Here is a 57,671-nt window from a genome sequence, read left to right as displayed (position 1 = left end):
TGAAGGGGGGCAGCTTGACATAGGCGACCAGCAGGCCGTTGGCCGTGCCGAAGAACAGCCCCGTCGCCAGACCGCACAGAACGGCCAGCTCAGGCGGCATGCCAAGATCGAATGTGAATTTGCCCATGATGACCGAAGACATCACGGCAATGGCACCAACCGACAGGTCGATGCCTGCGGTCAGGATGACTAGAGACTGGGCCACGGCCACGATACCGACAATCGCCACCTGCTGCAGGATCAGTGTCAGCGCAAAGGGCGAGAAGAAGCGGTGGCCGTTCAGGATGCCAAAGACGATGATCGCCGTGATCAGCACGAACAGCGGGATGGCCGACGGGGTCGCCTGAAGAAACCCCAGCAAGCGATGAAAGGTCGATTTGTGGGAACTGTCGAATTCCGCCACGGTCTCTTGCTCTGGCAAGCGCGTGTCGACAGAGCCTGGTGCATCAGTCATGAGATCGCATTCCTAATGGAAACAGGGGAGCGGAACGCCGCCACGGGCGTTCCGCGTTGGACACTTCGGGAAGCTATCAACCCCAGCAGAGGTTCTTGCCTTCTTCAACCGTCAGCTGCTTGAGACCCTTGACCGGTTTGTCGGTTACAAGGCCAACGCCTGTGTCGAAGAAGCTCTTGCCTTCGGTCGCCTTCGGCATTTCGCCGGTCTTGACGGCTTTCACGATGGCTTCGACGCCCTTTGCCGCCATATCAAGCGGATATTGCTGAGCCGTTGCGCCGATGATCCCGGCTTCCACATTGGCAACACCCGGGCAACCGCCATCGACCGAAACAATGATAGCGTCATTCTGTTTGCCCAGAGCCTTCAGAGCTTCATAGGCACCGGCTGCGGTCGGTTCGTTGATGGTATAGACGACGTTGATATCCGGGTTGATCGCCAGCAGGTTTTCCATGCCCTTGCGGCCACCTTCAGCGTTGCCGTTGCCAATTTCCTGACCGACGATACGGCTGTCGGTTTCGTCACCCCATTTGGACTTGTCGCCGATGTCGATGCCGAATCCGGTAAGGAAACCCTGATTGCGCAGAACGCCCACAGATGGCTGGGTCACGTTGATATTGATGAGACCGATCAGAGCCTTGGCCGGATCGTCAATGGTTTTGGCTGCCCATTCACCGATCAACTGACCGGCCAGGAAGTTGTCCGTAGCAAAGGTCATGTCGGCAGCATCCATCGGGTCAAGCGGTGTATCAAGGGCGATCACCACCAGACCGGCGTCGCGTGCCTTTTTCACCTGACCGGTAATGGCCTTGGAATCGGTAGCAACCAGCAGGATACCGCCAGCGCCAGCGGCGATGCATGTTTCAATAGCCGAAACCTGGGTCTCGTGGTCACCGTCATATTTGCCGGCAAAGCTGCGCAGTTCAACGCCCAGTTCCTTGGCCTTGGCTTCAGCGCCTTCCTTCATTTTGACGAAAAACGGATTGGTTGCGTCCTTGGTGATCAGGCAGACCGAGGTGTCTGCAGCAGACGCGGCAACAGACAGGCCAGCAGACATCAGTGCGGCCGTTGCCAGTGTAGTGAGATATTTCATAGTGAACTCCGGGTTCTATTTGCCTCAATCTTCCGCTGTCCGGAGCAAGGTCCCCCAACCCCGACAACAGAAGTCTCCTCCATGGGCAAAAAGCCTCGAATGGCACAATCAGTCCATATCTTGAAATCTCGCTTCGAAGCTTCCTCCCTGCGGCCCCTCTTGCGAGCCGCCCAACTATGGGTACCTCTTTGGGCAAACTTCTGTCAATAAATACTTCCTAATGAATTAATAAGACAATGGGAGCATTGACCGCTATTGCGCCTTGCGAAGTGACGGTCGGGTTTCTAAAATGCGGCAAACAGGCCCTCCCCCGCCCCGCCGAAGGGCCGACCGAACTGCGAACCATCCGCGAGCCCATGACAAAGACATTCCAAGACGCACCCCGGCAAACCTTGCAGAAGGGTTCCAACCAGATTGCCATCCGCAGCTATAACGAGCGGCTGGTTCTGCAGCTGATCAGGGATCAGGGCGCCGTAACGAAAGCCGAGGCGACGCGCGCAACCGGCCTGTCTCCCAACGCCATTTCGACCATCTTCCGTACGCTCGAGGAGGAAGGCTTCATCCTGCGCGACGAACCGATCCGCGGACGGATCGGCCAGCCGTCAACGCCGATGCATCTCAACCCCGAGGTCCGGCACTATGTCGCGCTCGCCGTCGGACGCAGGAGCATGGAACTGGCGGTCATCGATTTTGTCGGGCAGATCAAGGCTTCCCGCCGGGTGATCATTGCCTATCCGACGCCGCAATCGGTGCTGGCCTTTTTCAAGGACAACCTCTCAGTGGTGCTGCGCTCGGCCAAACAGAAGCGCGGTGATATCGCAGGCATGGGGATTGCCATGCCGTTTGAGATCTGGAGCTGGACCAGCGAGTTCGACGCCCCGCGCGAAGAGATGAATGCCTGGCGGACATTCGACCTTGTCGCCGAGCTGGAAGCGCTGGTGCCCTGGGAGGTGGTGCTGGAAAATGACGCCACCGCAGCCTGTCGGGCCGAACTGGTGTTCGGTTCCCGCAGCACCATGCAGGACTGGATCTATTTCTTCATCGGCACCTTCGTTGGCGGCGGTATCGTGCTCAATGGCAGTGTCTTTTCCGGCCGCAAGGGCAACGCCGGTGGCTTCGGGCCGATGCGTGTGCCAGACAAGGACGGCAAGAACAGGCTGGTGGACCATGCGTCACTGGTTGTGCTGGAGCATCAATTACTGGCCCAGCAGCGCGAGCCGCTGGCTATCTATGAGGAAACAGCCGACTGGAGCCAGATGGAGCCGTTTCTGTCCGAATGGATCGAACAGGCGGCACACAATCTGGCGCATGCCACGGTTTCGGCGCTGGCGGTCATCGACTTTGAAGGGGTCGTCATCGAAGGCGCCTTCCCCGAGGCGATCAAGCTGAGGCTGGTCGAGGCGTTCCGTCATCAGATGGAAATCAGCGATCTGCAAGGTGTGACCATGCCCCAGATCGACGTCGGGCATGTGGGGCGCAAGGCGCGCATCCTCGGCGGGGCGGCCTGCCTCATCACGCAAAAGCACATGATCGACCAGAACACCCTGTTGCGGTCGCAATAGCCCGCTTCGGCCTTGCGGCAAAGCGAGCATTCCTCTTGCCTGTAGCTATTTGCCAGACTTCATGTAGGCGTTGAAGGCGTCAGCATGATCGGGGTGCCAGCGTGACAGGGCCGGACGGTTTTCGATGATGTCCCCCATGCCCCATGTCATGCGCTTGATATCGGTTGCCCGGTCAACCTCGTTATCCGGGCAGAGAATGTAGAAATCCCCGGCCCCAAGACCAGCCATCATGAAGTCGGCAACCTGATCAGCCGTCCAGGCCCCTTCCGGTTTTTCCCAAACGCCCTTGGCCTGGGTGAAGCCGGTGTAGGTGAAACCGGGAATGAGCAGATGGGCAGTCACCCGATCCCCGACATCGGAGACTAGCCGGTTGGAAACCGACTCGGCAAAAGCGCGCAGGGCGGCCTTGGAAACATTGTAGGCCGTATCGCCCGGCGGCAGGGTGATGCCCTGCTTTGACCCGGTGTAGATGATGGCGCCCGCCTCTTCAGATGCCATCATGTCGGGCAGAAACTGCTGTGTGATGTGAATGGCGCCCCACAAGTTGGTTTCCAGCGTCTGGCGCCAGACCTGCTCACCGGCAAACAGATCGCCGCCCCCTTCCCTGCCAGCGTTGGACATGACAACCGAGACGGTCCCCATTTCATCAGCCAGCTCCTTGGCATGCTGAACCTGATCGAGTTTGGTGACATCCATGGCGACAGCCAGCGCCTTGATCCCCACAGCCTTGAGGATTTCCTCTGCCTCGTACAGCTTCTCGCCGGGCAGATCGGCGATCACCACTTTCATTCCGGCGGCACCAAAATGATGGGCGGCAGCGAGACCGATGCCACTCGCCCCGCCAGTAACAACTGCGACATTTCCTTTAACAACAGCAGGATGCGACATGATTGGTTTTCCTTTGCAAGGGAATGGATGGTTTGAAACGGGTCGGCATGAGGGATGCCCTGTTATGCGGCCCATTATGGCCCCATCTGTCTGTCACACAAGTTGGGATTTTGGATGACATGGAACGCAACGAACAACGTAGCCACACTGTCAGACCTTGCGGATTGAACCGAAAAGGGCCGGCCTGCTGCATTTTTTCAATGGATCGCACGCTTTTTTGCCCCATTGACATGAAAATTGACATGAAACACGACTTACCAGATAGATTTAAGCAGATTGAAGCGCTACCTTTCCGAACGCGGGCGTGATAGGCCTGTCCGGAGAGTTGAGCCCGCAGGAGCATCGTGATCATGATATCGCAAAAAGCCCAATATGCCTTCAGAGCCCTGATCGCTCTTGCCCGGTCCGAAGACGAGGAGATTTCCCTGATCTCGGACATCGCAAGTGGACAGAATATCCCGAAGAAATTCCTTGAACAGATCCTGCTCGACCTCAAGCGCCATGGCATCGTGCAAAGCCGACGGGGGAAGATGGGCGGATATCTGCTGCTGAAATCCGCCGACGAAATCACCTTTGGCGAAGTGCTGCGCATTGTCGACGGCCCGATTGCGCCGCTGCCCTGCCTGAGCAAGATGGCCTATCGCAAATGCGACGGCTGCGACGACGAGAACTCCTGCGAAATCCGTCAGGTCTTTGCCAGGGTTGCCGATGCGACCCGTGAAATCCTTGACAAGACAACCATTGCCGACGCTATCGCCTCTCCCGACTATGAAGGTATCCCCTTGACTGCATGACGGTTTTTCTACCCTCGGACAATTATCTTGACAATCTCTACCAAATAGATAGAGATTAAGGTATTAAACATCCTAAGGGGAGGACCGAGCATGAAACGACTTCGAAGTATCACCGCGGCCGCCGCAATGGCCATGACCATAGGCTTCGCCGCCCCGGTAGCCGCCAAGGATATCATGCTGCTCAACGTCAGTTATGATCCGACCCGAGAGCTGTACAAGGAATTCAACCAGTATTTCTCTGAAAGCTGGAAGGCCAACACCGGCGACCGCGTCACCATTCGCATGTCGCATGGCGGCTCCGGCAAGCAGGCACGGTCCGTGATTGACGGGCTGGAAGCGGATGTCGTGACCCTCGCGCTGGAAGCCGACATCAACGCAATCGCTGAAAAGACGGGCAAGATCGCCACCAACTGGCGCGAACAGCTGCCCAACAACAGCGCTCCCTATACATCCACCATCGTCTTTCTGGTTCGCAAAGGCAACCCAAAGGGTATTTTCGACTGGGCTGACCTCGTGCGCGATGGCGTCGAGGTGATCACGCCCAATCCGAAGACCTCCGGTGGTGCCCGCTGGAATTTCCTGGCTGCCTGGGCATGGGCGGAGCATACCTATAACGGCGACGACGCAAAGGTCCGCACCTATGTTTCGGACCTGTTTGCCCATGTGCCGGTTCTGGACACCGGTGCCCGCGGTGCCACAACCACCTTTGTCCGTCGCGGCATCGGCGATGTACTGCTGGCATGGGAGAATGAAGCCTTTCTGGCGCTGGAGGAACTGGGGCCGGATTCCTTCGAGATCGTGGCTCCCTCCATTTCCATCAAGGCCGAGCCACCTGTCGCGATGGTTGAGGGCAACGCGGAGGCCAAGGGTACAAGCGCTCTGGCCCGCGCCTATCTCGATGCGCTCTACAGCGCCGAAGGCCAGCGCCTTGCTGCCAAACACTATTATCGCCCCTACAAGCCCGACCTTGCCGACAAGGAGGACATGAAACGCTTCTCCGACCTGACGCTGGTCACCGTTGATGATTTCGGCGGCTGGAAAAAGGCGCAACCGGACTTCTTCGGGGACGGTGGCATTTTCGATCAGATCTATACACCGGGGCACTGACATGACTGCCGCTGTTAGCAGTAGCAGATGGCGCTTCCGCGAGCCGGGCGTAATCCCGGGCTTTGGGCTGACATTCGGCTTTGCGGTCTGCTATCTCTCGCTGGTCATCCTGATCCCGCTTTCGGGACTGGTCTGGCGCTCATCAACCCTCGGCTGGCAGGATTTCTGGTCACTGGCCAGCGACCCGCGCACCCTGTCGGCCCTCAAGGTCAGCTTTGGCAGTGCCCTGCTGGCGGCCCTCATCAATTCGGTCTTCGGGCTGGTGGTGGCCTGGGTGCTGGTGCGCTATCGCTTCCCGGGTCGCCGGATTGTCGATGCAGTGGTCGATCTGCCCTTTGCCCTGCCAACCGCTGTGGCTGGCATTGCGCTGGCCACGCTCTATGCCCCGAACGGCATCATCGGGGCGCAGCTTGCCGGGTTGGGTTTCAAGGTTGCCTTCACCCCCGCAGGGATCGTGGTCGCTCTCGTCTTCGTCGGCCTGCCATTCATCGTGCGCACGGTTCAGCCAGTGCTGGCTGATGTGGACCGGGAAGTGGAAGAAGCGGCTGCGACCCTCGGCGCCTCCCGGCTGAAGATCGTGGTGCGGGTGCTGCTGCCCGGCTTGCTCCCGGCCATTCTCACCGGCTTTGCCATGGCGCTGGCCCGGGGCATCGGCGAATATGGCTCGGTGATCTTCATCGCCGGCAACATTCCCTATTTCTCGGAGATTGCGCCGCTGCTGATCGTCATCCGGCTTGAGGAATTCAACTATGCCGCCGCCACCGCCGTGGGTGTGGTCATGTTGTCGATCTCGTTCCTGATGCTGCTGCTGATCAACCTCATCCAGAGCTGGAGCCGAAGGAGATACGGATCATGACCGATCATGCCATCATGCTGCGCTCGGCCCTCACCGAGACGCCAACTGTCCAGCGCTGGCTCATAGCGGTTGCGCTGCTGTTTCTGGCCTTCTTCCTGTTCCTGCCGCTGTTTGCGGTCTTCTCCGAAGCCTTCCGCAATGGCGTCGGGGCCTGGTGGGAAGCAATCATCGAGCCGGATGCTCTGGCGGCCATCCGCCTGACGCTGCTTGTCGCGGCCATTTCAGTGCCGCTCAACATGGTGTTCGGCATTGCCGCCGCATGGGCGATTGCCAAGTTCGAGTTTCGCGGCAAGGCCTTCCTCATCACGCTCATCGACCTGCCGTTCTCTGTTTCGCCGGTCATTTCCGGGCTGGTCTATGTGCTGCTGTTCGGGTCGGGGTCACTGCTGGGGCCATGGCTGAAGAGCTATGGCATTGAGATCCTGTTTGCGGTGCCGGGAATCGTGTTGGCCACCATCTTCGTGACCTTCCCCTTCGTTGCGCGCGAGCTCATTCCGGTGATGCAGGATCAGGGCACAAGTGATGAAGAGGCTGCGCTCAGTCTCGGGGCGAGCGGCTGGCAGACCTTCCGCCATGTCACGCTGCCCAACATCCGCTGGGGCCTGCTCTATGGTGTTCTGCTCTGCAACGCCCGCGCCATGGGGGAATTCGGGGCGGTTTCCGTTGTCTCCGGCCATATTCGCGGCCTCACCGACACCATGCCGCTGCATATCGAAATTCTCTACAACGAATACAACTTTGCGGCCGCCTTTGCCGTAGCCTCGCTGCTGGTGGGGCTCGCTCTTGTCACCCTTGTTCTGAAAACAGCAATCGAGCTTCGGTTTGCCGATTGATCACCAACTGCCTCAAGGCATTGCGAGAGGAGGTCTGTCATGGATCTTGGAATTCAAAATGTGAGCAAGGCGTTTGGCGCCACGGCTGCTCTGAGAGACGTGTCCCTTTCCATCGAGACCGGGGAACTGGTTGCCCTGCTCGGCCCGTCCGGCTCGGGCAAGACCACACTGTTGCGGCTGATCGCCGGGCTGGAAACTCCTTCAGCCGGTGCGGTGTTCTTTGGCGACGAGGAGGCCTCGCGCAGAAGCGTTCAGGAACGGCAGGTCGGTTTTGTCTTCCAGCATTATGCCCTGTTCCGACACATGACCGTTTTGGAAAATGTGGCCTTTGGCCTGACCATCAGGCCCCGCCACAGCCGCCCTTCGAAACAGGAGATCGAGAGGCGAGCATTGGATCTGATCTCCCTTGTCCAGCTTTCCGGCCTTGAAGGCCGCTACCCGCAGCAATTATCCGGCGGTCAGCGCCAACGCGTCGCCCTTGCCCGTGCCATGGCCATCGAGCCCAAGGTGCTGCTGCTTGACGAGCCCTTCGGGGCGCTGGACGCACAAGTGCGCAAAGACCTGCGCCACTGGCTGCTCGAAATCCACGAGCGGACCCATTACACCACCCTGTTTGTCACCCATGATCAGGAAGAGGCGCTGGAACTGGCCAACCGGGTGGTGGTGATGAATGAGGGCCAGATCGTACAGATCGGCACCCCGGACGAGGTCTATGATCACCCCGCAGTGCCATTTGTGCACCGCTTTATTGGGGAATCGTCCGAACTGCCGGTGCGGGTGGAGAATGGCCAGATCTGGTTTGACGATTGTCCGACCGGCCTTGCCAGTGACAGAGCAGGGTCAGGGCTGTTGTTCTTCCGTCCACATCAGGTCGAGATCGCCCCGGAGGGCAGCCGGTGCCTTGCGGCCCGGGTGATCGGCAGCCGACGGTTGGCCGGGACCCGCCGTCTGGAGCTGTCGGTCGGGCAGTCCAACCGCCATGTGGAGATCGACGTGCCGCTTGAGCACCCCGTTGCCCAGAAACAGGTTGTCTTCTTCCGGCCAAAGGTCTGGACCCTGTTCCCGACGGGCGACAAGGAGCAGGCCCGCCCGGAAACTGTCGGGGCCAAGCTCGTCTTTCCGCGGTCGGCGGCGGGGGGTACTCTGCGACACTATGAACCTTCGGTTTCATAGGGCTCGAACTTTCGCTGCCAATCCATTAAACTCGACATGCCCGAACGCTCTTCTCTCCCGGGCATGTCGATAGGAAAGTTGCAACGAAGGTGTCTGTCGATCAGCTTCTCATTCTCGGACTGCTCATTTGTCTGCTCGTGCTGTTTGCGATGGATCGGTTTCGCATCGAGCTTATGGCCTGCGCGGGGCTTGCTGCGGGTGTTCTGCTCGGGCTGGTGCCGTTTGACCGGGCCTTTTCCGGGCTCGCCAATCCGGCAGTCATCACGGTGCTTGAAATCCTGCTCATCGTCCAGGTGCTTCAGACAAGCCGCCTGTTTGACGGGGTGGGTCGCTTTCTGAGCCGTCATTTCCGCACCAGAGGCGGCATCATTCTGGCTGTCTGCGCGACAGGCGCTGCCCTGTCGATGGTGATGAACAACATCGGTGCCTTCTCGCTGATGCTGCCGGTCGTCTTCTCGCTCAGCCGCCGAATGCATCTGGACCAGCGCCTGCTGGTGATGCCGCTTGCCTTTGCGACCCTCATCGGCGGCATGGGCACCGTGGTGGGTACGCCTCCCAATCTGGTGGTCAGTCAGGCACTGGAGAGTGCTACCGGCACCGGCTTTGCCTTTCTCGACTTCCTGCCCACGGGGCTGGCCATTGCCGCCGCCGGTCTTCTGGTGGTTGGCTGGTGGGCACCCCGCAAGCTCGGCGGCTACAGCGAAATTGACGGAGAGGAGGACAATTTCGTCGGCCAGATGGTGGCAACTGAAGTCTTCGCCCCCCTTGCCAGCAAGGGGGGAGCCACGCCGGAGACAATCGAGACCATGACCGGCGGCGTCATTTCGAGTGTCGAGCGGCAGGGGCGGCGGCTGTTTCCCCTGCGTCCAGATACTCCGCTCTTAGCCGATGACCGCATTCTGCTCGTCGCCGATGGCACATTGCTCGGCGAGGCCTTTGCCGAGGGGCAACTGATACCAGCCCGCTCCCTCCATATGAGACATGCCAGTGCGCCTGGGTCAGACGTCATCAAGGCGCAGGCGGTAGTCTTGCCCTACAGCGTCTTGCAGGGAACGGTCCTTGGCAACATTTCCGAATTTCCCGAGCAGGCTGTGCGGGTGATCGGGGTGTCCACCCAATCGCCGCGGCTGGAAGGCGGGCTGGACGAATTCCGCCTGTCGGTCGGCGATATCCTGCATCTTGAGGGCGAGGGGCAGGCCGTGCACGATGCGATCACCAACACGGGGCTTGTCGAGGTGGCAACCAGCGGAACCAGCTTTGCCACCTTCCAGCGCAGCATCCCTGCTCTTGTCTTCTTCATTGGCGGCTTGCTGGCCGCAGCCTTTGGCGGCATCCCGCCTGAAATCGCCTACGGGCTGGTGCTGGTCTGCTATCTGCTGACCGGAGCGCTGGATCTGAGAGAAGCGCTGTCGCGGCTGAACTGGCCCATCATCCTGTTGCTGGTTGCGATGCTGCCCCTTGGCGGCGCGGTCGAGAGCACCGGCGCGGCGACGGCTTTGGCCCATGGGCTGCTCGGATTGCTGCCGGGCTCGTCTGCCGCCTTGCTGGCCTTCTTCATGCTGGGGCTTGCGGTGCTCATCACACCCTTCGTCAACAATGCGACGACCGCCGTGCTGCTGGCGCCGCTTGCCATCGAGCTGTCCCGGACGGCAGACGTGCCGCCGTCGCTGTTACTGATGGCCGTGGCCATAGGCGCGTCATGTGATTTCCTCACGCCGTTCGGTCATCACAACAATACGCTGGCCTATGCGCTCGGCCCCTATCGCTTCAGGGAGTTCTTTCTGGTCGGCTGGCCGGTCACCCTCACCACCATCCTCGTGGGAGGCATCGTCAGCCTCGCAGTCTGGGGCTAGGTCTGGGGCCAGAGGTCTGGAACTAAGCCCGAGAGCCCTGCCCCTGATGCCTGAGGCTCCTAGAGGAAGAGATCGACCTTTTCGAACTTGGTCACATCGATGATGCCCATGTCGGAAATGCGGATTTCCGGGATGACCACCAGCCCGAGCAGCGAGTGCTGCATATAGGCATTGTTGAGGGTGCAGCCGCAGGCCACCATTGCCTCGACCATCTTCATCGCCTTAGCGGCAACGATCTCGGCCCGTTCAACGGACATCAGACCGGCAATGGCCAGTTCGACGGTCGCCAGTTCCTTGCCTTCGGAAAAGACCGTGACACCGCCACCAACGACCCCGAGATGGTTGGCGGCTGCCGCCATGTCTTCCTTGTTGGTGCCAACAACGATCATGTGATGGCTGTCGTGGGCCACGGTGGACGCCACTGCACAAGGCTTGTTGTAGCCAAAACCGGAAACGAAGCCGTTGACCACACCGCCGGTCGCCCGATGGCGTTCGACGAGCGCAATCTGACAGACATCGGCCTTGCCATCCATCTGCACCAGACCATCTTCCACCGGCAGCGATGCTTCCAGTGCCTTGGTCGGGGCCTGATTCTCGATGACGCCGATCACCCGGGCGCGGACCTCGTTGGCACCAGATGGTGCCGGGATATCAAAATCGGCTGCAGTGAGGGTCTTGCCCAGTTTGACGGTGTTGATGCAGAAGTCGGGATAGTTGACCGGCGGGATGTCGATCAACAGCTCACCATTCTCGGCGACCACCACGCCTTGGGCAATGACCGTCTCGATCGGCAGGCTTGGCAGATCCGAGGTCAGGATGATATCGGCCCGACGGCCCGGCGTGATGGAACCGATGTCGCGGTCCATGCCGAAGTGCTGGGCAGTGTTGAGGGTTGCCATCTGGATGGCGGTGATGGGTTTCAGCCCTTGGGCAATGGCGTGGCGAACCACCCGGTTCATGTGGCCATCATTGACCAGCGTGCCGGAGTGGCAGTCATCGGTGCAGAGGATGAAACTGCGCGGATCAATCCCGTCCTCGGTGATGGCCTTGACCTGTTCGGCCACGTCGTGCCAGGCCGAACCAAGGCGCAGCATCGGGCGCATGCCCTGACGAGCGCGGGCGATCGCGTCTTCCTTGCGGGTGCCTTCATGATCATCCGCCGGGCCACCAGCCACATAGCCGTGGAACATGTGGCCCAGATCGAGCGCTGGGAAATGGCCGCCGACGGTCTTGCCTGCGTCCTGTGTTGCGGCGATCTCGCCAAGCATCTTGGCGTCCCCCATGGCAACGCCAGGGAAGTTCATCATCTCGCCAAGACCGCAGATCTGCGGCCAGGTGAGCGCTTCCCTGACATCCTCAACGGTAATTTCAGCCCCGGCATTTTCCAGCCCCGGAGCGGACGGCACACAGGAAGGCACCTGAACCTGCACGTTGATGGGCAGGCTCGCCGCATCGTCATGCATGACACGCACACCCCTGAGCCCCAGAACATTGGCGATTTCATGCGGATCGATGAACATCGAGGTGGTACCGTGGGGGATGACCGCACGGGCGAATTCGCTGACGGTGATCATGCCGCTCTCCACATGCATGTGCGCATCGCAGAGGCCGGGAACCATATAGCGGCCATTGGCTTCGATGACAGAGGTCTCTTCACCGATGGTGTGGCTGGCGTCGGCACCGACATAGGCGATGCGACCGCCCGAAATGGCCACGTCAATGCCCGCGATGATTTCGCCCGTATGGACGTTGACCCATTGGCCATTGCGGACCACGCTGTCAGCACTTCGTCGTCCCATGGCCACGTCAACCAGTTGCGGTGCAAGTTCACTCCAGGATGGGATAGACATCGAGTTCTCCGAATTCAGTGTTGCGAGATGGCGCGGTCAGATCGAGCCGCCTTTTGGCAAGCGGAGCGCCATGAAAAAGAAAAGCATTTAAGGTGTATCTGGGTCGACAGGTTTAGCAGGTATACCGGGTCTGTCAAGGCGTGCCCGGGCGGGAAGCCCTGCCTGAAAGCCACCTCGTGACCATCATCATCCAGCCCCATAAACATAAGAGAACGCCAGAGGCTTATCTCTGGCGTTCTCCTTGATTCATCCTGTTTCATCCATGACACGTGTCAGGGCCGCAAACCGGTCAGATGTCAGCGCACGGCCATCGATAGTGCTACTGATAGTCGGCCCATTCGACACCATCAGGGAAGGCAAACCGTTCCTGAGACTCGGCCTTCAGGGTTGCACCATAGCCGGGCATGGTGCCCGGATAGTAGCGACCGCGCTTGACTGTCAGTGGCTCCTCGAAATTCTCGTGCAGGTGGTCGACATATTCGAGCACCCGGTTTTCGAGGCTACCGGCAACCGCGATATAGTCGAACAGCACGATGTTGAGCGAATACTGGCAGAGCCCTACCCCACCGCCATGCGGGCAGACGGGAATGTCGTATTTCGCAGCCATCAGCAGCACGGCCAACACTTCGTTGACACCGCCGAGACGGGCCGGGTCGAGCTGGCAGAAGTCGAAGGCTTCGGCCTGGAAGAACTGCTTGAACATGACCCGGTTATGGGCATGCTCGCCGGTTGCCACACCGATCGTGCCGATCTGTTCGCGGATTGCCCGATGGCCCAGAATGTCGTCCGGGTTGGTGGGTTCCTCGATCCAGAGCGGATCGAACTCGGCCAGACGGCGCATGTTGGCGACGGCTTCCTCGACACCCCAGATCTGGTTGGCATCCATCATCAGATGACGATCCCAGCCCAGTTCCTCGCGCAGAATACGGGCGCGCTGAACGTCCTGTTCGATATCGGCTCCAACCTTCTGCTTGAGGTGGGTCCAGCCGCCTTCAACCGCTTCGCGCGCCAGACGACGCATTTTCTCTTCCGAATAGCCGAGCCAGCCAGCTGCGGTGGAATAGGCCGGAAAGCCCTTTTCAAACATTTCGGCTTCGCGAGCGGCCTTACCGGCTTCCTTGCGCTTGAGCAGAGCCAGAGCCTCGTAAGGGGTGATGGCATCTTCGATGTAGGTGAAGTCGATGCAGCGCACCAATTCTTCCGGCGTCATGTCGGCAAGCAACTTCCAGACAGGCTTGCCAACCGACTTGGCCCAGAGGTCCCAGAGGGCATTGACCAGCGCGGCGGTTGCCAGATGAACAAGGCCTTTCTCGGGGCCAAGCCAGCGCAGCTGGGAGTCGCCTGCCACCAGCTTGTGCCAGAAGCGACCGAAGTCGGCCGTAATGTCATCGAGGGACTGCCCAATGACGAAGGTCTCGGCCAGCGTCCGGGCTGCGGCGACAACCAGATCATTGCCGCGACCATTGGTGAAGGTCAGACCGTGGCCAGTCAGCGTTTCGCCCTGATCCGTCTTGAGGATGACATAGGTGGTCGAATAGTCCGGCGCTTCGTTCATTGCGTCCGAACCATCCAGATTGCGGGAGGTGGGGAAGCGAATGTCTTTTACAACAACATCAGTAATCATGACCATGAGCAATACTCCTTTTCGGTCTGACCGTCCGTTTCGGGCTGAATTTGATTAAGCGTCAGGCTCATGCCTTGGCCTTGCGCGTCTCGAGCGCCTTGATGAATGCGGCAGCATTGACGGCCACTTCGTCCGCAGACATGCCCGCCTTGTAAAGTGCGCTGCCCAGCCCGAAGCCTGCTGCCCCTGCTGCCAGATAGCCATCCATGGTTTCGGGGGAAATTCCGCCGACGGGTAGGATACGGGTGGATTTCGGCAGAACAGCCAGCATGGCCTTGACGACAGCAGGGGAAGCAATCTCTGCGGGGAACAGCTTGAGGGCATCGGCGCCAGCCTTCAGCGCAGCAAAAGCCTCGGTTGGCGTCACAACGCCGGGCACACAGGAAAGCCCCAGGGACTTGGCATGCGCGATCACCTCGGTGTCGCTGTGCGGCATGACAATCAGCTTGCCACCGGCGGCGGCAACGCCTTCAACTGCCTCGGTGCTGAGAACTGTGCCGGCACCGATCAGGGCGCGCCGCCCCAGGCTTTCCTGCAAGATGGAAATGCTTTCAAACGGACGGGGTGAATTGAGCGGCACTTCAATGATGCTGAACCCGGAATCAACCAGAACCTGACCGATTCCAAGTACTTCTTCAGGGGTCACACCGCGCAGAATGGCGACAAGGGGACACTGCCCGACAAACTTTTCAAAGTCCATGGCTCACACTTTCACAATGCAGGAGAGAAAGAGAAAAAAGAGGGGGAGAGCCCACTCCGCAGGATGGAGTGGGCTCCGGGTTTCATCGACCAAGCAAGCTGAAGATGCCGATCGATACAGGGGGGATATAGGTTATGATCATGAGGAGAACGATCATAATGGCAACGAATGGCACAATACCGCGGACCACGGTGCCCAGTTGCGCGTTCCCGACCCTGGCCGCCACGAACAGGTTGATGCCCAATGGCGGGGTGATGAAGCCGATCGCCAGGTTGACAACCATGATGATGCCGAAGTGGATCGGGTCGACACCCATGGAGGTTGCTACCGGGAAGAGGATCGGAGACAGCACCAGAATTGCCGGAGTGGTGTCCATGACACAGCCGACAAACAGCAACAGAACGTTGATGATCAGCAGGATGATGACCGGATTGTCGGAAATGGTGGTCATCATATCGGCGACCTGAACCGGGATCTGCTCGATGGTCAGGATCTTGGCAAAGGCCGTGGCACAGCCCAGAATGACCATCGTCGTACCGGTGGTCGAACAGGAACGGGCCACGGTCTTCATCAGGAGCTTCAAACTGATCTCACGATAGAAGAACACGCCGCAGACCAGAGCATAGACTGCAGCAACGGCAGCAGCTTCCGTCGGCGTAAAGATACCGGCATAGATGCCGCCCAGAATGATGATCGGGTTGAGCAGTGCCCATTTGGCTTCCCACATCAACTTGGCAGCGACGCGGCAATCAAACGAGCCTTCGATCCCGGCAATGCCCGACCGTTTGGCATAGAAGTAGCTCCAGCCCATCAAGGCAAAGCCGATCAGGAAGCCCGGCACGATACCTGCCATGAACATGTTGGAAATGGAGGTACCGGTCGCGACCCCGAAAATCACCATCGGGATGGACGGAGGAATGATCACACCGATCGAGCCTGCCGTTGCAACGAGTGCCAGAGTGAAGGACTTGGAATAGCCTTTCTCAAGCATCGTCGGGATCACCATGGAGCCGACGGCGGCAACGGTTGCCGGACCAGAACCGGAAACGGCAGCAAAGAACATGCAAACAGCAACGGTCACGATGGCCAGACCACCGGTCACGCGGCCAAAGAAGACGTTTGCGACATCCAGAATGCGGCGGGAAACGCCACCTGCGCCCATCAGGTCGCCAGCGAGAATGAACAGCGGGATCGCCATGATCGGAAAGCTGTCGGTACCGGCAATCAACTGCTGGGTGATGTAGTTGGGTGACAGGGCTTCAGCAACGAGCGCAGCGGCCGCAGAGGCCAGACCAATGGCGATACCGACAGGAACGTTGAGGATGAGAAACAGGACAAGGCTGGAAAAGAGAACTGTAGCGACCATGTCTCAGAACTCCTCGATGTTGGATTTGTCGGGGTTGCGAAGGCGCCAGACAATGGTCTGGACCTGCCGAATTGCGGTGAGCGCGAAGCCGACGCCGGGCGCGGCATAAATCATCCACAACGGGATGGCCAGAGCCGTCGAACGCTGGTCGAGCATCATCTGCTTGAGAACGATCGCGTAGGTGGTCTGTACGATAAAGAGTGCGAATCCGAGAAACAGCAGATCGCCCAGAATGACGACCCAGCGCTGCCAGGATTTCGGGAACAACCCGAGAGCGGCATCAATCTTGATGTGCTTCATTTCCCGTGCGCTGTAGCTGATCATCAGATAGATCAACCAGATGAAGACGTAACGCGCCAGTTCTTCGGACCAGGACAGAGATGCCCCCATCACATAGCGCATGAACACCTGAATCGCGATTAGTGAGGTCATGAACAGCAGAAGAAAGACGCTGATTGAAATTTCGAAGTACTTGTCCAAAAAGCGTAGAATGGTCATCTACTTGGTCCCTTTCGAGTACCGAGGTCAGTAGCCGTAGGCATGAGCGTTGCACGGATGATCTTTCCCATGTAGGGACCGGCGCAGACCGCAACGCAGGAGCAAGGACTGGCCAGGGCCAGTCCTCACAAATCACGGCAAGTTGTGATTATTTTTTCAGGAATGCATCCATGTATTCAGGATGATCCATTTTGGACTTTACGAGGTCGTAGATTTTTGCGTCTACAACAGTCTTCTGCCACAGGGCTTTCTGCTCAGCGGTCAGTTCGGTAACGGTCACACCCTGGTCCTTGATGCGGGCAAGGATTTCGGTTTCCAGTTCCTGGGAACGCTTACGCTGGAAAGCGGTGGTTTCCTTGGCAGCAGTCACGATAGCGTCTTTTTCGACGTCGCTCAGAGAGTTGAACTTGTCGAGGTTCATGAAGACGATATACGGGGTGTAGACGTGCTGGGTCAGAGACACGTTGCTCTGAACTTCCTGGAAGCGGTTGCCGTCGATGATGCCCAGTGGGTTTTCCTGACCGTCAACCGTGCCCTGCTGCAGAGCGGTGAACAGCTCAGAGAATGCCATCGGGGTCGGGTTGGCGCCAAGTGCACGCCATGCAGCCAGATGCACGTCGTTTTCCATGGTGCGGATCTTCATCCCGGACAGGTCAGCCGGAACTGCAACAGCCTTTTTGCTGTTGGTGAAGTTACGGAAGCCGTTTTCCCAGAAAGCAAGACCTTTCAGGCCTTTTTTCTCAAGGGTCTTGAGGATGGCCTGGCCGGTTTCACCGTCAAGCTTGGCATAAGCATCTTCCGAGCTCAGGAACAGGAACGGAGCGTCGAAAGCATAAAGATCCGGGAACAGGGTTGCCAGAGGAGAGGTGGAGCTTACGCCGATGTCGATATCGCCGAAGATGGTGCTTTCGGTGATAACGCGGTCGTTACCGAGCTGGTTGTCCGGGAAGTGTTTGACTTCCAGAGAACCACCGGTCTTTTCTTCAACAATGCGCTTGAACTCGACGCCAGCGTCTTTGCCCGATACGGACGTGACGTTGGAGAAACGCAGAGTTTCGGCAACAGCTGGTGAAACGATTGTACCAACAGCGAGAACAGCTGCAAGTGTAAGAGTTTTAAAGGACATTTCTTCCTCCTGTGTTAAATGTCTCTAAGTTTAGCACGAAGATATACAAATCAGCATTCGGTTCAAAGTTGGACCAAACCCCAATTAATACTTTCCCCTTTTGCGAAACGGACAGCTTCTTCTGCAACCTTACGTTTCAGTTCCAGAGCAGCATCTTCCGAATACCAAGCCATATGCGGCGTCACCTGACAGTTGTCGAGCGCCCGCAACGGGCTGTCTGACGGCAATGGTTCGATCTCAGTGGTGTCGAGCGCAGCTGCGGCAACCTTGCCGGATTTCAGCGCTTCGGCCAGAGCGTCTTCGTCGATCAGACCACCGCGTGCGGTGTTGACAACATAAACGCCATCTTTCATGTGGCTGATGGCAGCCTTGTCGATCATGTGGAAGTTTTCGCTGGTTACCGGGCAGAACATGGCAAAGATGTCTGCGCTAGCGAGAACTTCATCGAGCGTGCCAGCCTTGATGTAATCAGTGCCATCGGCAGCGCTTGGTTTGTAGAATTTGTCGAAGCCAACGATGTTGAAACCGAGGGCATGCATCTTCTGGGCATAGAGGCGACCGATGCGGCCAAGGCCGACAACACCAACAGTGGTCTGGCTGAAGCGACGGATCGGCATGGCCACGGTAAAGTCCCAGACGCCATTGTGAACGGCCTTGTTCATCTTCGGTACCTTGCGAATGATCGAAAGGCTGAGGGCAATCGCGTGGTCGGACACTTCATGCATGCCATAGTCAGGCACGTTGCAAACCTGCACCCCGGCTTCCTTTGCGGCAGCCAGATCGACGTTATTGACGCCAACGCCGTAACGGATGATCTGTTTCAGATCCGGCAGGGCATCAAAGACGCGTTTGGTGAAGGGGGCGTACTGGTTCAGTGCGATGTTGTAACCCTTGATCTGGTTGATCAGATCATCTTCGGTTTTGCACTCGAGAAGGTCGAACTCCATGCCAGCCTTGGCAAAGACTTCGCGCTCCATGTTCTGATCTGCATGATCAAGATCTGTAATGACGATTTTCATTGTACTCTCCTTGGTCTAGCGGCCGAGATAGCCGCCATCGACCGGCAAGGTTACGCCGTGAACATAGTCCGAAGCGGGGGAAGCGAGGAACACCAGGGGACCTTTCATATCCTCGCCATTGCCCCAGCGTTTGGCCGGAATACGTGCGGTGATTTCTGCGTTACGGCCTTCATCAGCCAGAAGCGCGGTGTTCATTTCCGTAGCCATGTAGCCCGGTGCCAGCGCGTTGACGTTGATGCCCTTGCTTGCCCATTCGTTGGACAGGGCCTTGGTCAGCTGCATGACACCGCCCTTGGATGCGGCATAGGCAGGCACGGTGAAGCCGCCAAAGAAGCTGAGCAGCGAAGCGATGTTGATGATCTTGCCACGCCCTTTGGGAAGCATGACATTGGCAGCCCGCTGGCACAGGTCGAACACGGCATTGAGGTTGACCTCAAGCACCCAGTTCCAGTCGTCAAGCGGGAACTTCTCGGACGGATGACGGCTCTGCACGCCTGCGCAGTTGACCAGAATGTCCAGATCGCCACCCAGCATTTCCAGCGCCTTGGCAAAGCCTTCGGCACGGGCCGTGGCATCGGCCAGATCGATGGCGAGGCCATGGCATACGGCGCCATCCTTGCAGAGGGTGGCGGCCACATCGGCCGCCTTGTCGCTGGATCCGACGATCAGCACTTCAGCGCCGGCTTCCAGCAGGCCTTCAACCATGCCGAGGCCGAGGCCGCGGGTGCCGCCGGTTACGATGGCTTTCTGTCCAGACAGATCGAGTTTGTACATTATACTATCCTCAGGATTAGGCTTGGCAGTCGACGAGGACCTTGATGGTACGCAGATCAGGATCGGCAACCATATCGAAGATTTTGGCGCTTTCGCTGAGCGGAACGACCTGGGAGACAACCTTTTCCAGATCCGCCGCCATCTTCTCCAGAAGTGGCACCGTGTCGGCAAATTCGCGCAGCGTGTAGACGCGGCTGCCAACCATGGTCTGTTCCTTGAAGTTCAGATCCATCAGGTTGACGGCATGTGGAGCCTTGTGAACACCGGTCATGCAGATCATGCCGCCAACGCGGGTCAGCTTGGTCACTTCGAGAGCAGCGCTTTCAACGCCGGAGCATTCAAAGACGATATCGACGCCAACATTGTCGGTTACCTTGTTGACATGCTCGACCAGATTGGTCTCGCGGACGTTGACAGCGTCAAAGCCGAACTCGCGGCAAAGGGCCAGACGGCCTTCGTCGATGTCGGAGATGATGATCTGGGCAGCGCCGGAATGCTTGAGCAGGATGGCGGTCAGGATACCGATCGGACCAGCGCCCATGACGACACAACGGTCAAGGGTCTTGAAGTTGGCCTGATGCAGGGTGCGGACCACAACGGCCAACGGCTCGGCCAGAGCGGCCAGCTTGTCGGAAACCCCGTCCGGAACCTTGACCAGAACGCCTTCGTCAACCCAGCAATGGTCAGCCATGGCACCATCGGTATCGATGCCCAGCAGATGCAGGGTCTGGCAGACATGGGGCGTGCCGTTCTTGCAGGGATAGCATTCACCACAGGAGATCAGCGGATAGGCCGTGACGCGGTCACCCTTGACGAACTTGCTGCCAGCCGGAGCCTCGTCGACAACGCCGACGAACTCATGACCCAGAATGAGAGGAGCCTGGGCGCGTGGATGCTTGCCCGAGTAGATGCCGATGTCACTACCGCAAAGACCGCAGTAATGCATTTTGACTTTCACTGCGCCTTCACGTGCCTTGGGTTCAGGAACATCCCTGACTTCCACCTTGTTAGGACCTGCGTATACAAGTGCTTTCATTGTGTTTGCCTTCAAGATTAGGATTTGTTGTCTGCTATATCAGATAAGATTTCGCGCCACTGCGAAGTCCCACAGACCGATGTAAGCGGTGTTGTCAAACTGGGCTGTGCATTCCAGACCGAAGCTGGCCAGCGCCCGTTTGTAGAGATCACACAGAGCCCCCTCACCGATCATGATCAGCGGAATGGACGCATCGTCGCGCAGCTCGCGCGTGGCCGAGGTCAATTCGTTACCAATCAAAAGGCCTGAGAGATAGTTGGCCAGCGCAGCCTTCGGCAGGCGCTCGGTCAGCCCCATGGTGCGAGTTGCAAAGATCTGATGGGTCAGGTCGCCCGGCTCGCCGTTGCGAGCCACGTCAAGGCCAAGGTCAAAGGCCTTTTCTGCCTCTTCCGCGGTTGCCTTTTCTTCCGGCATCAGACGCCCCAGAATGGAGTGTTCACGCAGCACGGCGAACACTTCACCGGTCATGTAGGTCGAGAAGCTCTCCAGCTTGCCGCCCTTCATCGTCACCCATTTGGAGTGCGTCCCCGGCAACAGAATACGCGAAGAGTTCCACCAGTCAGGATGATCGACCAAGGCGCCGGCAATCTGGATTTCCTCACCACGGATCACATCAGGAGCCAGATCCGGCTCATCGAGCAGAACGCCCGGAACAATATGCAGTGTGCCGCCATCCGGCAGGGTTGCCGCGCCGGAATTCTTGGCCAGATCGCCAAGATCGGCCGGGCAGCGCACATAAGGAGCCTCGGACCAGCCCTGCGCAGAGCCGACCATGCCGCCGGTGACAACAGGAACGTCCGGATACTGCTTGCGCCAGTCGCCACAGATACTCTCGAACGCTGCCTCATAGCCTTTTACTCCGCCCGGTGCCGGCAGATGCTGGATGCCAAACGGGCTCTGCCGCTTGTCCAGTACCTTGCCGTCTTCCAGCAAATAGGCACGCAGACTCGACGTACCCCAATCAAGTGCAATCAAGAGACTCATTTCTCATTACTCCAACCGAGTTCTCGTGAAATCTTCTGCGCGCATCTGACAATCACCGGCCCCAGCAGATTGATCCGTTCACGGGGCATGAAATTGAGCGTGCTCGAGATTGAAATCGCCGCTACGGCAGAAGAGCCGTTGGCAAAAACTGGCGCTGCGACACACCGGATGCCGATTTCATTTTCTTCGTCATCAAATGTGAAACCGCGTTGCTTCGACAGCGAGAGATCCGAGAAGAATTCCGGATAGCTCTTCAGTTCAGCTCCGGTATTCTGGAATTTCTTCTGGCTCATCGCATAGTCGTAATAGTGGTCCCATTCCTCTTCATCCATAGTCATCAGAATGGCCTTACCGAGGCCCGTGGAGGCAATCGGCACGGTCAGACCGACGCGTGACCGCATCTGGAATCCACGGCTGCCGTTGATCTTGTCCAGATAGATGATGGTGCCATCATCTGTCGGGGCGCCAAGGTGGATTGTATCCCTTACCTGTTCGGACAAAGCCTCAAGGAAGGGCCTGGCGATGCCAGCCAGGGGTCTTTGATCGCGCGCCTTCTCACCAAGATTGACCAGTCGCGCTCCGAGGAAGTAGCCTTTTTCGGGAATGTGATACAGATAACCTTCAGCGACCAGATTGTGGATCATCCGCGTGATTGTGCTGCGCGGGACCTGCAGGGTCTCTGACAGGGTCTTGACGCTCGTCATGCCTTCCCCGATGAGCTCGAGGATGGACAAGCCTCTCAACAATGTCTGTGTTCCGGCCATAAGAGTCCGCTTACCGAACTCGCCAAAGCTGGCCGGTCCTCCCGTATTTTCCATGAATTCCTCCTGGCCCAAACTCTATGAAGAGATCGGTGCCACGTCAAATATTAAATCTAACATTCAGTATCTGGTACACCAGTTTATAAAAATGCTATGTGGTAACCCGTATTTTGAGCAGAATTTTAATACGAAAGGCGAGTAAATACGGTGGAAAAGGGCTTGATAAAACTGGTCCCAAGCGTTGATGCAAGGAGCCTGACACAAAAATCTGAGGGGATTGCGAGGTCAACTTTTCGACTTTTCCCCAACTGTTGTCTGGAGGCTGGCGCCGCAGAATACCAGAGAACGCCAATTTCGCCATTCATTATGTATCAACCCGAATGACCAAATGTCGCACGACCTATATCATTGTGCTTTCGCGGATCTCAATCTAAGCATATTGATACATCATGGCAGGCTGTTATGGCATAGCTGATACCGAGTGTCGCGCTCTTCAAATGGCTGCGACATGGCCAGATTGGCCAAAGTTCCCGCTTTGTTGAAACAGGCCTGCCAAAATGGTGGAAGAGCAACAGAGAGATTCCTACAAACCTTTGTTCTAAATAGAAAAAAAACAGAGTTTCAATGATCATGACGCGGCCAGATCTCCTCTCGAACACGTGCATTCGACGCCGCCACCCCCTTCGTGTTTGCGACAAATTGGCGCAACTCATGGGGGTATTCTCCTCCCGTCCCAACGGGCAACTTACCCACCAGTCAGGGCACAGGGGCCCTTCATCCGAAGCCCCTCAGCGCGGCCTTGCCAACCCATTCACTCAATATGTGACATCTGAAGGTGAAGACAGGGGGCTTAAGTTATTGGCTAGTAACTTAATGGCCACCAACAAACAGATTTCGCACAGGGAAAAAAGCCTCGCCGGGCATTCTGTCTGGTGGCCAGCCATCTCCCTGATCTGCAACGGAGAACCCGGCCAACGGATGCCGTCTCCTCTCTAAACACAAGGAAACAAGCTTCATGGCCTTTTGCCGGGGCCATGAGGAGGATTAAGGAGCAAACGAATGAGCGAGCTGATAAAAATTGCCTCCATTGGCGAGTGCATGATCGAACTGGCGCCAGTAAAGGGCGTTGAAGGATATGCTGCGGGGACCAAGTTCTTCCGTCAGGCTTTTGCCGGTGACACCTTCAACACCGCCACCTATCTGGTGCGTCAGTTCGCTCCGAAGGCCGAAGTTTCCTATATCACGGGGCTCGGGGCCGACATGCAGAGCCAGAGCATGCGCCAGAAGTTCGCTGACGAGGGAATCAAGGTCGATCACATCACGCTGGTGGAAGGCAAGAACCCCGGCCTCTACATGATCGAGAATGACGACAAGGGCGAGCGTTACTTCCAGTATTGGCGCAATGACGCCGCTGCCAAGCTGATGTTCGGCGGCTGGTCGGTTGAAAAGATTGCCGCTCTGCTCGGCGAGTTCAAACTTGTCTATTTCTCCGGCATCACGCTGGCGATTCTGGATGACACCCAGCGCGACAACCTGCTGGATGCACTGGCCTCGCTCAAGGGCAAGGTGAAGGTCGCATTCGATCCCAACTTCCGCCCGGCTCTGTGGCCAGACCGTGACAAATGCCGTGCCGTCTTCAGCAAGGCTGCCAGCGTCACCGATTTTGCACTGGTCGGCTGTGAAGACCATGCCGCTCTGTGGCAGGAAACCGATGCCGACAAGATCGCTGCAACATGGTGCGGCTGGGGTGCTGGCGAAGCCATCATCAAGGGTGGCGACAACAGCTGCGTGATCCTCAATGGAGATGGCCGCACGGAAGTGGCTCCTCCGGCAAAACTGAAGCCGGTCGATACCACGGGCGCAGGCGATTCCTTTGCTGCGGGTTATATCGGCATGCGCATTCAGGACAAGAGCGTTGATGAATCGGCCCGCATGGCCCATGCCATTGCTGCCAAGGTCATCATGCATCCGGGCGGCGCCATCGACAAGGCCGTCTGGAGCCCGGTCGAAGAAGGCCAGTATTGATTTCAATCCGCCCGGGCCCTGTGCCGGGGCGGACAAAGGGTCTCATGCCAAGCCCGCAGGTGCGCGGGCCTGGCTTTCCATTCCATTGACTACAGGATGACATCATGTCTGCTTTCGTACGTACAGAAATCACGCCGCTTGAAACCGTTACCCTCACCGCCGAGCAAATGCCGGCTTCCTTGGCCGATGCCTATGCCCGCGTGAAGGCCGTCGTTGAGAAGGACGCCGGTTATTGCGCTGCTTGGAAAGTGGGTGGCTCCACGCCGCCGGCCCAGAAGGCTCTCGGCATTGACGAAGTCTTCTTCGCCCCGATGCATGAGAAGGAAATCGTTCCAGCCGACAAGCTGGTGCCCGGTTTCAAGACCCTCAGCATCACAGCTGAAGGTGAAGTGGCCCTGCGCATTTCCCCCAAGGCTGACGCCTATATTGCCAAGGGCATCGACGCCGTGTCCGCCGCTCCCCTCACCGATCTGTTCGATGTCTGGTGCGTCAGCGCCGAAATGCCATCCGGCTCGCTGACCAATGGCGGCGATTTTGGCGTTCCTGCCATCGTTTCCGACCGTTGCGGTTCCGGCTGTCTGGTGCTTGGCCCGGAACATGCCTACACCGCTGACACCAAATGGACCGGCGAAGTCATGAAGACCGAGCAGAATGGCGAAGTCATCGCAGAAGGCACCACGTTGGATCTGGTTGACACGGCAGATGAAGTGGCCCGCGAGTTCCTGATCGTTGCCCTCAAATACGGCTTCAGCCCGAAAGCTGGCCAGTGGGTTTCCACCGGCGGCATTATTCCTTGCAAGCCGCTCAAAGAGAATGCCGACATCAAGATCTATTATGACGGCAAGGTCGAGCTGGCCTTCAAGACTGGCTATGATGCAGCCTGATTCCCTTGCGGCGCGACCTGAGTTTGAGGCTACGCGCCGCTCTGGCTTTGCAGAAAGCCTGCCTGAAACAGAAAAGACCGTTCCTTTTGATGGAACGGTCTTTTTTTATCGGTTCAGCACGCTCTCAAGAGAGCCAACACAGGCAGCGCGACGCAGCCCTGCCCCCTGTCAGCGTGCTTCCTTGAAATTCGGGCGGACTTTCGAGAAATCGGCAATATCTGCAACATCTGCACTGAAAGTGCGATGGTAACGGCCAATATGAAAATCGAGCGTCCGGATGGCATCATCAATGCGGCCTTCACGCAGCGCATCAATCATTTCGCCATGCTCTTCAAAGCTCTTGGTTGTCTGTACGCGCTCCTTGCCCAGATAGGTGCGGATGGCGGAGACCTTGGCTTCGATCAGACGATAGCTCTCGGATAGATAGTGGTTATCGCAAAGCTCGAACATCGCGCGATGATATTTGAGATCCAGTTCCAGATAATGCGAGCGCTCGTCTGCCTTCTTGGCTCGTTCCATCTGATGCCAGATGTTCGTCAGCTCATTGACCAGGCCTTCGCTGTTGCGGCGAAAGGCAAGCCGCAGCGCAGCCGTTTCCAGAATGAAGCGATATTCGGAAAAGCGCTCCAGATCCGTTCCACTCAGGGTGAAGACAAAGGTGCCCTTTTGCGGAAAGACCTCGACCAGGCCTTCCACTTTCATTTGAGCCAGAGCGTGACGAATGGGCGTCTTGCTGATGTTCAGACGATCCGCAAGCTTCTGTTCAGACAGGGCTTCACCGAGTGCGAATTCGCCCTCGCTGATAGCCGCTCTCAATTTTTCCGTCGCAATATCAGATAAGGACGGTGGCCGCTCAATCTCTTCCAATTGTGATCCACTCGATATCAAGGGGTTTCGAAAATTTCCATCTCGATTTTGGCATTGGTATCAAGTATACCACACATCAGTCGGATGCAAGTAACGGTTTCACCGTAGAGTGCGGAAAAAAGCAAACAAGTAGCAGCTTTTATGCGTGATATCGCGCAGTTTCCCGATCGTTCCGGCATCCACTGGACAAGACATATTTTACCCTTGGTTGCATTGCAACACCAATAACCTAGACAAATCTGCCGTCTTTCTGCAAAAAATGCAATACAGCCATAACAAAAGGCAATCTTTTGCAGGGAACGGGATGTGCCCGATGCAACGTTGAGTTTGATGCCTTTCAGGCCTCCATACGCTCTGAAATGGAGTGCGCAAAACTGTATCGCTCTGCAGACACACAGCCGATCCGGACATATCAACAGACCTGTCTCACATGCTGTGGCCTTTTGCGCCGACGCTCAGGCCTTCTGGCGCTCCGCTTCAAGCTCCCTTTTGGCGACATCCCGCGAGAAAGCCGATGCGTCTTCCACGATCTGGCGATCAGGACGAACACCGGTATAGAGCGCGAATTGTTCGACCGCCTGCAACACAATCACCTCCGCCCCCGAAATGCAGGTTTTGCCAAGCCGTTCGGCTACCTTCATCAGTGGCGTTTCGGCAGGCATCGCCACCACGTCAAACACATAGTCCGCAGCTTCTATAACGGTTCCGTCAAATGCCAGCATATCCGCCTCTGGCCCCGCCATGCCCATCGGAGTGGCATTGATGATGAGCGGAGCGGTCAGTCCCTCCGGTCCCGAAGCCCAGTCGAAGCCGTATAGCCCGGCAAGGGCCCGCCCGGTCGTCTCGTTGCGTGCGATGATCGTCCCTTTCTTAAAGCCACTGTTGCGCAAAGCGGCGGCGACCGCCTTGGCCATACCGCCCGATCCACGCAGCAGGAACGGGCTTGAAGGATCGATCCTTGCTGCCGCCAGCAGATCATGGATGGCAATATAGTCGGTGTTGTAGCCGGTCAGGCACCCGTCATCATTGACGATCGTATTGACACTGTCGATTGCGGCGGCCGATGCTTCCATGGCGTCGAGCAAGGGAATCACCGCCTCCTTGAAGGGCATCGAAATGGCGCAGCCACGGATCCCGAGCGCCCGCACACCGCCGATGGCGGCAGGCAGGTCCGTCGTGGAAAAGGCCTTGTAGACATAGTCAAGTCCGAGGAGTTCATACATGCGGTTATGGAAACGTGTGCCGAACGGGCTTGGCCGAGCCGACAGCGACATGCACAGGCGGGTTCTAGGACCGATGAGGGGTTTTTCGTTCGATGGCATGACGAAACCTTTCACTTGGTGGGGCCTTTCGCGTGGTGGGATGGAACCATCCCCTGAGGGAAGCATAGGGCGCGGCAAAGCTCCGGATCAAGCCGAAGACTGAGCCAAGCGGCAAAAGCGCACCGTTTGACAAAAAAGGCACGCCCGAAAGGTCGAGCGTGCCAGTTGAATTTCACGATGCCGGATCCTGAGGGTGGGGGACCTTTTATGATGTCCGGCACCTATCCTTGTTTTTATTCGGCCGGAACGGCAGCTGGTACTTCGTCAATGGGACGTTTGAGGACGATCAGAAGCGCAGTGGTAACGGCAGTACCGATGACGATGGACAGGATATACATCGCCAGATTGCTGACGGCATGCGGGATGGCCAGAACGAAGGCTCCACCATGCGGTGCGCGCAAGCCGCAGCCGAAGAACATGGACAGGGCGCCGGTGAGGGCAGAGCCAATCATGATGGACGGGATCACACGCAGCGGATCCTTGGCTGCGTAGGGAATTGCCCCTTCAGTGATGAAGGACAGGCCGAGCACGAAGGCCGCCTTGCCTGCTTCCCGTTCTTCTTCGGTGAAGCGGTTCTTGGCGATGAAGGTTGCCAGAGCCAGACCGAGCGGCGGCGTCATGCCAGCGGCCATGGTCGCTGCCATCGGCGCGAAGGTGTCACTGGTCAACAGACCGACCGAGAAGGCGTAGGCAGCCTTGTTGACCGGCCCGCCCATGTCGAAGGCCATCATGGCACCGAGCACGAGGCCAAGCAGGACCGCGTTGGTCTGGCCCATGCCCTGTAGCATGCCGGTGAGGCTCTCGTTGATATAGCGTACCGGTTCTCCGATGACATAGACCATTAGCAAGCCGACAATCGCTGTCGAGAGCAAAGGCAGGATCAGCACTGGCATCAAGCCTTCGAGGGCTTTGGGCAGCTTGATATTGTCCCGGAGCCACAGAGCTACGTAACCGGCAAGGAAACCGGCAAGAATACCGCCAAGGAAGCCAGCGCCAAGGTTGACAGCCAGCAGACCACCGATCAGGCCCGGCGTCAGACCGGGGCGGTCGGCAATGGAATAGGCCATGAAGCCAGCCAGAACCGGAACCATCAGCTTGAAGGCTGCGCCGCCGCCAATGGTCATCAGGGCTGCTGCAAGGGTGCCTTCTTCCTTGAAGGCCTCGATGCCGAAGACGAAGGACAGGGCGATCAGCAGACCACCGGCAACAACCACCGGCAGCATGTAGGACACACCGGTCAGCAGGTGCTTGTAAGGGCCGGACCGGTTGGCCTTGAGAGCCGCCTTGGCTTCCTCAAGGGTTTGCATCTTCTTGCCACCGGCACCGCCAGCGGCAGGCGCTGCGGTTTCCGCTTCGCTGAAGGAGGCGGCAATCACGCCAGCGGCATCCTTCACGGCAGCCCCGACAGACGTGCGATAGATCGGCTTGCCGGCAAAGCGGCTTTCGTCGACATGGGTGTCGGCGGAAATGATGACCACGTCAGCGGCGGCAATGTCTTCCGCGCTGAGCTGATCCTTGGCCCCGACAGACCCTTGCGTTTCTACCTTGATGTCGTGACCTGCGGCGGCGGCCTTCTTCTTCAGAGCATCGGCAGCCATGAATGTATGCGCGATACCCGTCGGGCAGGATGTGACAGCGACAATGCGCTTCTTGGTAACATCAGATGTGGCCACGGCTTCCTCCTTTGGCTGGTCACAATTTGCTTCAACCGGCAATCCGGCTTTTTGCAGAGCCTCGCCAAGGACACTGGCTGTGTCCTGAATGGCCCTGCTGGTCGTTGTCTGGTAAACGGGCAGGCCAGCAAACGGGGCCTGATCGATGGTCTGGTCGATCGCCAGGATCGCGAGATCCGCCCCGGCGATCATCTCCGGGGTCAGCGGAGATGTTGTCTCTTCTGGCTCGCGACACTCGATAGAGATATCGTGGCCCTGATCACTGGCGACCTTGCGCAAGGCTTCGGCCGCCATCAGGGTGTGCGCCCGGCTTTCCGCACTGGCCGCTACACCAACAATTGTTGCCATTGCTTTCCTTACTCCTCTCAAAGTTCCAGATGCTCTATGACCACCTTGGCCGCGAAAGCCTCGATGACCTCCCGGGCGGGCAAATGAGGCCCGATCTCTCCCAGAGCGCCCAGAGAAAAGCCGGTTGCCAGTCGGGCAAGATCCGCAAGCGGAAGCCCTTCGGACCGGCCGTGCAAAAGTCCGGCGACCATGGCGTCGCCAGCGCCGACCGTGCTTTTGACAACCGCGCCCTTGGGCATGGCGTGCAGCACGTCCTTATCGGTGATGAACAGGGCGCCATCAGCCCCCATGGAAACGACTATGAGCCCGACCTTGCCACCACTGACCCAGCGGGCAGCGTCGATGATTTCGGCAAGCCCCTCAAGTTTGCGACCAATCAGTTCGGACAGTTCATCGACGTTGGGCTTGATGATGTCAGGTCCGGCTTCCAGCGCAGCCTTGAAGGCCATGCCACTGGCATCCAGAACCGCCTCCTTGCCCATCGCGTGGATGGCAATGATCAGGTCGCGATAGATGGTTGTCGGAACACCGGCCGGCAGGCTTCCGGCGAGCACAAAACAGTCCACGCCATCGGCTGCGAGGTGTTTGATCCGCCCCTCGAGGCTCTCCATCGCACCAGTATCGACAGCGAACCCCGGCGCGTTGATGTCGGTGATCTCCTGCTTCTGCGGATCGACGATCTTGATATTGACGCGGGTTGCTCCTGCGACACGCACGAACTGGTCATCAATGCCCTGCGCGTCAAACAGGCTTTCGAAAATGGAGGCATTGTCCTGCCCCAGAAAGCCGGTCACAGCGATCTTGTGCCCGAAATGGGACAGGAAGCTGGCCACATTGACCCCCTTGCCGCCCGCGTCGGACTGCTGTTCCGCGATCCGGTTGACCTCGCCTGCCGCAAAGCCGGGGATCTGGACCGTCTGATCGATCGCCGGATTGAGCGTGATCGTTGCGATGTTTGCCCGTTCACTCATGTCGTGTTCCTCTCGACATTGTGTTCCAAACCCCAGGATTATGCCAGTTTCAGTGCCCGCACGGCCGCAGCATCGGTCTTCGCCAGCGCGTCTGCAGCAAATGCCCGGGCCTCGGCCATGGGAAGACTGCGGATCCGCGCCTTGACAGAGGCGATGGCCGGGATGCTGACGCTAAGCTCATGCACGCCGAGACCGGCAAGGATCACCGCCCCAAGCGGATCACCGGCGATGCCACCACAGGCCCCCACCCAGATGCCAGCCGCATCGGCGGCTTCCACTGTCTTGCGGATGAGACGCAGGACCGCCGGGTTCAGGCCGTCGGCCATCTTGGCCAGTTGCGGATGCATCCGGTCCATGGCTAGGGCATATTGTGTGAGGTCGTTGGTACCGATGGAGAAGAAGTCCACCTCGCGGGCGAATTCCTCGGCCATCATCACGGCAGACGGGATTTCGATCATCATGCCGATCTCTACCGGCTCGGCGCCCACTTCCTTGCGCACTTCCTCGGTGATGGCCTTGGCGGCGCGCAGCTCTTCCAGCGAAGAGATCATGGGATACATGATGCGGATCGGGCCGTTGGCGGAGGCGCGGAAAATGGCGCGCAACTGGGTACGGAAGATGTCATCCCGGAGCAGGCAGAGGCGAATGCCGCGCACACCAAGGAACGGATTCATCTCTTCCGGGGTCGACAGATAGGGCACATCCTTGTCGCCGCCGATATCCAGCGTGCGGATGATCATCGGCAGACCGTTCATCGCCTTGATCATGGCGCTGATGGCCTCATACTGTTCGTCTTCAGAGGGAGCGGTGTCGCGTTGCAGAAACTGGAATTCCGTTCTCAGCAACCCGACACCCTCCCCACCAGCCACCACGGCGGCATAGGCTTCATCAACACTGCCAATATTGGCGACGACCTCGATGCGGTGGCCGTCGGTTGTAATGGCGGGTTGGTAACAGGCGTTGCGTTCGGCCTCGGCCTGTCGGGCAAAGGCCTTGCGGGCCTTGTCAGCTTCATCGCGATCCTTCTGGGTCGGCTCGGCAACCAGAACGCCGGAGCTGCCATCCACGATGACCTCCTTGCCATCGGAAAGCCCGAGGCAATCAGCGCCTGCACCAACCACCGCCGGAATATCCAGACTGCGGGCGATAATGGCCGTATGGGAGGTCGGGCCGCCAGACGCGGTGCACAGCCCCAGCACTAGGGTCGGGTCGAGACCGGCAGTATCCGATGGCGTCAGATCGTCAGCAATGAGAATGACCGGGCTGTCCGGCAGATCCGGGTCGTCCTCGACCTTGTCGGCCAGATGCTTGAGCAATCGACGACCGACGTCCTGAAGATCCAGCGCACGGGCGGCCAGCAATTCGTCCTTCATGGCACCCAGAATGGCCGCATGTTCTTCATAGCTCAGCTTCCAGGCCCAACCGGCGCTTGCCCCTTCGGCGATCAGCGTGCGGGCCTTTTCCTGCATTTCGGGGTCATCAAGAAATTCGCCTTGCGCCTTGAAAATCGCCGCCTTGCCGGCTCCCTGCTTCTGAACCATATCCTCATAGAGAGCAGTCAATTCGGCACGCGCACTGGTGAGAGCATCGTCAAGCCGGGCAAGCTCCTGATCAGGAGTGCCGGTCGCCTTTTCATTCACCACAATACGGCCACGGCGGAACTGGCAGACCGGACCGGAAGCAATGCCCGGGGATGCAGAGATGCCTGCGATCACAGCGCCTTCATAGCTGATGCCTTCGACGGCAACGGCATGATCATGGGCGGCTTCGGCTGCGGCTTCCTCTTCATCCTCAAGGCCCTCGGCCAACGCATTGAATATGGTTTCCAGAGCTTTCTCCGCGTCCGGGCCTTCGGCGCTGATGCGGATGGTGGCATCCTTTTCGATACCCAGCTTCAAAAGACCAATCAGGCTCTTGGCGTCGCCAACCTTGTTGCCGTTGCGCACCAGAATGCCAGCTTCGAAGGTCTTGGCGATATCAACCAAAGCGGTTGCCGGGCGAGCATGCAGTCCGTGGGGGCTCGTGACCACATGCTCAAAGCCCAACTCATAGTCCTCAGGCGCCGCATCGGCACTGTCATCTGTTGCGGCATGGTCCTGTCCCGACAGGCGACGCGCGATATCGGCCGCATCGGTCGTGGTTGCCAGACGCTTTGCCTCTTCGGCATCGTCCAGAACATCGGTGAGGTTGGAAAGGATGGTCAGGTGCTCATCGGACTTGGCCGCGATACCGACCACCAGATGCACCCGTTCGTCATTGTTCCAGATCACGCCCTCAGGCAGCTGCAACACGGCAACGCCGGTTTCCCTGATCAGCTCGCGATCCTTGGGAATGCCGTGGGGGATGGCAATGCCGTTGCCCAGATAGGTGTTGGCCACCTCTTCCCGTGCCATCATGCTCTGGATGTAACCCGGTTCGATATTGCCGGATTTGACCAACAGCTCGCCGACTTTTGCGATTGCGTCACTCTTGTCGCGCGCTTGTGCACCGACCTGAATTGCCGATTCCTTGAACTGCATTGTTTCCTCCGAATTCTCCACCCCGATCAGCGTTTGAACGCTCCTGCTTATGCGTTTCATCAGGGCCCGGATCGTCAAATCCGCTAATCTTGAGAGATAATAACTCCATTAAAGTGAATTATTAAAGAAAAATATTTGATTCACGTCAATTCATTGACGCAAATTCGGTAAATTTGCGGATGAAAGACTGCCATTTCACGACAAAATCGACAAATTTTCTATATTTTCAGGATCATTACCTCTATTTGATGTATTAATTAAGCGCCAGAAATTACTGCAAATTTTGGCGGGGGCGCAAAATTGTCGGTCGACCGGTGCCAAACACGCTGGAGAATTCGCAATTTTTCTGTTGAATTTGCCCGAATAAAGGCGATTAATTCAATTACTATGAGTTTTTGATCTGGTTCATGGCCCCCGCAGTCGCTTCAGCCATAGAGTCGGAGACAAAAGTCGGCCTGCCAGAGCGGCAGGCCAGGAGGAAATGCGCAAGCCATTCCCGGCCCCATCAATCCGGTGCCCAGAGGCCCGAACGCGGGCGGCCCGCCTCAATGGTCATGCCTTTGACCATGGTTTTCGCTGGTCCCATGGCCTTGCCCTTCCCCCGCCCGATGCCTGGCCCCTTGGGCACCCATTGAGCAGCCTTTGCTGCCGAGCCAACGTGACGACGTCGAAAGGATGCGGTTAATGGTCAAGCAGAAAGAGCGCTCGGACAAGGACGCTTCCATCGGCTTCAACCAGAAGAAAGTCCGCGCCTACAACGAGCGTCTGGTGCTGTCCCTCATCCAGCGTCACGGAGCTCTGGCAAAATCGGAAATCACCCGCCGTTCCGGCCTTTCGGCCCAGGCCGTATCGGTGATTATCGGCGAGCTGGAAAAGGATGGTCTGTTGCTGCGCGGGGAACCCATTCGCGGGCGGGTTGGCCAGCCTTCGGTTCCCATGCGGCTCAATCCGGACGGGATCTTTTCTTTCGGCCTAAAGGTCGGACGACGCAGCGCCGATCTCATTCTGATCGACTTTGCAGGGGAAACACGGGCCTCAGCCCGCATCACCTATTCCTACCCGATGCCGGATCTCGTCAAGGCCTTCGCCACCCAAGGGGTGCGCGACATGAGCCTGCAGATCGGCGCGGGCCAGCAGGACAAGATCGCCGGAATCGGCATCGCCCTGCCATTCCAGCTCTGGAGCTGGGAAGACAAGGTGGGTGTCGCCGCAGGCACGATGGACGTCTGGAAGACTTTCGATATCGCCCAGGAACTGGAAAGCGCCACGGGCCTCAACGCCTACACCCAGAATGACTGCACGGCAGCCTGTTCAGCCGAAGTCGCCTTCGGGCGCGGCATGGCCTTCAGCGATTCCCTCTATATCTTTGTGGGCACCTTCGTGGGCGGTGGAGTGGCGCTCAACAATTCCATCTATTCAGGTCGCACCCGCAATGCCGGGGCTCTTGCCTCGATGCCGATGCCCGGCCCCGACGGCGAAGACAAACAGCTGATCGATTTTGCCTCGCTCTATTTTCTCGAGGAGATGCTGAAGGAAAAGGGACTGGACCCGACCCTGTTGCAGCAGCAATCCTTTGACTGGACCAACCTTGGCGCCATTCTTGAGGAATGGCTCGACAGGGCTGCGCATTATATTGCCCTCGCCATCGCTTCGGCGACTGCCATCATCGACTTCGAAGTGGCCATAGTCGACGGAACCATGCCAGCCAGCGTCCGGGACGCATTGGTGGAAAAGATTCGCGACGCCATCAGCCAGCGCAACTGGCAGGGCATCGAGCTGCCGGTGGTGCTGGAAGGCACGCTTGGCAGTCCGGCCCGGGCACTGGGTGGCGCCAGCCTTCCCCTGTTCATCCGCTACCTTCTCGACCAGAACATGCTGTTCAACCACGCCTGATTTGGCACGCCTGATTTGGCACGCCTGATTTGGCACGCCTGATTTGGCACTAGAGCCTGAAAACAGCAGAAATGGTCATCAGGCGTCCCGCAGATCGGCGTGAAATTTCTGGCACGTCCCAAGCGATCACTCTTGCAGATCAGTGATATATTCAACGATCTGGTTGAGCTCCCCCTTGCCGTCATAAACCGCCTGGCTGACAAGAGTCGCTTCCAGAATGCGCCCGTCGGCATGCTTGATCTTGCATTTGACATCCTTCGTGTGCCCCATGTTGATCATCGCCGCACGCACGGTCTCAGCTGCCAGATGCTTGAACTCGGTGGTCAGGAAATTGCCCAGATGCGCGCCCTGCACTTCCCTCAGCGAATAGCCGAAGGCCTCCAGCCACAGCTCGTTGACTTCAAGGAGGCAGCCCCGCTCATCAGTGATGTGCAACGGCATCGGAACACTGTCGAGCAGCTTTTCGTAGCGCTGGCGCAAATGACCAACCTTGCTTTGCAGCTTTTGCTGTTCGGTCACATCCCGGAGCGAAATGACGGCACCGATCTTGTGTCCTTCCTGATCGCGGATGGCGCTGCCGGTGGTGTTCACAATCCGCGGCTTGGCACCGAAACGCTCAATGACAATGTCCGACTCTTCCAGCTTTTCATTCTCGAACGCCAGTTGCAGCGGATTGGTGCCCAAATCCAGCGGTGTCGCACCATCAGCCTCGAACATCTCGTTGGTCTTGAGATAGGGCATCAGCATGCTGAGCGAATTCTCGATACCGAGCATTTCGCTGGCCTTCTTGTTGAAGATCGCCGGCAGGCCGCTTTCATCACAGCCGATGATGCCATCACGGGCGTTGTCCAGCACGGCCGTCAGATACTCGTTCTTGACTTCCAGCTGGCGCGTCCTTGTCGCCACAATGGCCTCAAGCCGTGCATTGGCTTCGGCCAGCTTGCGCTGGATCCGCCGTTCCATCAGGGCTGAGCGGATGCGGGCGCTCAGAACGGCAAAATCGACGGGCTTCTGGATATAGTCAACGACACCGGATTGCAGGGCTTCCACGCGCAGAGAGTTTTCTTCCAGCGCCGTGACCATGACAACCGGCAGGTTGAGGGAGGGCATGAGCTTCTTAAGCCTTGAGAGAACCTCGAAACCGCCAATACCGGGCATGACCAGATCAAGGATCATCAGATCTGGCGGGTCTTTCTGGATGGCTTCCAACGCCAATTCACCATCGACCACCAGCTCTGTCTCGTACCCTTCGATTTCAACAAACAGGCCAATCATGTCGAGCAGGTCCCTGTCATCATCCACGATGAGAACCTTGGGCTTGTCTCTCAGGGGCTGCACCCTTGCCGAGAAGGCAAGGCTTTCCGACAGCAGATTTTGCATTATGACACACTCCTCAATTTGGTCTGGCCGTCTTGGTCTGCAAGCCCGTTGGGGCCAGAAGACACGCTCGTCGGCAGTTGCACATCAAAGAGACCCGATTGCTCGGGGCGGATTCCCCCAATAAGATAGGCGAGTGTCTCTTTCTCCTTCCTGATTTCCTTCAGTGTTTCATTTGCTACAGGGCCGGAGGCCTCCAGCGTCATCTTCAGCAGCCGCTCCAGCCGTGCTGCCGAATCGCTGATGTCCTTGAAACCGATGGTTCCGCTTCCACCCTTCAGCTTGTGACTTCGGGCAATCGCATGCCTTTTCAGCTCGTCAGATGCCTCAGGGTCCTGACACAAGGTGTCGACGCTAAGCTCGATCTCCACCAGCTCGCGTCTCAGGGTTTCGCAATGACGGGTAATGAGGGCTCTCAACCGTTCGATCATGACATCGTCTCCCCGATCTGATGGTCACGGCCATGGAGTTCCCAGATCCTCATCACGCGCGCAGGCAGATCGGTCGGGTCAAACGGCTTGGCGATAACATCGACCGCGCCGCTCTCCTTATACCCCTGCACCTCATGGCGCTGAGCCTTGGCTGTCATGAAAACAACAGGAATATCGGCAAGTTCCGGCGTGCTTTTGAGGGTCCGGAGTGTTTCTGTGCCGTCCATGACCGGCATCATCACATCAAGCAGGATGAGGTCAGGGTGGAAGACCGGCACGCGTTCCAGAGCAACCTTGCCATTCTCGCAAAGGTCGAGCTGATAGCCTCCGAGTGCTCCAAGAGCAAGCTCGGCGATGGCGCGAATGTCCTGATCATCCTCTACATATGTGATCCGTTCGAGAGCCTTGGTCATGGGTGTCTCCTATGCAATATGGCGCGTGTCTTCCAGCTGTTCAGCCAGAAAACCGGGGGGCTGCGCCCTGTTGAAGGATTGGTCTTCGGGTGCGATATCCAGGGTAATGAAAAAGGTTGTGCCTTCACCCGCTGCGGATTCAAACTCGATCTGGCCGCTGTGCGCCTTGATGATTTCGCGCGATATGGCCAGCCCGAGGCCGGTTCCTCCTCTGGTTCGGGTGTCGGAAGAGTCAGCCTGGGCAAATTTTCCGAAAATCTTGTCGTGGAAGTCTTCCGGTATGCCTTCGCCATGGTCCCGAACGGCGATCCGCACCTTGCTTTCCTCGACATAGGCAGAGACTTCAACCTGCGCTCCGCCGGGCGAATATTTCACCGCGTTGGAGAGCACGTTGGTGACCACCTGTTCCAGTCGACACCGGTCGGCAAAGATGATGATCGGGTCTGGCAGACTCTGGAAGACAAAGGACACACCGGCCTGCTCGGCGTAGGCACGGTTGGTCTCGATGACCTCGGCAAGGAAAGCCACCAGATCGAACAGAGCAAAATCATAGGTCAGCTTGCCTGCCTCGATCTTTTCCATATCCAGAATGTCATTGATCAGCACGGACAGACGCTCACAGTTGGCATAGGCGATATCGAGCATCTTCCTGCCGCTGTCCGGCAGGGCCTCACCCGAAGTGCTGCGCAACAGCCCCAGCGCGCCCTTGATCGATGTCAGCGGGGTGCGCAGCTCATGACTTACCGTGGAGACAAACTCGCTTTTCATCTTGTCGACCTTCTTCAACTCGGTGAGATCAGTCATGATGCCGGTAAAGAAGAGCTCGTTCTTGATATGAAGCTTGCTGACCGCCAGATGGATCGGCACCGTCGAGCCGTCCTTGCATACGGCCTGCACTTCGCGCCCGCCATCCAGAATCTTGCCGGGTCCGAGAAGGGATGGGCGTTGCAGATAGCTGTCATGATGCTTTCTGTCATGCTCGTTCATGAGCATGGAAATATTCTGGCCGACCATTTCCTCGCGCGAATAGCCAAACAGTTGTTCTGTCGCGTCGTTGACATTGTGGATGATGCCTCTTCGGCTGATCATCAGGATAGGGTTCTGGGCGGTTGTCAGAATCGCCCGCATGCTTTTCTGCTTCTCTTCGAGATTGGACGCCATCTCATAGACGGAGCGCAGCAGCACACCGATTTCATCGGGGCGGTCGCGCCCGTCCACCTTCAGGCTGTCCACAGTCGCGCCTCTGGAAAGCTGGCGCGCCGCATCGGTCAGCAACTGCAGCGGCTTGACGACATGACGCGTGAGCATATAGGCGACATTGGCGCCAATCAGCGCCAGCAGAGCGGTGAACAGGAAAACCTGTCTCTGCATCTCCTGGTTTTGCGCCAAGAGCTCCTTCATCGGCGTCATGGTGACAGCAAGCAAGTAGTGTGACGGGTCGGACCAATCGAAACGCATCTGACCGATGCGCGCAATGAAGCTTTGATTCCTGACGCGGACGGTTTCATTGTCACCACCGCGCCAGCCTTTATCGAGGCGCGCTGCCAGATCTGGATATCTGGATTTGAAGACCTGCAAGCGAGCTTGGATCGTGGCTGCCGACGCATTCCTTTCTGGCATCGTCAGATAGGTGCCCTTTTCGTTGATCAGCAGGAATTGCTTGGGCGCTCGAACCGTCCCCATCATCTTGGCAATGACACGGCTCATGTCGATGTTGATAACGATGATCCCAAGCGGTTCGTCATCCTTGCCAAAGGCCATCGTTGCCACGCGCATGACGAACACGCGCGGTTCCTCGATTTCACCATGCTCACGATTGTAGTCGATACCGAAATACTTGATCTTGCCTCTGGCTGTGCCAAGGGTCTGCTGCACATAGGCATGCTGGCTCTTGTCCTGCAGCTCTTTGGGGGAGGCACGCACGACCGTTTCGCCGATCCGGTTGACCCGGATGGCTTCCTTGCCGTCCAAACCGATCAAACGGACCTGCAGCAGGTTGCGGTTGCTTTCTCCCAGCGAGAGAAAGATCTGTGCCAGGCGGTCTTTCCAGATAGCCTCTTCAATCCGGGCGATTTCAGCAACGGAATTATTCCTGCGAGCGGTCAATATACCCTGGATCGGCGGCGTTCCGGCCAGCATCACGACGTTGCGGGCGGTGTCCTCGACAACCGTCGACAAATCCTTCATGACGCGTTGGAGAACGAAATTCAGCCGCTCGTCTTCATGGGCGATGTTGGTTTCATCATTCTTCCAGATCTGCCAGAAGCCAACCAGGATGGACGTTGCCAGCACCAGCCCCACAGCAATGATCAAAAAAGGCGTAGAAATACTCCTTCGGTATTCCTTTCGACTATTTGAATAGACCATTGCCGTTAACCCCAGAAAGTTTGATCGACGTCAACAATCTATACTTGTGTACATAAAAAACAATTAACTCGATACGTGAAATATCTATACACGTCCGTCAATTTAAATCATTTTTAAATATATATTTTTCTTGAAATTATCGAAAATTTTTCAAGAAAACTATTTTCTTAAATCATAAAAATACATTGTTGCCGGGCTCTTAAACAGTAAGATTTCCTCGCCGAAACAATTACTAATGGCTCTTAACAATGCCAAAGACGGTAAACACTTATATATCGGCACAAATATATTCGATTTGATGAATATATTTTACGCAGTATCTTTACGTCTCAAGTCATCAAATAGCTGATGGTTCAGTAGTGTGGGGAAGCAGCTGATACCGCAGACGACGCGCGCTCGTCAGTCGATCTGCTGGTAGAGGGGCACGATCACCCTGTTCTGCTGGAATGGGCTCTCCCCGGCATGAATGTTGCCGGGAGTGCCCACGGTGTTTGGGCTGCGCATCGATCGCCTTGGCCGCAAAAATGGAGAAATGGGGCCTTGGCAAAGCCTGACGCGACAGCATATTCCGAAAATGGTGCAACGGGCAACGCAACACCCCACACATTGCCAAAACAAACCGGGCCCTGTCGGGTGATCACCTTGGTGACCTTTACCGACAGGGCCCGGAGTTTCAAGCAAGATGACCCTTGATCGCCTGGCGGGGACAGGCGCGCAGTTGGCTCAGGCTGCTTGCAGACGCTTTTTGCGGAGATAGCTGGTGAAGGGAGCCTTGGCGAGGCCAAAGGCAACCACCCCCAGAACCAGGATCGTAAAGGTCATGGTCAGAGGCTTCTGTACAAAGATCCCCCAGGATCCCTGCCCCAACATGATCGACTGGCGCAGGTAGTTTTCCGCCAGAGGCGCAAGAACCAGAGCCAGAATGAATGGCCCGGTCGGGTAGTTGGACCGTTTCATCAGGTAGCCGATGATCCCGAAAATGGCGGTAATCCAGACATCGAAGGTGCCGTAGTTGATGGAGAATGCCCCCACCAGACAGAAGGCAACGACGATCGCGTTGAGGTGGTTCTGGATCAGTCTCAAGGCATTCACGAAAACCGGAATGAGCAGAATGTTGGATGCCAGCAGAAACAGGTTGGCGATTGTCAGACCGGCGATGGTGCCCCAGACGATATCGGCTGACTGGATCATCAGCATCGGGCCCGGGTTGAGGCCGAACATGATCAGGGCGCCGAGCATGATGGCGGTGCCACCAGAGCCGGGAATGCCAAGAGTGAGCAGCGGAATGAGCGAACCGGGAACTGCCGCATTGTTGGCAGCTTCCGGGCTTGCCAGACCTTCAGAGGCTCCCTTGCCAAAATTGTCGGGTTGGCGGGAGAGTTTCTTCTCGGTGATATAGGCAATGAAGGTGGCGATGGTCGCCCCTGCACCGGGCAACACACCGATGGCCGTGCCGATCACGGAGCCGCGCAGCGTCGGGAAGCTGATATGCCTCAGCTCAGCCCAGCCAGGGATAAATTCGCTGAACTTGAACTTGGGCTTACCCATGTTCAGACGGATGCGTTCCTCGACATTGACCAGGACCTCACCGATGCCGAACAGGCCGATGATGACGGCAACAAAGTCGACCCCTTCGATGAGTTCAGGCACAACCGCAAAGCGGACGTTGCCGGAGACATAGTCACTGCCGATCGTGCTCAGCAGAACCCCGGCCGCAGTGGCAATCAGCGCCTTCAACGGATCGGAACCAGCCAGCACAATGATCATGCTCAGACCAAGCAGCATCAGCATGAAATATTCGGGAGGCCCGAGGAAGATGGCATATTCGGCGATGATCGGCGCAAAAAAGATGAGCATCAGCAAGCCGAAGATGCCGCCGACAAAGGAAGCGATGGCCGAGATGCCAAGTGCCTGGCCGCCCTGCCCCTTCTGCATCATCGGATAGCCTTCCATGGCTGTCACAATGGCAGGCGCGTCACCTGGCGTATTGATGAGAATGGCAGTCAGACGTCCGCCATACATGGTGCCCATGTAAACCCCGGTCAGCAAGGACAGACCCGAGATCGGGTTCATCCCGAAGGTGAGAGGCATCATCAGAGCGATACCGGCTGACGGCCCAAGACCGGGCAGAGCGCCAACGAGCGTACCGATCAGACCTGCAACAAAGATCAGCAGCAGGTTTTCCGGCGTAGCGACGTCAGTGAACGCCAGCATCAGATGAGATAACGAATCCAGCATGCTTTTCGTCCCGTGGATAGTTTTCTGCGGCTCAGATGACCGGCAGGTTCAGCCAAACGGCAAAGATGACATAGATGACGGCCGTGGTAGCGGCCCCGACAAACAGCGAGTTGGCGATGGGATGATTGGCTACGCGCCAGGACAACAGCACGATCATTGCGAAGATCGGTGCCAGAACAGATCCCAAAGCCATGGCGGCGATACCAACAACGATGATCCCCGTGGTAATCACGAGACCTGCGATGTTGGGTGCCTCACCTTCGTGATCCTGATCCTCAGCATTGGCCTGTCTGCCCTTGAGAAAGCTTTTCAGAGCCTGAAAGACACAGCACGCCAGCAGCAGAATACCCACGTTCATCGGGATGAACCCCGGGCCGAATGAGAATTCGTCGGCATATTTCAGATCGATCGAACCGATCGAAAGACTGGCGGCAAAAGCCGCCAGTATTGCCAGAAATATGATTTCTGTTGTTTTCATTGTGTTCATCAGTTCTTCTTGAGAAGACCAAGATTGGACAGGTTGGTTTGATAGATGTTGTTGGTCTGCTCCAGATAGGCAGCAAAGGCATCGGCATCGAGATAACCAGCAATGATCCCGTTCGGCTGCAGATACTGGGTTTTCCATTCCGGCGTTGCCTGCAGGCGTTCAACCAGATCGGTCAGATAGGCCTTGGCTTCTGCGGGAATATCCTTGGCAGCAACGACACCACGGAAGACCGAAGCAACCACGTCATAGCCCTTTTCCTTGAAGGTCGGCACGTCCGGGAACATTTCGGCGCGTTCTTCGGTGGAAATGGCAATGGCCGTCATGCGACCGCTCTTGATGAACTCTGACACGGCACCCGGGTTGATCATGGCAAAATCGACCTGACCGCCAAGCAATGCACTGGCCACTTCACCATCGCCCTGGAACGGGATGAAGTTCAGTTTCACGCCCATGGCCTCGGAGACCATGATGGTTGCGATATGTTCGATCTGCCCACGGCCACCACCGGCAACGTTGAGCACACGACCGGCATTCTTGATGTCGTCAAGGCTCTTGATGGGGGACGAAGACGGCACGACGAGAAGGGTCGGGTCGATACCCAGACGAGCGATCGGCGTAAAATCCTTGTAGCTCAGGCCAACATCTGCTGTCAGAGGCGTGGTGATGAAGGACGAGGTGGCTGCCATCAGATAGTGGCCGTCGCCCGCGTGGCTGCTGAGGTAGCCAAGCGAGGTGGCTCCGCCGCCGCCGGGTTTGTTGACAACGTTGATGGACGCGTCGACAAGCTTGGTTTCGCGGATGATCTTTGCCATGGAGCGCAGCATGGTGTCATGTCCGCCACCAGGGCCGTACCCGGCTACAAATTCAATGCCGCGGGTTGGAAAGTCAGCAGCTTTCACAGGCAGAATCGCAGCAACTACGAGCGCCGAAAAGACAGCTGCCGTTTTGAGTGATTTGGAAAACATCGATTAGGTTCCTCCCTATTGAGTATCGATGACTATCGTCTGGTTTTCGTGATGGCTCAGGCGTTATGCGATGAATTCGCACCCGAGCTCCTTGAGATTCTTGTCAATCCAATCACCATTGTATTTGCCTTCAATGGTGGTCTGATATTGACGTTCTTCGGCAGCGTGCTTCTTGTCAGCACGGTCGAGAATTGCTGCAGCGCTGTCCTTTGGCAGACAGACAAGTCCGTCCCAGTCACCAACGATGAGATCACCGGGATTGACCATCATGTTGCCGATTGCGATGGGGAAGCCGATTTCGCCCGGGCCGTCCTTGTATGGGCCACGGTGGCTGATACCGCTGGAGAAGACGGGCACATCCTGTTTGCTGATGCTCTCCAGATCGCGGACGGCGCCCCAGATGGCTACACCGGCAATCTTGGAAACCACGCCACGAGCCAGCATGAGTTCACCCATGATGGCGTTGTCGAGCGCACCACCGGCGTCGACGACGATCACATCGCCGGGTTGGGCCATGACGAGGGCCTTGTGTAGCATCAGATTGTCTCCAGGACGGACACTGACGGTGAGGGCGGGGCCAGCGAGAACGCCTTGACGATGCCGGGGGCGCATACTTGCAGGGGCCCCTGTGTGGCGATTCATGACGTCGCTGATGTTGGACACTGGCAGTTTGGCAGCGCGGGCAATCAGGTCCGGGTCAACCCGGTCCCAACTTTCCTTGATTCTGAAACCTTCAGCCATGTTTACTCCTATTCTTGCAGACCGCCGAGCGCGGCGGAAGTTGCCAGAAAGGCGGGATTTATTTCCCGACCTTCAAGATGGTCAATGATGAAACGGGCCGCCATGGTCGCCATGTTGCGCTCCGCCCCTGGCGTAAGGCCGGCAGCATGAGGCGTAACAATCAGATTGGGAGCCTTGAAAAGCTTGGCGTCGGCAGCGGGCGGCTCCTGTTCGAAGCTGTCCACGCCGGCTCCGGCGATCTCGCCGCTTGCCAGTGCATCAGCCAGAGCATCCTCGTCGATCATGCCACCCCGGGCGGTGTTCACGATGGCCGCATGAGGCTGCATCTTCTTGAGGAATTCGCTGTTCACCAGATGCCTGGTTGCAGGAACCAGTGGGCAATGCAGGGAAATCACGTCGCAGTTGCAGATGATGTCGTCCATGTCGGCAACGGCCGTTACCCCTTCTGGACAGGACGCCCCACCATTGGCCAGAAGCGCCGGATCGAATGCGGAGACTTCCATGCCCAGCCCCATGGCCATGCTGGCCACTTCGCGGCCAATGGCACCAAAGCCGATGAGACCCAGTTTGGTGCCGCCGAAATCCTTGCCGATAAAGGACCCCTTGAGCCAATTGCCGCCTCTGGTCGCATCGGAGAGATAGGGCAGGGATTTGCGCAGGGACAGGATGAGGGCAATGGCGTGCTCGGCCACGGCTCGGGCGTTGGCGCCGGCTGCCCTGTATACAGGAATACCGAGCTTTTCGGCGGCGGCGATATTGATGTTGTTCACCCCGCTGCCGTGCTTGGCAATCACCTTGACATTGCCGGACGCCCGGATGACGGCGTCGGTGATCTTGCCCTGGGAGACCATAATGGCACAAACATTGTTGCTTTTGGCTGTCTCAATGACTTCTTCCGGCTTGGCGTAAGGCGGCGAGAAGATGCATTCGAAGCCGTTTTCACTGAGCAGGTCCACAGCGGAGCTATCAATGCGGCTGCGCGTGACCAGAATTTTTTGCTTTTCAGCGCTCATCGATTCCGTATCCATTTTTGGTATTCTTTGTATTTTTCGTATACATTATTAGGATAAAAGTCAAACATAAAATACATTTACAATCTGCAGATGAAAGGGTATATCTTTTATCCAGTTGAATTCGTGGGAGTTTTTTACGCATGCAATCAGAGCAGGAATTGACAGACCTACCGCTGAGCGATCAAGTGTATGCAAAAGTGCGAGAGTTGCTGCGTGATGGTGCTTTTGTTTCCGGCCAGCGCATCAGTGAAGCCGAGATATGTGATCGCTTTCAGGTCAGCCGCACCCCTGCTCGCGAGGCCATTCGTCGCCTTCTGAACGAGGGATTTCTGACAACGGTGGAAAGCGGACGCATTATCGTCGCGCCGATCGATATCGAACGAGCCGAAGAGATTTATGACATGCGCGAGGCCGTTGAATGCCTTGCCGCCAAGCTGTCAGCCAAGAAGGCAACCACGAAGGATCTGATCGAATTGCGCGGCATTCTGGACGAACAGCGCCGCGGAGCGACCGATGAGACTGATTTCCTCGATATCAATGACCGTTTCCATCGTTGTGTATACAAAATCGCCAGCAATCGCTATCTGCTGCGCAGTGCCGAGATCCTTCTGGTCTCCGCGGGCATGATCCGCGGTACAACGCAAGGGCGATATGACTACAACACCTGGTCGCTCAAGGACCATGAAGAGATCTATCAGGCGATCGAGGATGGAAACACGACCGCTGCCGAAGATGCCGCCCGACGCCATGTCAGGCGCGGACGCATGCAGCGCATCAGTCTGTTGAAAACACTCTCCAGCGTCTGAGCCACTGACAAACGTCGTTCGCCTGACCGATGTGCGCAGGAGAGTGCTCTGGCTCTGCTAGTCGGTATGGGCGAACATCGGTTCACCAGAGATCCCTAGTTCTTCAGGGAAATCGGCACGCAGGATACTCCCAGAATCCGATTCGGTGATGAAGAGGGAGCGGTTGCCCGGCCCGCCAAAAGCACAGTTTGTCGTGCCCAACCCCCGTGGTGAGTGGACAACGGCGACCGGACGGCCAAGCGAATCATGCACCCAGACCAGCCCCAGACCGGTCTGGCAAACGACAACACCATTCTGTGCCGTCAACGCCAGGCCATCCGGTCCGGCTCGCCCACCATTGAACTGAAGAAACAGGCCTGCCTTGTTGACCCGACCGCTTGGAGACAGGGGCAGTCGCCAGACTGCATTGGCACGGGTCACCGCCAGATAGAGCGTGTGCTCATTCTGATCGAGCACCAAACCGTTTGGACTGGGGACCTTGTCAATCAGGCAGGTCAGCGTGTCGGTCCCCGGGATCCAGCGGTAGACCCTGCCAGTGGGATCCTGAAGGCCGGTCTGGCCCTGATCGGTAAAGTAAAGCGCCCCATCCCTGCCAAAATGCAGATCATTGCAGCCCTTGAAGCCTTCCGTATCGCAGTCTTTCAGCGCGGTTGTAACGACCCCGGTTTCCGGGTCCAGATTGAGAATGCCGTTCTGATAGTCGGCAATGAATATCCGGCCATCCCTGTGGATCTTCAGACCGTTGGGTTGCCCGTCGAATTCAGCCATCTGGGTGACAGCCCCGGACGGATCGGCACGAAAGATACGTCCGAACGGGATGTCGACGAACCACAGATTGCCAGCCCGATCAAAGGAAGGCCCCTCAATGAAGCTGTCCACTGTCGCCCCCCGCTTGTTCCGGGAAGCCCAATAAGAGGGAACTCCGGGACGGCGGAGATCGGTGGGCAATTCCGTGAAGACCTCGGCCTCGATCACGACGGGTTCAGGAAAGATGCTTTTCATTTCAGTCAGCCCAATGTCAAAGTTGGAAGGAACAGCGCGATCTGCGGGAAGGCGATCAGCAGCAACAGGAACAGCAGAATAATGCCGAAGAACGGAATCGTCCCAAGAATGACGTCTTCCACCTTCACCTCCTTGGAGGAACTGGCCACCACGAACAGGATGACCCCGAGCGGTGGTGTGATCTGGCCAAGCTCGACAAGAATCACCACAAACACGCCGAACCAGATCGGGTCGATGCCCAGAGCCTGAAGGGCAGGAAAGATCACCGGTACGATGATCGCGATCATGCCAAGCCCTTCCATGAAGCAGCCCAGAATGGCAAAGAACACCATGATGATGATCAGGAAGGCAAAGCGCGATACGTTGGCATCCTGCAGCACAGCCACAAGGCTCTCGCCAATCCCCGACAGGGCCGTGGCATAGGCAAAGATCATGGAGCAGAAGACGATGAACAGAATATTGCCGCTCATTGTCACCGTGCGTTTGAGGGCCGTTGCAAGCAGCTCCCGACTGAGCCGTTTGTAGAGTGCGGCGATCAGGGTGGCTCCGATCACGCCAACGGCTCCTGCTTCTGTCGGCGTTGCCAGACCGCCATAGATGCTTCCAAGCACGATGAAGATCAGCAACAGGAACGGAAAAATGTCGAAGAAGGAGCGGACAATCTCGTCAGAGGAGGCACGTTCGGTCTGTTTTGGTGCCAGCTTCGGGTTGATCAGAACCCGCACCATGATGAAGCTCATGTAAAGCATGGCGAGCAGGATGCCGGGCAGAAGGCCCGCCGCAAACAGCCGCGCGATCGACGTTTCGGTGAAGGTCGAATAGATGATCATCGTGATCGATGGCGGGATGAGAATACCCAGCGTTCCGCCCGCAGCCAGCGACCCGGCGACAAGACGCTTGTCATACCCCCTTGCGGAAAGTTCCGGCAACGCGACCGTTGACATTGCTGCCGCCGTTGGCGCACTGCCGCCGGAAATGGCTGCGAAAATTCCGCTGCCGGCGATGTTGGTGTGAAGCAGTCCACCCGGCAGGCGCCGAATGAAAGGGGCCACACCGTTGTAGAGGCGCGTGCTCAGGCCTGAACACAGCAGGATTTCCGCCATCAGAACAAACAGCGGAATGGCGGCAATGGTGAAGCTGTTGGCCGCGCCCCAACTGACAATCCCAAGGGCTTTCCACCCGGAAAAGCCTTTCAGCAACCAGACATAGAACAGACCTGCACCAGCGACAGCGAATTGAACCCACATCCCGCCAAGGATGAGGCCGATCAACAGACCAAAGGCAAGAATTGCGTCCATCAGTTCCGCTCCTCTTTCTTGCGCCGACCAAGGAGCAGTTTTTCAAACAGAAAGATGCCAATCAGGGAAAAGCCGAAGGGCATGATCGTCTGGGGAATCCAGAGGGGAGTGTGCAGGACCGTCGGAGCAAACTTGCCGCGCGTCAGCGAACTGAGCACCAGATCCTGTGTCTTGATCGCCAGAATCGCACATACGATCAGCGAGACGATCACGAAAAAGCGTTTCATCCAGACCTGAGCGCCATCAGGCACGGCGTCGAACAGAAAATGGACCTGAAACAAGGTCTCGGAGCGCAACGCAAGGGCCGCTCCCAGAAACGTCAATGTGACGACAAAATAGCCGGTGACTTCTTCTACGAAGCCCAGAGAGATATTGGCCAGCCCCCGCAGCAAGGTTTCGCTGAACACCAGACAGACCAGAGCAACCAGGACAAATCCCGTGATCCACTTTGTCAGGCTGGCAATCAGATCGAAGACAGGGCCAGCCGAAGCCGGCCCTGAAGTGTGAGTGTCCTGCATGGCTATTTACCGATCGCTTCGCGAACGAGTTTCAGAGCCGCTTCATACTCCGGGCCGTTCTGTTTGGCCCATTCGGCCCAGAATGGCGCCAGCTTTTCCCGCGCCAGTGCGGCGTCGCTGCCCTTTACTTCAACGATGGTCATGCCCGCCGCCTTCTGGGAAGCCTTCTGCGTTTCTTCATCCTCGAGGAACTCAGCGGTGATTTTCGCCCCTTCCTCCTGCACGATCGCAGCCAGAGCCTTTTGCTGGTCTTCGGTCAGATCGTCGAAGATATCGGTATTGGCGATGATCATCGAGTTGCCGTAGTTGACCGGGAAACGATAGTTGTATGGCAGGAACTCGTGCCAATTCTTGGCTCCGCCAGCACTTGCCGTCAGCACGCCTTCAATGACACCACGCTCAAGAGAGGTTGGCACTTCACTGCCGGACAGGGTGATCGGAGCACCGCCAAACTCTTCAACGAATTTGCCCTGCTCGGGGGAAGTCACACGTATCTTGTGGCCATTGAGGTCAGCCAGACTGTTGACTTCGAACGTCGAGAAGATGATCTGCTGCGGATAGCGGTAGCTGCCCAGCAACGTCACGCCCTGCTTGCCGAAAGCCTCCTTCAGAATGGGTTCCATGGCGGCATAGGCCTTGTTCCATTCCGCATCATTCTCGATCAGCATCGGCAGGTTGAGCACACGGGCGATCGGAACATTGCCGGAAAAGAAATAGTCTGCCGCGAAGTCGACAATGCCGTCCCCCACGGCCTGGGTGATATCGGACGATGCAATCTGAAGGGTCTTGCCCAAATGCACCTTGATCGTCAGATCGCCACCGGTCTGCTCGGCAATGCGCTCGCTGATACGGTTCATCCCCTTGACCGCGGCGGTGGTGGAGACGGCTGAATAGGTGTATCCGGTCAGTTCTTTTGCCTGAACGAAACTGCTAGACGCCATGAGCAATGCGATGGCTGCTATAGTCTTGAATGTCATGATTTCCTCCAATGGTTGCCGAAGAGTTCCTCCTCTCGGACAATTAACGACGCAGGCACGGCAGCACGCCGCCAGCGTATCATCTCCAGGGGGTCTTTTCCCAAATTCCTTTTGCAACTTCGTTCTGTTGCGTGGCGATATCCTCGAAATCCTTGCCTGCGACAAAGGACATCGGATTGCCCTGCTTTGCCATCATGGACTGGAAATCCTCCATGGCATTCACGTCGGTCAATGCCTTGCGCAGCTTTTCAGTGATCTCTGCGGGTAGCCCGGCCGGTGCAACAATGCCGCGCAGCGATGACATCTTGACATCGTAGCCAAGTTCTCTGGCGGTTGGCACATCCGGACGGAAAGACGAACGTTTGTCGGAAAGAACGGCCAGCACGCGCAGATCATCCTTGAAGGATACGGTCTGGCTCAGCGTCATGGTACCTGCTGCAACATGCTGTCCCATCAGGGCCGTGCGCGCCATGGATGCACCCTTGAACGGTACAAGGGTGAATTCGACACCGGCCGCATCCGAGATCATGTTGGCGGCAAAATGATCATTCCCCCCCAGTGCAGACAGGCCCATGGTGATGGCGCCCGGGTCGGCCTTGGCAGCCGTGAGCAACTGATCCAGCGTCTCGAACTCGGACGTGGCACTGACCACAACGGTATTCGGGTCCTCAACGAAATTGGCAAGATAGGTGAAGCTTGATGCGTCATAATCCGCTTTTCTGTCATACGTCAGTGCCAGGGCGGCCGGCAGGTTGAAGGTGCCGAGCGTGTAGCCGTCGGGCTTGGCCTTGGCAACTTCGGTAAAGCCGATCTGCCCCCCTGCTCCGGGCATGTTCTTGACCACGACGGAAGCGCCATTGCCGAGCGCGGTCTCGAAATATTTGGCCACGGCGCGGGCCATGACGTCGGTTCCTCCACCGGCCGAATAGCCAACCACAATTTCGATGGGCTTTTCCGGATATTCCGCCAGAGCAGGAAAGGCGAGTGTTGAAGCTGCCAGAAGCGCAGCGACAGCAAAGGTTCTTTTCATGACAATTTCCTCCCAGTTTATGTCGTGAAAACAGTTTCATCGATGCCGTAACAACGAGCGGCAGTGCGCCAGAACAGATTGTCTCTGTCCCAGGCATCGCACCCCGATGCAAGGCGCTTGAAGGCATTCCATAGGGTCCTGTAGGAGAACTGTCCCTTATCGACCGGGAAATTGCTCTCGAACATGGCCCGCCCGGAGCCGAAAAGGTCAAGACAGGTCTCAACATGCGGCCGCCAGTCATCGGCAAGCCTGTCAGACTGCGGTGGACAGGCCGCATCGGCGTAGCGGTAGCCCATCACGCTGAGGCCGAACCCGCCGATCTTGATCATCACATTGGGCTCAGCCGCAAGGTCGGCGAGGGCGTTGCGCCAATCGGCAAAGCTGTCCGGATCATCCATGCGACAGGGGCCGATACCCAGTGGACCACCGCAATGGTCCAGAACAATGTTGAGCTCCGGCACGGCCCGCGCCAGCGCCAACACCTCGGCAAGCTGGTTTTGATAGGCCCAGATATCAAGACAAAGCCCGGCTTTGGCCACCGCACGCGCCCCTTCCAGAAAGGATCGGGTCCGCAAAAGCCCCTCAGGAGCAGGACGCGGGTTGGACCGCACGACCGGATCCGGATGCCAGGCGGTGGTGTTGCGGACACCGACGATGCGCCCGTTGCCAGCAGCCTCAAGCGCCTCGAGAACCGGGCGCACTGAATCGCCCAGCTGAAGATCGGCAAAGGCCACAAGCCCCACGGGCAGGAAAGGTTGCGCCTGGCACCAGTCAAGAATGGTGTGCACCTCCCCCAGGGGACGCATGGCTTCCGGCCCCTCTTCCAGATAGCCGGTCCGGCACTGGACATAGAGACTGGCGCGTATATCATGGCCATCGTGGACATCCTCTGCCAGTTCGGCGGCACGATACCGCCCCTCGGGGCGATCCCACAGGTGGTGATGGCAATCAAAGATCGGCTGGCCGGGATCGATTACCTCTTCACGCACCTGTTGGAGCCAGTCCGTGCGAACCTTGAAGTGAGGACTTGCTGCCACCATGCCTAGACCTTGCCCTCCGTTTTTCTGGCTTTGACAATCCGCTTCTTGATCATCGGGCCGACGACAACCGCAACTGTCAGGGCGACCAGCACCAGACTGGTGACATTCTGGAACAGCACAATCCAGTCACCGCGACCGATGCGCAGCGCAAGACGCAGGTTTTCCTCTGCGAAGCCGCCAAGGATCAGCCCCAGAACCACCGGGGGCAGCGGGAACTTCAGTTTGTCCATGACATAACCAATGGCCCCGAAACCGAGCATCAGATAGACATCGAACATCCGTCCGTGGATCGAGTAGACGCCAATCAGCATCAGCACGATGATGACCGAGCCGAGCAGCGGTCGCGGCAGCTTCAGCAGCTTGGCGAAGCTGTTGGTTGCCAGAGAGCCGCCGAGGAACACCAGCAGGATGGCGCCGAACAGGAATTGCCACATGAAGCCGAAGACGATGTCCGGGTTGTTGCGGAACAACATCGGGCCGGGTTGCAAACCATGGATCAGCAAGCCACCGAGCATGATGGCAGCAACCGCCGTACCCGGAATACCGAGCGTCAGGGCAGGAATGAGAGCGGCTGCCGTGTCGGCATTGTTTGCAGTCTCGGACGCAGCCACGCCTTCCGGTTCGCCATGCCCCCAGGTCTCGGGCGTCTTGCTGGCGCGCCGGGCCTCGTTATAGGACATGAAGGCGGCCATTGATCCACCAGCCCCTGGCAGGATACCGATCCAGATGCCGATCAGGGCCGAGCGGATCCATGTCTTCCAGAAGCGGAGCATCCGGGGAAAGGTACGCCAGATCGGTTCGGTGCCCAGATGATCGCCAGCTGAATTTTCCGTTTTCAACGGGCTTTCCAAAAGGTCGATGACAGGGGGCAACGCATAGAGCCCGACCAACAGGATGACGATGTGAATACCGTCCAACAGCTCCAGCCGATCAAAGGTGTAGCGGTCGTTGCCGAAGATCGGGTCGGATCCGACCACTGAAACAAAGACACCGAAGCAGGCGCTGATCAGACCCTTGGCGACATTGCCACCCAGCAGGAAGATGATGCTGCACAGGCCGAAGACGGCCACCCAGAAGACTTCCGCAGGACCAAACAGCAGCGTGACACGCGACAGCGGAGGCGCCAACAGCATCAGCGCAAAGGCACTGGCCACGCCGCCGAAAGCCGAGGACACGACGGCCACCTGAAGCGCAAAGCCGCCCTCGCCGCGCTGCGCCATCGGGTAGCCATCAAAGGTGGTAGCCACCGCCGCCGGGGTGCCGGGAATGCGCAACAGAACAGCAGGAATGGCGCCGCCATACATGGCGCCGTTGTAGATGCCGGCCATCAGGCCGAGGGCGACCAGAGGTTCCAGCCCAAAGGTGAAGGGAACCAGCACCGAAATCGCCATGGTCGCGCTCAGGCCCGGCATGGCACCGACGATGATGCCGGCCAGGACGCCGATCACGAGAGCGGCCAGATTGGCCCAGGCCAGAACATCGGGCAGAGACTGGATAAGATCAGAATACATGATAGCTCACTCCGCCCACAAAAGACCGATTGGAAATTCCTGCGACATCGACACACTGAAGATCAGATAGATTGCGACAAGAACGATGACTGTTGCGATCGCCAGCCCGCGCAGATCGCGATAGCCGAAAATATAGGCGACCAGCGGCAGGGAAATGGCCGTGCTCGGATAGAAGCCTATCAGATCGACCGCGATGCAATAAAGCGCGATCAGACAGAAGGCCCCAAAGACCCGTTTGGGAGACTTGACGACAGGCTTGGCCTCTTCGCCGGCCGAGGCCTTGCGCTGATCCGAAATCATCATGGCGATGGCCAACAGGATCAGGCCAACAAGCATCGCTGCGGGCAGAAGCGCCGAAAGGGGAGCCAATTCAGTTGTCGGGATCAGAAAGCCCGCCGCAACGACGATAATGCAAACGGCCGTTACCGTCTCCGGGCGTAGAAACCGATGTGTGGATTTGTTATGCATGCAAGACGCTCCGTTGGTGGGAACAAAAAGGGGTGCGAGGTTACCCCCGCACCGCTCAAATCAACGCCAGGGGCTCTCTTTCCAAACTTTCTTTGCAAGATCGAGGAGATCGGCGTTCAGAGCTTCAAAGGCGTCGCCGGTGACAACCTGGACCGGATTTGCCGTTGCGCTCATGGCAGCCTTGAACTCGGCGTCGTCCTTTAGCTTGTCAAACGCAGCAATCAGCTTTGTCTTGACATCATCAGGCAGACCCGCAGGAGCAACAAAGCCGCGCATGGACCCATTGACAAGATCGACACCCTGTTCCTTGAAGGTCGGAACGTCTGGAGCAAATTCGGAACGCTCTTCCAGAGCAACACCAAGTACGTTGATTTCGTCCTTGAATGCAGATACTTCCGAGATATTGAGGATGCCCATGGCAACATGGCCACCCATCAGAGCTGTACGCGCCGGAGCCGAACCACGGAAAGGCACGATGGTGAATTCCGTTCCGGTCATGGTCTGCAGCTTGTTCAGCAGGAAGTGGTCGTCACCGCCAAGGCTGGACATGCCGACCGTAATGGCAAGCGGATTGGCCTTGGCTTCGGCCAACAGCTTTTCCATCGTGTCGAGGCCGCTTTTCTTGGAGGTCACGATCACGTTGGGATCGTTGACCACGTTGGCCAGATAGGTGAAGCTGCTGGCATCATAATCGGCCTTGCGGTCAAGGGTACGGGCCATCATACCGGGCAGGTTATAGGTGCCGAGCGTGTAGCCATCCTTGTCTGAATTGGCCACTTCGGTCACGCCGATCTGGCCACTGGCGCCGGGAACGTTCTTGACAACGATGCTGACGCCATCGCCGAGATATTTTTCCAGAAATGGTGCGACGGTGCGTGCCATGACATCCGTGCCACCGCCGGCGGAGTAACCGACAATCACCTTGACCGGCTTGTCTGGATATTCCGCATAGGCGGTTCCCGTCACGGCCACAAATGCGGTGGCTACCGCGAGTGTCTTGAAAATCCTTTGCATGATTCTCCTCCCTTCATGCGTTTGATTCAGTTTTAAGTGAGAATACAGCCTTTTGCCTTGAGAGCAGCGTCCACCCAGCTGCGATCGTTCTTTCCTTCAGAAATATTCTGCAGCTGACGCGTCTCCGCACTGTGCTTTGCCTGCGCCTTCTTGAGAATTTCCTCTGCATGAGCCAACGGAACGGCGAGCACACCGTCGGAGTCGCCGATGATGATGTCGCCCGGTTCGATGACCATGCCGTTGATGCTGACCGGAACATTGATCTCTCCGGGGCCATCCTTGTAGGGGCCACGATGGGAAACACCGGCAGCATAGGTCGGCAGGTTGGTCGCAACAAAGGCGTCAACGTCACGAATGGCACCATTGATGACGAACCCGGCCACGCCGCGCTGAATGGCCCAGGCGAGCATCAGTTCGCCCATCAGGGCGTTGGTGAGATCGCCACCGGCATCCACCACGATGATGTCACCGGGCTCGGCCAGATCGATGGCTTTCTGAAACATCAGATTGTCGCCCGGACGGGCCTTGACCGTCAGCGCCGGTCCGGCCATGCCCCCACTGGCATGCATGGGACGCAGGGACGCCCCGCCAGCCGTCATGCGGAACATGCTGTCCGAGACATTTGCGACCGGCACCTTCTTATAGGCTTCGACAAGCTCCTTCGGCGCAACCCTCTCCCGTTTGCAAATCCGAAATCCGATATCCATTGTGTCTACTCCAAATGTGATTAATTCTGACCGGCTTCCGCCAGCAGGTTCCAGTTGGCGTAACGGTCCTTTGAGACGGGTTCGCCATTCAGAATCTGAAAAATTCCGCTTACCGCCTGCACGCCAACGCGTTCATTTGCCTCGCGGGTCACCCCACCGATGTGCGGCGTTGCGACAATGCGCGGCTCCTTCCAGAACGGGTGATCCTCGGCGGGCGGCTCGACGGCAAAGGTGTCAAGGCCGGCGCCGGACAGATGGCCGGACTGGACTGCAGACAACAAAGCGTCCTCATCGATCAACCCTCCGCGCGCCGTATTGATGATGTAGCTGCCTTGCGGCATCTGCCGAATGCTCTCGGCATTGATGATCTGGCGGGTATGGTCATTGAGCGGGCAATGTAGGCTGAGGATATCGGCGTGTTCCAGAAGCTCTTCAAACCGAGCAACCCGCTTCACACCCAGAGCATCGAAGGCTTCATTCGGGGCGTAGGGGTCATAGCCGACCAGATCGAGCCCGATGCCCCGCGCGATACGACCGGTTTCCTGGGCAATCGCTCCCATGCCCATCAGAGCCAGCGTAGATCCGGCAAGCTCTCTGCCCTTGAAGCCGGGCTTTTCCCATCGGCCCTGCCGCAAGCTGGTATCAAGGGGAAGGATCCGCTTGACCACGGTCATCATCAGGGCGATGGCGTGTTCGGCAACCGAAACCGCATTGGCACCCGTCGCCTTGAGGACGGGAATGCCTTTGGCTGCGGCTGCTGCGACGTCGATATTATCGACCCCGACACCGTGTTTGGAGATGACCCGCAGGGATGGTGCGCTTTCGATGACATTGGCGTCGATCCGGCCCATGCGGGAGACCACCGCAACGGCATCGGTCTTGACCAGAAAGTCAGCGATCACCTCGCTGGCTGCATAGGCTGGGGTGTGTACCGTCTCGAAGCCGTGCTCTTGCACAAGCTTCTGGGCTGCTGGCGCCAGATCCGGTCCCGTGACAAGGATCGTCTGTGACATGGTAAAATCCTCCCGCCTTCCCGCTGGCGCGGAAAGCGATTTAGTTCTCAATTTTCAGATTGGTGTCGCGCCTGCCTCCCAACAGTTATGCGCGCTCCCTCCTCTAGGCAAAATGGTAGTAAGAAAAAATATCTTTATGGAAGCGAAAAATTCTGGTTATTAGATTAAGAAAAACTGGATGTGATATGGATACCCGACAGCTTAAAACTTTAGTGGCAATTGCCTCCTACCGCACCTTTGCCAAGGCTGCAGAGGTTGTGGGCCTCACCCCCTCTGCCGTCAGCCAGCAGATCCAGGCGCTTGAGTCAGAGCTGAGTGTGAAGATCTTCGAGCGCCGCTCCCGCCCCCCCAGCCTGACGGCCGAGGGGTATCAGGTCCTTGAATTGGCGAAAGAAATTTTACATCTCGAAGAAAATGCGATCACCAGTCTCAAGGGGCAGAAGATCGCAGGCACGATCCGCATCGGTACGGTGCGCACCAGCGCCCTCAACCTGTTGCCGCAAGCTGTGGTTGTCATGCACGACCGTTATCCCGCCTTGAAGATCAATTTGCGGGTCGGCTTTTCCTCTTCGATGATCGCTGACGTTGCTGCGGGGCGTCTCGATGCAGCGGTCGTGGCCGAGCATGTGAGTCTGCCCCCCCAACTAAAGTGGAGTCCCTTTTTGCATGAGCCTCTATGGATAATTGCGCCGGAGACAGTAACCGAGCGCGATTCAATCCATTTGCTCGGCAGCTATCCATTTGTCAGATTTACCACCAACGTGCCGCTGGCGAATCTCATCGACACCGAGATTTCGCGACTGGGCGTGGTCACACTGGATGTCGCGGAAATCGATACGATCGGCGCGATTGTCAGCTGCGTGCGGCAGGGGCTCGGGGTTTCCGTGGTGCCGCATACGGCAATCCAGTCGCCGGAAGCCGCCGCGCTCGTCAAATTGCCCTTCGGATCCCCACAGATCACGCGGCGCATCGGCATTGTCGAACGCCTCAACGCCCCGCGTGGCGAGGTCATCAACCGACTGCATGCGCTTCTGGCGAGGCTTTGTGGCGAATATGGCGTTGCCAAGGAATGACGCCGACCGGAAGCGGTCGGCGACTTTGCCGTGAGATCGAAACTCCGATCCTACTGACCCGCCTTCGCCTTTGGCTTGCGCAGAAGGAGCAGCAGGGGAATGGATACCAGACTGAGCAGGGCCATCAACCAGAAGTCATCGATATAGCTCAGAATGGCCGACTGCTGCGTGACCAGCGCATTGACGGTGTAAACCGTACTCGCGGCACCGGAAAGCAGGCCCGGTGCATGGGACTGGACAGCATCGGACGTTGCCGTGATGCGTGTGGCCAGTTCGGCATGGTTCACCTGCATCATGTTGGTCAGAACAGCCGATACCATCGAAACGCC

The 57,671-nt window shown here is 57.7% G+C and carries 52 protein-coding genes (2 of these 52 cut by a window edge); 12 read left to right on the top strand and 40 right to left on the bottom strand.

The features are described 5' to 3' along the window. Both DSL70_RS16760 and DSL70_RS16755 read right to left on the bottom strand, forming a co-directional pair. Positions 1-454: the 5' end (the start) of an ABC transporter permease gene (locus DSL70_RS16760; RefSeq protein WP_119309104.1), read on the bottom strand. The gene continues 608 nt to the left of window position 1, outside the view; only the first 454 of its 1,062 coding nucleotides appear in the window; the start codon lies at positions 452-454; its stop codon lies beyond the left edge, outside the window. A gap of 76 nt (positions 455-530) precedes the next feature. Further along, on the bottom strand, positions 531-1,547 hold the full coding sequence (locus DSL70_RS16755) for a substrate-binding domain-containing protein (protein ID WP_119309103.1): 1,017 nt from the start codon (positions 1,545-1,547) through the stop codon (positions 531-533). A gap of 356 nt (positions 1,548-1,903) precedes the next feature. Here DSL70_RS16755 and DSL70_RS16750 point away from each other — a divergent pair, with 356 nt between their 5' ends. After that, positions 1,904-3,109 (top strand): ROK family transcriptional regulator, encoded by a 1,206-nt coding sequence (locus DSL70_RS16750; protein WP_162916818.1) that lies wholly within the window; start codon positions 1,904-1,906, stop codon positions 3,107-3,109. 45 nt (positions 3,110-3,154) lie between these two features. Here DSL70_RS16750 and DSL70_RS16745 read toward each other — a convergent pair whose 3' ends face one another. Then, positions 3,155-3,997, bottom strand: a complete 843-nt coding sequence (locus DSL70_RS16745) for an SDR family NAD(P)-dependent oxidoreductase (protein WP_342635293.1) — start codon at positions 3,995-3,997, stop codon at positions 3,155-3,157. Between the two features lie 350 nt (positions 3,998-4,347). Here DSL70_RS16745 and DSL70_RS16740 point away from each other — a divergent pair, with 350 nt between their 5' ends. The 6 genes from DSL70_RS16740 (at position 4,348) to DSL70_RS16715 (ending at position 10,613) form a co-directional block, all read left to right on the top strand. Next, the gene (locus DSL70_RS16740) at positions 4,348-4,791 is read left to right on the top strand and encodes an RrF2 family transcriptional regulator (RefSeq protein WP_119309101.1); all 444 of its coding nucleotides are present in this window, start codon (positions 4,348-4,350) and stop codon (positions 4,789-4,791) included. A 126-nt stretch (positions 4,792-4,917) separates the two neighbouring features. After that, the gene (locus tag DSL70_RS16735; RefSeq protein ID WP_245418254.1) at positions 4,918-5,898 is read left to right on the top strand and encodes a sulfate ABC transporter substrate-binding protein; all 981 of its coding nucleotides are present in this window, start codon (positions 4,918-4,920) and stop codon (positions 5,896-5,898) included. A gap of 1 nt (position 5,899) precedes the next feature. Continuing rightward, a complete protein-coding gene (gene cysT, locus DSL70_RS16730) occupies positions 5,900-6,754 on the top strand; it encodes a sulfate ABC transporter permease subunit CysT (RefSeq protein WP_119309099.1) in 855 nt (284 codons plus the stop codon). Further along, positions 6,751-7,587 (top strand): sulfate ABC transporter permease subunit CysW, encoded by an 837-nt coding sequence (cysW, locus tag DSL70_RS16725; RefSeq protein ID WP_119309098.1) that lies wholly within the window; start codon positions 6,751-6,753, stop codon positions 7,585-7,587. The genes cysT and cysW overlap by 4 nt, the downstream gene beginning before the upstream one ends. Before the next feature lie 39 nt (positions 7,588-7,626). Continuing rightward, entirely contained in the window at positions 7,627-8,760 is a 1,134-nt protein-coding gene (locus DSL70_RS16720) for a sulfate/molybdate ABC transporter ATP-binding protein (protein ID WP_119309097.1), read from the top strand. Positions 8,761-8,849: 89 nt separating this feature from the next. Next, positions 8,850-10,613 (top strand): SLC13 family permease, encoded by a 1,764-nt coding sequence (locus DSL70_RS16715; protein WP_119309096.1) that lies wholly within the window; start codon positions 8,850-8,852, stop codon positions 10,611-10,613. A gap of 59 nt (positions 10,614-10,672) precedes the next feature. Here the strand turns inward: DSL70_RS16715 and ade are convergent, their stop codons facing one another. The 11 genes from ade to DSL70_RS16655 form a co-directional block, all read right to left on the bottom strand. Next, positions 10,673-12,463 (bottom strand): adenine deaminase, encoded by a 1,791-nt coding sequence (gene ade / locus DSL70_RS16710; RefSeq protein WP_119309095.1) that lies wholly within the window; start codon positions 12,461-12,463, stop codon positions 10,673-10,675. A 319-nt stretch (positions 12,464-12,782) separates the two neighbouring features. Further along, the gene (locus DSL70_RS16700) at positions 12,783-14,093 is read right to left on the bottom strand and encodes an enolase C-terminal domain-like protein (RefSeq protein ID WP_119309093.1); all 1,311 of its coding nucleotides are present in this window, start codon (positions 14,091-14,093) and stop codon (positions 12,783-12,785) included. A gap of 61 nt (positions 14,094-14,154) precedes the next feature. Beyond that, positions 14,155-14,787 carry a 2-dehydro-3-deoxy-6-phosphogalactonate aldolase gene (locus tag DSL70_RS16695; RefSeq protein ID WP_119309092.1) on the bottom strand — a complete coding sequence of 211 codons (633 nt, stop codon included), beginning with the start codon at positions 14,785-14,787 and terminating at the stop codon, positions 14,155-14,157. A gap of 82 nt (positions 14,788-14,869) precedes the next feature. Continuing rightward, positions 14,870-16,153, bottom strand: a complete 1,284-nt coding sequence (locus tag DSL70_RS16690) for a TRAP transporter large permease (RefSeq protein ID WP_119309091.1) — start codon at positions 16,151-16,153, stop codon at positions 14,870-14,872. Between the two features lie 3 nt (positions 16,154-16,156). Then, on the bottom strand, positions 16,157-16,651 hold the full coding sequence (locus DSL70_RS16685; RefSeq protein ID WP_119309090.1) for a TRAP transporter small permease: 495 nt from the start codon (positions 16,649-16,651) through the stop codon (positions 16,157-16,159). 148 nt (positions 16,652-16,799) lie between these two features. Continuing rightward, positions 16,800-17,777 carry a DctP family TRAP transporter solute-binding subunit gene (locus DSL70_RS16680; RefSeq protein ID WP_119309089.1) on the bottom strand — a complete coding sequence of 326 codons (978 nt, stop codon included), beginning with the start codon at positions 17,775-17,777 and terminating at the stop codon, positions 16,800-16,802. Positions 17,778-17,839: 62 nt separating this feature from the next. Further along, positions 17,840-18,796: a C-terminal binding protein gene (locus DSL70_RS16675; RefSeq protein ID WP_119309088.1), complete on the bottom strand. Its 957-nt coding sequence runs from the start codon at positions 18,794-18,796 to the stop codon at positions 17,840-17,842. A gap of 15 nt (positions 18,797-18,811) precedes the next feature. Then, positions 18,812-19,570, bottom strand: coding sequence for an SDR family NAD(P)-dependent oxidoreductase (locus tag DSL70_RS16670; RefSeq protein ID WP_119309087.1), 759 nt, complete (start codon positions 19,568-19,570; stop codon positions 18,812-18,814). A gap of 16 nt (positions 19,571-19,586) precedes the next feature. After that, positions 19,587-20,606: a zinc-dependent alcohol dehydrogenase gene (locus tag DSL70_RS16665; RefSeq protein WP_119309086.1), complete on the bottom strand. Its 1,020-nt coding sequence runs from the start codon at positions 20,604-20,606 to the stop codon at positions 19,587-19,589. Positions 20,607-20,645: 39 nt separating this feature from the next. Then, complete coding sequence (locus tag DSL70_RS16660) at positions 20,646-21,590, bottom strand: 2-dehydro-3-deoxygalactonokinase (protein ID WP_119309085.1); 945 nt, start codon at positions 21,588-21,590, stop codon at positions 20,646-20,648. Then, positions 21,587-22,408 (bottom strand): IclR family transcriptional regulator, encoded by an 822-nt coding sequence (locus DSL70_RS16655; protein WP_119309084.1) that lies wholly within the window; start codon positions 22,406-22,408, stop codon positions 21,587-21,589. The genes DSL70_RS16660 and DSL70_RS16655 overlap by 4 nt, the downstream gene beginning before the upstream one ends. 1,002 nt (positions 22,409-23,410) lie before the next feature. On the opposite strand from DSL70_RS16655, the gene DSL70_RS16650 reads away from it, so the two are divergent. Then, a complete protein-coding gene (locus tag DSL70_RS16650) occupies positions 23,411-24,376 on the top strand; it encodes a sugar kinase (protein ID WP_205563302.1) in 966 nt (321 codons plus the stop codon). Positions 24,377-24,480: 104 nt separating this feature from the next. Then, positions 24,481-25,260, top strand: coding sequence for a hypothetical protein (locus DSL70_RS16645; protein ID WP_162916816.1), 780 nt, complete (start codon positions 24,481-24,483; stop codon positions 25,258-25,260). Between the two features lie 168 nt (positions 25,261-25,428). Here DSL70_RS16645 and DSL70_RS16640 read toward each other — a convergent pair whose 3' ends face one another. From DSL70_RS16640 to ptsP, 5 genes are all read right to left on the bottom strand, one after another. Next, the gene (locus tag DSL70_RS16640; protein ID WP_162916814.1) at positions 25,429-26,076 is read right to left on the bottom strand and encodes a GntR family transcriptional regulator; all 648 of its coding nucleotides are present in this window, start codon (positions 26,074-26,076) and stop codon (positions 25,429-25,431) included. Between the two features lie 506 nt (positions 26,077-26,582). Continuing rightward, positions 26,583-27,449 carry a shikimate 5-dehydrogenase gene (locus DSL70_RS16635; protein WP_119309081.1) on the bottom strand — a complete coding sequence of 289 codons (867 nt, stop codon included), beginning with the start codon at positions 27,447-27,449 and terminating at the stop codon, positions 26,583-26,585. Positions 27,450-27,682: 233 nt separating this feature from the next. Beyond that, positions 27,683-29,470, bottom strand: a complete 1,788-nt coding sequence (locus tag DSL70_RS16630; protein WP_119309080.1) for a PTS fructose transporter subunit IIBC — start codon at positions 29,468-29,470, stop codon at positions 27,683-27,685. A gap of 17 nt (positions 29,471-29,487) precedes the next feature. Next, complete coding sequence (gene pfkB, locus DSL70_RS16625; RefSeq protein WP_119309079.1) at positions 29,488-30,441, bottom strand: 1-phosphofructokinase; 954 nt, start codon at positions 30,439-30,441, stop codon at positions 29,488-29,490. Between the two features lie 38 nt (positions 30,442-30,479). After that, entirely contained in the window at positions 30,480-32,960 is a 2,481-nt protein-coding gene (gene ptsP / locus DSL70_RS16620) for a phosphoenolpyruvate--protein phosphotransferase (protein WP_119309189.1), read from the bottom strand. 684 nt (positions 32,961-33,644) lie between these two features. Here ptsP and DSL70_RS16615 point away from each other — a divergent pair. Next, complete coding sequence (locus tag DSL70_RS16615) at positions 33,645-34,853, top strand: ROK family transcriptional regulator (RefSeq protein WP_245418243.1); 1,209 nt, start codon at positions 33,645-33,647, stop codon at positions 34,851-34,853. 126 nt (positions 34,854-34,979) lie between these two features. Here DSL70_RS16615 and DSL70_RS16610 read toward each other — a convergent pair whose 3' ends face one another. From DSL70_RS16610 to DSL70_RS16570, 9 genes are all read right to left on the bottom strand, one after another. Then, positions 34,980-36,233 carry a response regulator gene (locus tag DSL70_RS16610; RefSeq protein WP_119309077.1) on the bottom strand — a complete coding sequence of 418 codons (1,254 nt, stop codon included), beginning with the start codon at positions 36,231-36,233 and terminating at the stop codon, positions 34,980-34,982. Beyond that, positions 36,233-36,661, bottom strand: a complete 429-nt coding sequence (locus tag DSL70_RS16605) for an Hpt domain-containing protein (protein WP_119309076.1) — start codon at positions 36,659-36,661, stop codon at positions 36,233-36,235. Before DSL70_RS16605 ends, DSL70_RS16610 begins: the two co-directional genes overlap by 1 nt. Then, positions 36,658-37,074 carry a response regulator gene (locus tag DSL70_RS16600; RefSeq protein ID WP_119309075.1) on the bottom strand — a complete coding sequence of 139 codons (417 nt, stop codon included), beginning with the start codon at positions 37,072-37,074 and terminating at the stop codon, positions 36,658-36,660. The genes DSL70_RS16605 and DSL70_RS16600 overlap by 4 nt, the downstream gene beginning before the upstream one ends. 9 nt (positions 37,075-37,083) lie before the next feature. Next, complete coding sequence (locus DSL70_RS16595; RefSeq protein ID WP_162916812.1) at positions 37,084-39,387, bottom strand: sensor histidine kinase; 2,304 nt, start codon at positions 39,385-39,387, stop codon at positions 37,084-37,086. Between the two features lie 777 nt (positions 39,388-40,164). After that, positions 40,165-41,679: a tripartite tricarboxylate transporter permease gene (locus DSL70_RS16590; protein ID WP_162916810.1), complete on the bottom strand. Its 1,515-nt coding sequence runs from the start codon at positions 41,677-41,679 to the stop codon at positions 40,165-40,167. A gap of 31 nt (positions 41,680-41,710) precedes the next feature. Then, the gene (locus tag DSL70_RS16585; RefSeq protein WP_119309073.1) at positions 41,711-42,166 is read right to left on the bottom strand and encodes a tripartite tricarboxylate transporter TctB family protein; all 456 of its coding nucleotides are present in this window, start codon (positions 42,164-42,166) and stop codon (positions 41,711-41,713) included. After that, positions 42,166-43,131, bottom strand: coding sequence for a tripartite tricarboxylate transporter substrate binding protein (locus DSL70_RS16580; protein ID WP_119309072.1), 966 nt, complete (start codon positions 43,129-43,131; stop codon positions 42,166-42,168). The genes DSL70_RS16585 and DSL70_RS16580 overlap by 1 nt, the downstream gene beginning before the upstream one ends. Before the next feature lie 63 nt (positions 43,132-43,194). Next, positions 43,195-43,872 (bottom strand): RraA family protein, encoded by a 678-nt coding sequence (locus tag DSL70_RS16575; RefSeq protein ID WP_119309071.1) that lies wholly within the window; start codon positions 43,870-43,872, stop codon positions 43,195-43,197. Between the two features lie 8 nt (positions 43,873-43,880). Further along, positions 43,881-44,900 carry a hydroxyacid dehydrogenase gene (locus DSL70_RS16570; protein WP_119309070.1) on the bottom strand — a complete coding sequence of 340 codons (1,020 nt, stop codon included), beginning with the start codon at positions 44,898-44,900 and terminating at the stop codon, positions 43,881-43,883. A 143-nt stretch (positions 44,901-45,043) separates the two neighbouring features. Between DSL70_RS16570 and DSL70_RS16565 the strand changes: the two genes are divergently transcribed. Further along, the gene (locus DSL70_RS16565) at positions 45,044-45,691 is read left to right on the top strand and encodes a GntR family transcriptional regulator (protein WP_162916808.1); all 648 of its coding nucleotides are present in this window, start codon (positions 45,044-45,046) and stop codon (positions 45,689-45,691) included. Positions 45,692-45,748: 57 nt separating this feature from the next. Here DSL70_RS16565 and DSL70_RS16560 read toward each other — a convergent pair whose 3' ends face one another. From DSL70_RS16560 to DSL70_RS16510, 11 genes are all read right to left on the bottom strand, one after another. Beyond that, the gene (locus DSL70_RS16560) at positions 45,749-46,693 is read right to left on the bottom strand and encodes an SMP-30/gluconolactonase/LRE family protein (protein WP_119309068.1); all 945 of its coding nucleotides are present in this window, start codon (positions 46,691-46,693) and stop codon (positions 45,749-45,751) included. Positions 46,694-46,698: 5 nt separating this feature from the next. Further along, complete coding sequence (locus DSL70_RS16555) at positions 46,699-47,991, bottom strand: TRAP transporter large permease (protein ID WP_119309067.1); 1,293 nt, start codon at positions 47,989-47,991, stop codon at positions 46,699-46,701. Further along, positions 47,991-48,509, bottom strand: a complete 519-nt coding sequence (locus DSL70_RS16550; RefSeq protein ID WP_119309066.1) for a TRAP transporter small permease — start codon at positions 48,507-48,509, stop codon at positions 47,991-47,993. The genes DSL70_RS16555 and DSL70_RS16550 overlap by 1 nt, the downstream gene beginning before the upstream one ends. A gap of 2 nt (positions 48,510-48,511) precedes the next feature. Beyond that, positions 48,512-49,486, bottom strand: coding sequence for a TRAP transporter substrate-binding protein DctP (dctP, locus tag DSL70_RS16545; RefSeq protein ID WP_119309065.1), 975 nt, complete (start codon positions 49,484-49,486; stop codon positions 48,512-48,514). Between the two features lie 79 nt (positions 49,487-49,565). Further along, positions 49,566-50,516, bottom strand: a complete 951-nt coding sequence (locus tag DSL70_RS16540) for a tripartite tricarboxylate transporter substrate binding protein (protein WP_119309064.1) — start codon at positions 50,514-50,516, stop codon at positions 49,566-49,568. A 17-nt stretch (positions 50,517-50,533) separates the two neighbouring features. Then, complete coding sequence (locus DSL70_RS16535; RefSeq protein WP_205563301.1) at positions 50,534-51,556, bottom strand: amidohydrolase family protein; 1,023 nt, start codon at positions 51,554-51,556, stop codon at positions 50,534-50,536. Positions 51,557-51,558: 2 nt separating this feature from the next. Beyond that, complete coding sequence (locus tag DSL70_RS16530) at positions 51,559-53,067, bottom strand: tripartite tricarboxylate transporter permease (protein WP_119309063.1); 1,509 nt, start codon at positions 53,065-53,067, stop codon at positions 51,559-51,561. 6 nt (positions 53,068-53,073) lie between these two features. Then, on the bottom strand, positions 53,074-53,535 hold the full coding sequence (locus DSL70_RS16525; protein ID WP_119309062.1) for a tripartite tricarboxylate transporter TctB family protein: 462 nt from the start codon (positions 53,533-53,535) through the stop codon (positions 53,074-53,076). A 60-nt stretch (positions 53,536-53,595) separates the two neighbouring features. Then, positions 53,596-54,549, bottom strand: coding sequence for a Bug family tripartite tricarboxylate transporter substrate binding protein (locus tag DSL70_RS16520; RefSeq protein ID WP_119309061.1), 954 nt, complete (start codon positions 54,547-54,549; stop codon positions 53,596-53,598). Positions 54,550-54,581: 32 nt separating this feature from the next. Beyond that, positions 54,582-55,256: an RraA family protein gene (locus tag DSL70_RS16515; RefSeq protein WP_119309060.1), complete on the bottom strand. Its 675-nt coding sequence runs from the start codon at positions 55,254-55,256 to the stop codon at positions 54,582-54,584. A 20-nt stretch (positions 55,257-55,276) separates the two neighbouring features. Continuing rightward, positions 55,277-56,269 (bottom strand): hydroxyacid dehydrogenase, encoded by a 993-nt coding sequence (locus tag DSL70_RS16510; RefSeq protein WP_119309059.1) that lies wholly within the window; start codon positions 56,267-56,269, stop codon positions 55,277-55,279. Between the two features lie 185 nt (positions 56,270-56,454). Here DSL70_RS16510 and DSL70_RS16505 point away from each other — a divergent pair, with 185 nt between their 5' ends. Continuing rightward, a complete protein-coding gene (locus tag DSL70_RS16505) occupies positions 56,455-57,342 on the top strand; it encodes a LysR substrate-binding domain-containing protein (RefSeq protein ID WP_119309058.1) in 888 nt (295 codons plus the stop codon). Between the two features lie 50 nt (positions 57,343-57,392). Here DSL70_RS16505 and DSL70_RS16500 read toward each other — a convergent pair whose 3' ends face one another. After that, positions 57,393-57,671: the 3' portion of a DHA2 family efflux MFS transporter permease subunit gene (locus DSL70_RS16500; protein WP_119309057.1), read on the bottom strand. It continues 1,242 nt past the right edge of the window; only the last 279 of its 1,521 coding nucleotides appear in the window; its start codon lies beyond the right edge, outside the window — the gene reads right to left on this strand; its stop codon occupies positions 57,393-57,395.

This window comes from Cohaesibacter haloalkalitolerans, from assembly GCF_003574655.1.
Lineage (GTDB): Bacteria > Pseudomonadota > Alphaproteobacteria > Rhizobiales > Cohaesibacteraceae > Cohaesibacter > Cohaesibacter haloalkalitolerans.
The sequence above is the reverse complement of the archived record's forward strand: the minus strand, read 5'-3'. Positions and strand labels throughout refer to the sequence as shown.

Excerpts from the sequence above, each read along its gene's own strand:
- DSL70_RS16535 (WP_205563301.1), bottom strand. The coding sequence starts at position 51,556 with ATGGTGGCAGCAAGTCCTCACTTCAAGGTTCGCACGGACTGGCTCCAA.
- DSL70_RS16505 (WP_119309058.1), top strand. The coding sequence starts at position 56,455 with ATGGATACCCGACAGCTTAAAACTTTAGTGGCAATTGCCTCCTACCGC.
- DSL70_RS16510 (WP_119309059.1), bottom strand. The coding sequence starts at position 56,269 with ATGTCACAGACGATCCTTGTCACGGGACCGGATCTGGCGCCAGCAGCC.
- DSL70_RS16570 (WP_119309070.1), bottom strand. The coding sequence starts at position 44,900 with ATGGATACGGAATCGATGAGCGCTGAAAAGCAAAAAATTCTGGTCACG.
- DSL70_RS16695 (WP_119309092.1), bottom strand. The coding sequence starts at position 14,787 with ATGGACTTTGAAAAGTTTGTCGGGCAGTGTCCCCTTGTCGCCATTCTG.
- DSL70_RS16685 (WP_119309090.1), bottom strand. The coding sequence starts at position 16,651 with ATGACCATTCTACGCTTTTTGGACAAGTACTTCGAAATTTCAATCAGC.
- DSL70_RS16755 (WP_119309103.1), bottom strand. The coding sequence starts at position 1,547 with ATGAAATATCTCACTACACTGGCAACGGCCGCACTGATGTCTGCTGGC.
- DSL70_RS16630 (WP_119309080.1), bottom strand. The coding sequence starts at position 29,470 with ATGGCAACAATTGTTGGTGTAGCGGCCAGTGCGGAAAGCCGGGCGCAC.
- DSL70_RS16700 (WP_119309093.1), bottom strand. The coding sequence starts at position 14,093 with ATGGTCATGATTACTGATGTTGTTGTAAAAGACATTCGCTTCCCCACC.
- ade (WP_119309095.1), bottom strand. The coding sequence starts at position 12,463 with ATGTCTATCCCATCCTGGAGTGAACTTGCACCGCAACTGGTTGACGTG.
- DSL70_RS16585 (WP_119309073.1), bottom strand. The coding sequence starts at position 42,166 with ATGAACACAATGAAAACAACAGAAATCATATTTCTGGCAATACTGGCG.
- DSL70_RS16740 (WP_119309101.1), top strand. The coding sequence starts at position 4,348 with ATGATATCGCAAAAAGCCCAATATGCCTTCAGAGCCCTGATCGCTCTT.
- DSL70_RS16680 (WP_119309089.1), bottom strand. The coding sequence starts at position 17,777 with ATGTCCTTTAAAACTCTTACACTTGCAGCTGTTCTCGCTGTTGGTACA.
- DSL70_RS16555 (WP_119309067.1), bottom strand. The coding sequence starts at position 47,991 with ATGGACGCAATTCTTGCCTTTGGTCTGTTGATCGGCCTCATCCTTGGC.
- DSL70_RS16580 (WP_119309072.1), bottom strand. The coding sequence starts at position 43,131 with ATGTTTTCCAAATCACTCAAAACGGCAGCTGTCTTTTCGGCGCTCGTA.
- ptsP (WP_119309189.1), bottom strand. The coding sequence starts at position 32,960 with ATGCAGTTCAAGGAATCGGCAATTCAGGTCGGTGCACAAGCGCGCGAC.
- DSL70_RS16530 (WP_119309063.1), bottom strand. The coding sequence starts at position 53,067 with ATGTATTCTGATCTTATCCAGTCTCTGCCCGATGTTCTGGCCTGGGCC.
- DSL70_RS16650 (WP_205563302.1), top strand. The coding sequence starts at position 23,411 with ATGAGCGAGCTGATAAAAATTGCCTCCATTGGCGAGTGCATGATCGAA.
- DSL70_RS16655 (WP_119309084.1), bottom strand. The coding sequence starts at position 22,408 with ATGGAAAATACGGGAGGACCGGCCAGCTTTGGCGAGTTCGGTAAGCGG.
- DSL70_RS16690 (WP_119309091.1), bottom strand. The coding sequence starts at position 16,153 with ATGGTCGCTACAGTTCTCTTTTCCAGCCTTGTCCTGTTTCTCATCCTC.
- DSL70_RS16660 (WP_119309085.1), bottom strand. The coding sequence starts at position 21,590 with ATGAGTCTCTTGATTGCACTTGATTGGGGTACGTCGAGTCTGCGTGCC.
- DSL70_RS16665 (WP_119309086.1), bottom strand. The coding sequence starts at position 20,606 with ATGAAAGCACTTGTATACGCAGGTCCTAACAAGGTGGAAGTCAGGGAT.
- pfkB (WP_119309079.1), bottom strand. The coding sequence starts at position 30,441 with ATGAGTGAACGGGCAAACATCGCAACGATCACGCTCAATCCGGCGATC.
- DSL70_RS16515 (WP_119309060.1), bottom strand. The coding sequence starts at position 55,256 with ATGGATATCGGATTTCGGATTTGCAAACGGGAGAGGGTTGCGCCGAAG.
- DSL70_RS16615 (WP_245418243.1), top strand. The coding sequence starts at position 33,645 with ATGGTCAAGCAGAAAGAGCGCTCGGACAAGGACGCTTCCATCGGCTTC.
- DSL70_RS16525 (WP_119309062.1), bottom strand. The coding sequence starts at position 53,535 with ATGCATAACAAATCCACACATCGGTTTCTACGCCCGGAGACGGTAACG.
- DSL70_RS16560 (WP_119309068.1), bottom strand. The coding sequence starts at position 46,693 with ATGAAAAGCATCTTTCCTGAACCCGTCGTGATCGAGGCCGAGGTCTTC.
- DSL70_RS16635 (WP_119309081.1), bottom strand. The coding sequence starts at position 27,449 with ATGCCATCGAACGAAAAACCCCTCATCGGTCCTAGAACCCGCCTGTGC.
- DSL70_RS16735 (WP_245418254.1), top strand. The coding sequence starts at position 4,918 with ATGGCCATGACCATAGGCTTCGCCGCCCCGGTAGCCGCCAAGGATATC.
- cysT (WP_119309099.1), top strand. The coding sequence starts at position 5,900 with ATGACTGCCGCTGTTAGCAGTAGCAGATGGCGCTTCCGCGAGCCGGGC.
- DSL70_RS16750 (WP_162916818.1), top strand. The coding sequence starts at position 1,904 with ATGACAAAGACATTCCAAGACGCACCCCGGCAAACCTTGCAGAAGGGT.
- DSL70_RS16745 (WP_342635293.1), bottom strand. The coding sequence starts at position 3,997 with ATGTCGCATCCTGCTGTTGTTAAAGGAAATGTCGCAGTTGTTACTGGC.
- DSL70_RS16540 (WP_119309064.1), bottom strand. The coding sequence starts at position 50,516 with ATGAAAAGAACCTTTGCTGTCGCTGCGCTTCTGGCAGCTTCAACACTC.
- DSL70_RS16520 (WP_119309061.1), bottom strand. The coding sequence starts at position 54,549 with ATGCAAAGGATTTTCAAGACACTCGCGGTAGCCACCGCATTTGTGGCC.
- DSL70_RS16600 (WP_119309075.1), bottom strand. The coding sequence starts at position 37,074 with ATGACCAAGGCTCTCGAACGGATCACATATGTAGAGGATGATCAGGAC.
- DSL70_RS16590 (WP_162916810.1), bottom strand. The coding sequence starts at position 41,679 with ATGCTGGATTCGTTATCTCATCTGATGCTGGCGTTCACTGACGTCGCT.
- DSL70_RS16670 (WP_119309087.1), bottom strand. The coding sequence starts at position 19,570 with ATGTACAAACTCGATCTGTCTGGACAGAAAGCCATCGTAACCGGCGGC.
- DSL70_RS16610 (WP_119309077.1), bottom strand. The coding sequence starts at position 36,233 with ATGCAAAATCTGCTGTCGGAAAGCCTTGCCTTCTCGGCAAGGGTGCAG.
- DSL70_RS16575 (WP_119309071.1), bottom strand. The coding sequence starts at position 43,872 with ATGGCTGAAGGTTTCAGAATCAAGGAAAGTTGGGACCGGGTTGACCCG.
- cysW (WP_119309098.1), top strand. The coding sequence starts at position 6,751 with ATGACCGATCATGCCATCATGCTGCGCTCGGCCCTCACCGAGACGCCA.
- DSL70_RS16675 (WP_119309088.1), bottom strand. The coding sequence starts at position 18,796 with ATGAAAATCGTCATTACAGATCTTGATCATGCAGATCAGAACATGGAG.
- DSL70_RS16645 (WP_162916816.1), top strand. The coding sequence starts at position 24,481 with ATGTCTGCTTTCGTACGTACAGAAATCACGCCGCTTGAAACCGTTACC.
- DSL70_RS16550 (WP_119309066.1), bottom strand. The coding sequence starts at position 48,509 with ATGCAGGACACTCACACTTCAGGGCCGGCTTCGGCTGGCCCTGTCTTC.
- DSL70_RS16720 (WP_119309097.1), top strand. The coding sequence starts at position 7,627 with ATGGATCTTGGAATTCAAAATGTGAGCAAGGCGTTTGGCGCCACGGCT.
- dctP (WP_119309065.1), bottom strand. The coding sequence starts at position 49,486 with ATGACATTCAAGACTATAGCAGCCATCGCATTGCTCATGGCGTCTAGC.
- DSL70_RS16605 (WP_119309076.1), bottom strand. The coding sequence starts at position 36,661 with ATGATCGAACGGTTGAGAGCCCTCATTACCCGTCATTGCGAAACCCTG.